This is a genomic window from Geotoga petraea, assembly GCF_900102615.1.
Lineage (GTDB): Bacteria > Thermotogota > Thermotogae > Petrotogales > Petrotogaceae > Geotoga > Geotoga petraea.
The window spans coordinates 157,314-214,984 of the sequence record NZ_FMYV01000004.1 but is presented as its reverse complement, the minus strand read 5'-3'; the positions used below and the strand labels follow the sequence as shown (position 1 = coordinate 214,984).

The window sequence follows — 57,671 nt, the reverse complement described above, 5'->3', positions numbered from 1 at the left end:
TTTGTGAATAATTTTTATTTTACAATTAATTTAAAAATTCTTATTTTATTTCGTACTTTTAAAAAAAGTAAACAATTATTCCTACTATTACATATTATCATTTGAATGTTTCCTTTTTCTTGAAATTCCTTAAAGCCTTTCAATATATTACGACTTATTTTATCGGGAAAAAGGGCTTACAAATCGATTAATTTATCTCTATAATATGTTTGTAGTTCTTAAAAACTATATAAACTTTTTAGATTTATTTTACATTTGTTTTATATAAACTTTCTTTTCTCGAGAATATTTTACCACAAAAAAAATAGGAGCTGTATCAGCTCCTATTAAAGGATGGGGGATCTATTTGTATAGGGGGTTACTTACAATTAATAATCATTATAACATTGTATAGTAAAGATATTTTTTCTGACAAATGAATATTATAAAAACAAACGTTTTTTAAGCAATGATTTGTTCTAAGCAACTATTAAGAAATTATTATTATTATTATTGAAAAAGAAAGACATTTCACGTATAATATTTATAGAAATCATATGGAGGTGTGGTAATGAAAAAAATTAGAGTTTTATTATTGATGACATTAGTTTTATCTTTTAGTTTATTGTCTTTTTCAGCAGCAAACACAGCAGACGGGTTAAAAATTGGTTATGTTAACTTAAGATCTGTTACTGAAGAATATTATAAATGGGGAGATATGCAAGTTAACTATCAAGAAGATGTGAAATTTTATCAAAATAAAATTTCAGAGATGCAAACTGAATTTCAAGGCATGCAAGAAAGTGGAGCAACAGAACAACAGCTACAACAAAAATATCAAGAATTACAGTACAGAACTCAACAATATCAACAGGCACTTCAAGAAGACTATACTAAAAAATCAGATGCAATAATTCAAGAAGTAAGAGAACTTATTGGAGAATTTGCAAAAGAAAACTCTTTTGATATAGTTCTTTTTGAACAATCAGTTATCTTTGTAAGTGAAAAAATTGATATAACTGAAAGAGTTAAAGAGTATATAGCTAATATCGAACCTAAAGAAAGTACAAAAGAATAATAATATGGATGAAAGTTATATAATTTATGGCAAAAAAATATTTAAAAAGTATGGAAGAAAAGAAGTCGTTAAAGATGTAGACTTTGTTGCAAAAAGAGGAAAGATTACCGGTATTTTAGGACCAAATGGTGCAGGAAAAACAACTTTATTCAAAATAATATTGGGATTAGTTGTACCAAACAGAGGTGAAGTTTTCCTCGAAAAAAATAATATAACTCATCTGCCAATTTATAAGAGGGCTCTAAAGGGGATGGCATATCTTCCCCAAGAGCCTTCTGTTTTTCGGAATGCTAGAGTGTCAGATAACTTATACATGATTGCGGATCTTTTGAAAATTGAAAATAAAGATAAAAAAATAGAAAAGATTTCAAAGGATTTTGGCATAGAAAACCTTATGCATCAATATGCAGATTCGCTTTCAGGAGGAGAAAAAAGAAGGTTAGAATTTGCGAGAACTTTGATGATAGATCCAAAAGTTATTCTTTTGGATGAACCTTTTGTAGGAATAGACCCAATAACGGTAAAAGATATACAGAAAATAATAAAAAAACTTTCAGCAGATGGTATATCTGTTATAGTTACAGATCATAACGTAGATGAAATAGCCCAAGTTGTTGATGATCTTTATATAATGCATAAAGGTGATGTCATAGCAACGGGTAAAGCTGAAGAAGTTTTGGAAATGGATGTTGTAAAAGATAATTACTTAGGATGGTGATGTATTTGAAAGTTGGTGTAATTGGTTATTCTGGGGATATAAATATTCCTAAGATAAAAAGAATTGAAAATACAACGATAGAATTGGGAAGAATGTTAGCTCAAAAGGAGCATCATATATTAAATGGTGGTAGAGATGGAGTGATGGAGTTGGTTTCCAAAGGAGCTAAAGAATTCAACGGGAAAGTCACCGGGGTTTTGCCTTGGGATCAAGAGGGTAATGAATATCTTGATTTTGAAATCAAAACAGGTCTAGATTTTTCAATGAGATCTTTCATTTTATTGAAAAGTGTAGATGTAGTTATAAGTTTAGGTGGAGAGGTCGGTACAGGGATAGAAATATTGGGGGCTTATGCATATTCAAAACCATTAATACTGTTAAAAGGTTCTGGAGGATGGACAGACAGAATTATAAATAATCTTATAGAAGATAAATATATAGACAACAGAAAACTTGTGGAAGCACACATAGCTAATAGTGTAGAAGAGATAGAAAATATATTAGAAAAAATGGAGTGAAAAATATGATAAGAACAAGATTTGCTCCATCTCCAACAGGATATTTACATGTTGGTGGGGTGAGAACTGCTTTGTTTAATTGGTACCATGCAAAATCTAATAATGGTAAAATAATTTTGAGGATTGAAGATACGGACACAAAAAGATCGACTGAGGAATTTGAAAATTTGATATACGAAGATTTTGATTGGTTGGGCATGGACTTCGATGAAAGTCCTAAAAAGGGAGGAGATTATGGACCCTACAAGCAAAGTTATAGATATGATATATACAAAAGATATATAAATAATTTAATAGAAGAAGAAAAAGCTTATTATGTTTTTTACGACAAATCAGGAGAAGAAATAGGTAATTTTGCAAAAATTCCAGAAAATTATGCCAATAAAAATTATACAGTGAAAATAAAAGTCGAGAAAAACAAAGAGATAAAATGGAATGATTTGTTAAAAGGCGAAATATCTTTCAACAGCTCGGACTTTGAGGATTTCATAATTTTGAGATCAAATGGAGTTCCAGTTTACAACTTCACAGTGGTTGTAGATGATCATCTTATGGGAATAACAGATGTAATTAGAGGAGAAGATCATATTTCAAATACTCCTAAGCAAATTATAATTTATGAAGCTTTAGGTTTTTCAAAACCAAAATTTGGACATTTGCCGCTTATTTTAGGTGAAGACAAAACGCCTTTATCCAAAAGACATGGTGGTGTATCGGTAAGTTATTTTAGGGAAGAAGGAATTTTACCAGAAGCACTACTAAACTATTTGAGCCTTTTAGGATGGAACAACGAAGAAGAAATATATGATGTTAGGGAAAAATACAAAAATTTTAACATAAGGGATGTTTCGAAAAGATCCTCTGTTTTTGATTATGAAAAGTTAAAATGGGTTAACGAAAAAACTTTAAGATCAATGGACGAAGAAAAAGTTTCGAAAAAGTTTTTAGAATGGCTAAAATTTGTGGGAATAAAAATTAATGTAGAAGAAAATTATATAAAAGATGTAATCTCTATATCAAAAGAAAAAGTTCAAGATTTAAAAGGTCTTTGGGAATTTTCCAAAAATTATTTTTATGATGACTTTGAATATGAAGAGAAGTATAAAGAAAAATTTGTAAAAAAAGAATGGTTTGAGGAATTAATAAATATTGCTATAATTTTATTGGAAGATTATGATGAAAAAATATCTTTAACCCAAGCAGAAGAATTTATGAAAAGCCTTGCTGAAAAAAAGATTACAGGCAAAAAGAATACATATCAATCAATACGGGGAGCTCTATTAGGAAAACTTGTAACCCCTGGGTTATATGAAACTATTAGTGTTATGGGTAAAAAAGAAGTTGTTAAAAGATTGCGTAGGGTAGTAAAAGGAGCATAAGCACAATGAAAAAGAAGTTATTGTTATTATCTATACTTCTGTTAATGATTAACATATTTTCTTTTGATATTGGCATAGAAGAAAACAGATATTTTCCAAATAAAAAAATAAAAGAGTATATATTAACTTCATCGATCGAAGGAATTGATGAAGTCAAAGTTTATTTGATGAATAACGCTTTAAGAGAAGAGTTGGAAGTAAAAGAAAACTTCAAAGGGAATTATTCTTTCCGCATTTCATTGAATAATCTGGTTGGTAATAACAATTTACTTGTAAAAGTATATTATGATGATAAAGAATTTTCTAAATTTTATCCAAATTTTGTGGATTCAAAAAGTTATAAAACTGAAACTGAGATAAAGATAATTCCCCTAAAATCTGAAGAAGGTTTGGATTTTTTGATAGATGTAAACTATTCAGAAAATGTCAGTTTAAAACAGATAGAGGTAAACAATAAGTATTTAAGCACCATATCCGACTTGAGAGAGTATATAAAATCATTGGAGAATGGTTCTTATAACTTAGATTTTCAATTTGAAGATAACACAAATTCAAAATTTTCAAGATCAGTTGAAATTTTGAAAATAGATGATTTTGTCATGTCTAACAATTCAATAAAACCGCAAGAAAAAATTCAGGAAATTAAATATTATGTGGTAAAAAAAGGCGATAGTATATATAAAATCGCAAAAGAATATGGTGTGACTCCAGGGGACATATTAAACATCAATGACTTGAAAGAACCATCAAAAATATATGTTGGCCAGGTATTAAAAATTGGAAAAGTTGATTATGGTCAGAGCGTTTTAAGATTAGAAATAGATCTATCTAACAATTTTTTATATTTGTATTATGACGATTTGTTGATAAAAAAATATCTTGTAGCCGTTGGAAGAAGTGATTCAACACCTCCAGGTTATTACAGAATATACTATAAAGAAAAAGAACCGCCTCTTTATTGGGGGGATGAAATAATTTATTCAGGTTCTATAATAAATGGTATAGGATCAAGATGGCTTCAATTGTCTCAACCACAATACGGTATACATGGAACTACAAAACCATGGGAAATTGGAAAGATGATATCTCACGGTTGTATTAGAATGTTCAATTTCAATGTTGAAGAGCTGGATTTCATAACCTCTCTTGGTACAGAAGTATATGTTTTTAGAGACAAACAAGAAAAAGCCATGTTGAAAAATGGAGAAAGTAAAAATGAGTAAGGAGTATATAATTCCAATATTTTTACCCCATGGTGGATGTAAAAAAAGGTGCGTGTTTTGTAACGAATACTCTGCAACAGGTTTTGGAGAATTTCCAAAATATAGGGATTTAGATAAAATATTTGAAAGGTATTTAAGTTATTTTTCAGAAAAAAATAACGTTTACATGGCTTATTATGGTTCGACTTTTACAGGCATGGAAAAAGAAAAAATTAAATACTATCTCGATTATTCTCAAAATAAGATAAATGAAGGTTATGCAAAAGGTATTAGATTCTCAACTTCACCAGAAGAGATAAATGAAGAGATAATAGACATCCTTAAGAACTACGATATCGACTTAGTAGAATTAGGAGTTCAGTCTTTCAACAGTGAAGTGCTTGAAAAATCCAATAGACCTCATGATCTTGAAAACGTATATAAGGCAATTAAACTTCTGGAAGAAAATGAAATATATTTTGGATTGCATCTGATGACTGGATTACCTGGTTCAAACTATGAGATTGAAGCGTATTCTGTTAAAGAAACATTAAAAACAAAGGCAAAAACCGTCAGAATTCACCCTTCAGTAGTTTTAAAAAACACCATTTTAGAGAAATTATATCAAAAGAGAGAATTTATTCCTGAAACACTCGATGAAGCTGTAAAAAAAGTATCAGAATTTGCTATTATGATTGAGAAATCTGGTAAGAAAGTTATCAGATATGGACTTTGCCTCTATGGCGACCAGATAAGAAATGTAGTTGCTGGTCCCTATCACCAAAGTTTTGGTGATTTGGTGAAAACAGATATAATTTATAAATTAATAGATAATTTGGAAGAAGAAGTTAAAGTGCCTATAAAATTAAAACCACAATTTTTGGGATATAAGAAAAGGAACGAAGAAATTATTAAGGATAAAAGTATAATTTTTGAAGATCGAGTAGACATAGAGTATGGTAGAAGAAAAGGCTTGGACTTAGAAAAGTTAAAGAAAATATTATTATAGTATAAAAAAGAAGGATTCTGAAAAGAATCCTTCTTTTTTTGGGGTGGCTAGTGGGACTTGAACCCACGACGTCCGGAGTCACAGTCCGGCGTTCTGCCAACTGAACTATAGCCACCAAATATAAATAAAACGCCACATTAATAAAAAAGTGGCGCGCCCAGAGAGGCTCGAACTCCCAACCTTTGGATTAGAAATCCAATGCTCTATCCTGTTGAGCTATGGGCGCTGGAGCGGCCGACGGGAGTCGAACCCGCAACCCTCGGCTTGGAAGGCCGATACTCTACCAATTGAGCTACAACCGCGTGTTATAATTTTTTGGTCGGAGCGACTGGGATCGAACCAGCGACCTCCGGTTCCCAAGACCGGCGCGCTACCGACTGCGCTACGCTCCGTATTTATCCGATGTCCGAGATATATAATATCACAGATATTAATTTTTGTCAATTATTATTTTTTTCAAATACTTTTAAAAAATGTTAATTTTGAATATTACTCAGTCTTGGGTTATTTTTACAAAGTATTTTCTATTGCGAGGGCCATCAAACTCGCAAAAATAAACACTTTGCCATGTTCCCAATAATAGTTTCCCATTTTCTATTATCAAAGTAATACTTGGGCCGAATACAGAAGATTTTATATGAGAGTCTGAATTACCTTCTATATGGTCAAAGCCGTAATTGTTTGGTACTTTGTCTTGCATAAATTTTAATATATCTTTTTTCACATCTGGGTCTGCGTTTTCGTTAATAGTGACAGCAGCAGTTGTGTGAGGGACAAAAACAACAACCGTTCCAGATTGAATATTTTCTTTGCTTATTTCACCTTGAATTTCTCTTGTTATATCTAAGAGTTCGTTTCTCGAGTTAGTTTTAATAGACTTTTTTAACACCATAAAAAAACCACCTCACTTATATACAATGCTTGCCACGATAGTAACAGAATTACCTTCTTTTGATATATGAACCTTGACATTATTTTTATCTACTGAAAGATTTCTGTATGCATAATCTTTAATATATCCAACTATAGAATCAATCTCGTTATCTTGAACGTCTTCAAATTTTAAAGCTGCTGAAGAAGCCTTTGGAGGAGTTCCACCACTTCTAACAAAAGATTGCATTCTTTTAACAGCTATGTCTCTACTGGATTTTTTCTTTGAGAAAGGCCACATCTACATCAACTCCTTTTCCAAAGATTTTTGAAAAAGTCTACAAACCCTTGATTGTCTCGGTTATCAGCTTTTAAATCTTCCTCAAGGTCTATCATGTTTCCAGAAACTCTTTCCGAAATGTTGTCAAAAACTCTTGAAATATTCTTTTTGTCTCCTAAAGCAAGTGGCTTTCCTTCATTAGTGGATAATATTATCTCTTCTGAATCTGGAATAACTCCTAAAATATCAATAGCTAAAGCTTCTTTAATATCATCGGCAGAAACCATTTCTTTTTTCTTGACCATCTTTGGTTTTAACCGGTTCACAATAAGTGACATGTTTTTATCAGTATAACCATTATTTTCAAGCAATCCAATAACTCTATCAGCGTCGCTGATAGCAGTTAAATCAGGGGTTGTTACAATTATGGCGTGCTGTGCAGCTGAAATAGCATTTTTAAATCCCCTCTCTATTCCAGCAGGAGAATCTATAATAATATAATGAAAATGTTTAGATAAAACAGAAATTATGTTTCCCATATCTTCTGGAGAGATCATATCTTTGTTTGCTATTTGAGATGAAGCAAGTAAATTCAAATTTTTTAAAAATTTGTGTTTTACCAAAACCTCCATGACTCCTTTGTTTCCGTTGATCACATCTAATATAGTATAAACAATTCTGTTTTCCAAGCCTAAAACTAAATCAAGATTTTTAAGTCCAATATCGGCATCGATGAGACAAACATTATAACCTTTGACAGCCAACACAGCTCCCAAATTAGCGGTAATTGTAGTTTTCCCAACTCCCCCTTTACCTGAGGTGACGACAAAAACTTTTGCATTATCCATAAAAACCCCTCCGACGAGATTCAAAACCTTAGTTAAATTTTTGTTTAATTTTAAAATAACATTGTAATTATACTATAAAACAAACAATAAAAAAAGTCGGGATTTAATCCCGACTTCTTTTTATTTAGAAAATTATTCTTCTACTGTTATTGCTTGTACTGGACAAGAATCAGCAGCATCTTGAGCACAAGGAGCGTCTGTTTCAGGAGCAACTGCTTCTGCTTTGCCTTCGTCGTTCATTCTGTAGACATCTGGGCATAAATTTTCACAAACACCACAACCAATACATGCATCTTGATCAATGAATACTTTCATTAAAAGCACCTCCAGCTGTAAAAATGTGATAACTCGAATTTATTATAACATAAATTTTTAATTTTCAAACTTGATTTTTTTAGTTGCATTTACAATTCTATCTACCATGTTAATCCCAACTCTTTGTTGAGCTTCTTTTGTTGATGCCCCGATATGTGGAGTGCCAACTACGTTGTCAAAACTAAAAATTTCATTATAAAGCTCACCTTTAGCAGGTTCTTCTTCATAAACATCAAGGCCTGCACCAGCAATCATCTTTTCTTTTAAAGCTTTTAAAAGTGCTTTTTCGTCAACAATGCCACCCCTTGCGCAATTGATTAACAATGCAGTATCTTTCATATTTTCAAATTCTTTATCTGAAATTAAATGATGTGTTTTATCATTATGTGGAACATGCAAAGATATAATGTCTGAAGTTTTTATTAAATCTTCGAAAGATACTTGTTCTATATTGAATTGCTTCTTTGTATCTTCATCGATATCAAAAACATCAAATACCTTTACCTTTACTTGAAAACCACCTACAAGATTTGCTAAATGCTTACCTATGTTACCAAAACCAACGATACCCAGAGTTTTTCCCGATAGTTCTGTACCTTTTAATAATTTTTTTTCCCATTTACCTTCGGAAATTCCCTTTGTTCCTCTAACAATGTGCCTGTTGAGAGAGAGTATCATGCCAACAACTAATTCTGCAACAGATAATGAGTTTTGGCCAGGAGTGTTTAAAACTTCTATTCCTTTTTCTTTGGCAGCATCAAGGTCTATATTATCTAATCCCATGCCAGCTCTCCCAATTATTTTAAGTTTTTTCCCAGCTTCAATTATATCTCTTGTGACTTTAGTAGCAGATCTTACAACTAAAATATCAAAGTCTTTTACTCTTTTAATTAATTCATCTTTTTCATAGTGTTCTGTAGTTATTTTAGCATTTGGTAATTCTTTCTCAAACTTTTCCATTGCATCTGACGCCATTGCGTCGTTAATATGTAGCCACATATTACACACCTGCCTTAATAAACACTTCTTCAGCAGCTTTTACTCCTGAGCCCAATTCCAAGTCATATCCAAATTTCTTTAAGCCCATTTCTAATGCTGAAATACCTATTATAACATCAAATTGTGACATATAACCAAGGTGAGCTATTCTGATAATTTTCCCTTTTAGATGTTCTTGACCACCTGCAAAAGTAACTCCCCAATTGTCTCTCAAGAAAGAAACAATCTTTTTACCGTCTACCACTTCAGGGACTTTTATTGAAGTTAAAACATTTCCAGGGTTTTCAGCAAACAATTCTAAACCCATAGCTTCCATAGCTTTTCTTGTAGCTTTTGCCATTAATTCGTGTCTTTCCCATAATCCTTCAATTGTTTCTTCTTGTAATAGTTCAACAGATTTAGCAAGTTGATAAACAAGATTAATTGGAGGAGTCCATGGTGAATCTGGGTATTTTTTGGCATATGCTTTTAAATCAAAATAGTATTTATTATTTTTATTTTCATTAATTACTTTCATTGCTTTTTCCGAAGCTGAAATAAGACCTATTCCAGGAGGCATCATAAAACCTTTTTGCACACCTGTTACTACAACATCTATACCCCATTCATCCATTTTTAGGGGTTGAGCTAATAATCCTGAAATAGCGTCAACAACTAAAATTGCTTCGTAATCTTTAACTATTTCAGCGATTTCTTTGATTGGATGAATTGTTCCAGTTGAAGTTTCAGAAAGGGTCGTGAAAACTGCTTTTGTATCAGGATTTTTTTCTAAAGCTTCTTTAATTTGTTCTGGTTTAACCATGCTTCCCCATTCTAATTTTATTTCGTCAAGGTCAGCTTCAAAAGCTCTACAAAGATCCCCCCATCTTTCTCCAAATTTACCTGAATTAACAGAAATAGCTTTATCGCCTGGGTTAATCAAATTTGCAACTGCAGCTTCCATTGCCCCCGATCCAGATGATGAAAGTATGTAAACAGGTTGTTTTGTTTGGAAAAGATATTGGCAACCGTCAATCGCTTTCTTTTGAATTTCTAAGTATTGTGGAGTTCTATGGTGAATTGTGTCTTTTGCTCCCTCTAACAATATGTCTGTTGGTACTGGTGTTGGTCCAGGTGCCATCAAATAGTTTTTTCTAATCATTTTAGCCATGAAAAAACCTCCTCTGAAAAAATTTTCTTGAAATATTTTTCAATAACATCTATATTCTACAATAAAAAAACTTTTTTTAAAAGCTAAAAAAACTATTAATTTGGACAAAAAAACAGGATTATTCCAAAGAAAACAAAAAAAACTATAATAACCTTGAAATAAACAAAAAAAGTCAGCTAAAAAGCTGACTTTAAATTGGCACGCCCGGAGGGAATTGAACCCCCAACCTGCGGTTTTGGAGACCGCCGCTCTGCCAATTGAGCTACAGGCGTAATTCCGAAGTTAATTATATCATAATTATACGGGATGTTCAAGAATATTAATGTTGCAATTTAATTAATTTGATTTTTTTTGTCTTTTAGAGCTTTCATTTCCATTTTAAAAAGCGTGTAAGAAATTACGCCATAAATGATTATAGGATAATTAAATAAAGGAAATTCTCCGTCTTCCATAATAAAAACAAGAATGTTTGACAAAAAACGAATTACTTCATAAGCTGCCAAAACTAAAGACAGTATTGCACCTACTATTAAGTGAGCCGAGCTATGATACCATATATTTTTATTTTTAAATACACCCCATATAAAAACAAATCCTATGATTAAGAATGAAAAAGCATAGAATAAATCATTTAAAACATAAACTCCCGCCAATGCAAAGCCAAATATACTCATTATAGTTAATTTTGAATTCATAATATCCACCCACTAACATAGTAAACGAGATTAGCTAATAAATAAGCTACTATTGTTGTATAAAAAAGTGTGAAAACAATTAATTTATTACTTCTCGTTTCAGATTTTATAACTCCTAAAGTAGCAAAACAAGGTATGTAAGCCAAAACAAAGAAAATTAATGCCAATGCTGATTGAGGTGACAAAGCATTTCTCAAACTAACCACAAGAGAAGAGCCTCCTGTGAAAAGAGTTGAATAAGTAGAAACTACAATTTCTTTTGCAGCCACTCCAAAGAACAATCCAGTATTAATTCTCCAATCCCAGCCTAAATGATCAGTAAGAGGTTCAAAAAATTTTCCAATCATTGCGGCAAAAGATGTTGTAATATCTTGCCCCGTGTTTGGGAAATAAGTTAAGGCCCAAACTAATATTGAAGCCACTAAAATAATTCCTCCAGCCTTTTCCAAGAAATGTTTACCTCTGTTCCAAGTATATAACAGCAAATTTCTGAATGTAGGCATTCTGAACCTTGGCATTTCTATTGTGAAAGGAATAGACTCTTTATCTTTTATGAATAGCTCTATAATTTTTGCAGAAATTAACACTAAAAATATACTGGTGATATATACCAACAACATAATTGTTGCAGCATTTGTTGAGAAAAATGCACTTATCAAAAGTATATAAACTGGTAACCTGGCACTACAAGAGGCAAAAGGAATAGATAGAATCAATGCTATCCTTTCTTTTTTGTTAGAAACTGCCTTAGTTGACATTATAGCAGGAACATTACATCCAAAACCGAGTATAATAGACATAAACGATCTTCCACTAAGTCCAAACTTTCTGACAAGTTTGTCAACAAGGAAAGCTGCTCTTGGTAAATAACCAGACTCTTCCAAGAATCCCATGAAAAAGAACAACGTGAAGATTTGAGGAATGAAAACCAAAACTCCCCCAACACCGGATATGATCCCATCAGACAACAAAGAACTCAACCAGTCAATTTCAATTGTGTTACCAACTATCTCAGCTAAAGCAACAAAACCCATATCAAGTAAGTCTGATAAAGGGGCTGATACAGTGAAAGTAAGCGAAAAAACCATAAATAAAGCTAATATATAAATAAAGATTCCCAATACTTTATGTGTAAAAACGTGGTCTAACATATCTCTAAGAGACCAATCTATTCCTTTTGAAAGGTAAGCTGTTTCCGATATAGAAGTTATGAATTCAAATTTCCAATTAATATAAAGTTCTTGTAGTTTTTCTACATCAAAATTTTTACCAATTTCAGACTTTAAATCATCGCTTATGAGATTTGTGTCTAATCCAAATTCAATTATATTCAAAGCTAACCATTTTTTGTTAAAAGCTTTTAAATTATCGTCTTTTTCAAATATTTCCTCCACCTTTCTTATGAATTCTTTTATTTTTTCTGGATATTCAATATCGTAATATATCTCTTTGTCATTTAAGTTTAATTTTTCGATTTTTTCTTTTAATTCATCTATCCCTATGTTCTTTTTAGCAGAAGTCAAAACAACTGGTATATTCAAAGTTTTTGAAATGACTTCTGTGTTAACGATCTTGTTTTTTTCTTCTGCTTCATCTATTGAATTTATAGCAAGTACAACAGGTAAATTCATTTCTATAAGTTGAAGTAAAAGGTAAAAAGTTCTTTCAAGATTTAAAGCATCTGCTATTAATAAAACAGTATCTGGAGCTTCATTTATAAAAAAGTCCCTTGCAACTTTTTCGTCTTCTGAGTTAGCAGATAAAGTATAAATGCCGGGTAAATCAACTATTCTGTATTTTTCTCCATTTATGTTAGATATTCCAACTTTTCTTTCTACTGTTACTCCCGGCCAATTTGCAACATATTGCCTTGTCCCTGTTAGTAGGTTAAAAATAGATGTTTTCCCAACATTAGGATTGCCTATTAACGCGACTTCTTTAGACATGCAAATCACCTTTTATTTCGCAAGAATTTTTCGTACAGTATTTTTTAATAGAACAACTATCACAATCTTCCATAGTTAATTTGTTTATAGAAATTCCCATACTTGAAATGAAAGGTATCAAAATATTTATCTGTTGATCAGATAAGTTGAACTTTTCTTTTATTTCAAACAAAGATGAAAATGGTTTATTTTTAATATAATTAGTTATCTCTTGTAAATTCATATTATTTCTCCTCTTTCTCTATAGGGGACACCAATATCTTATTTAATTGACCTTTCCCAAGAAAAATAGTTTTATTTTTTTCTATCAACAAAAATGAATTATGGGTTTCTTTATGTATTTTAGTTCCTTCATTAATATCTTTTTGTGACATTTTCCTTGTAAAAAAGTTCCCTCCGTTTAGTCTATAGACCTGATAAAATCCTTTTGGTGCAGAAAAAAGATCGATCAAATTGTCTTTTGATTCAACCATAATTCGGGATGCTTCAGAGTTTCTAATCAATATCTTGTTTTCTCCCATTTTAAATATTTTTGGATCGTTAAATGGCGATACGTGAAAGAGTTCTATTTCTTTGCCTGGTTTTAACCCAAGAGCATAAAATCTTTCTCTATCTCTATTATTTGTATCTATAGATATGATTTTTGCTTTCATTCCTTCTTTAAGTTGATTAAGGTTTAGTTTCACTGCAGACATCTCCTTTGTTGTTTATATTTATATTTTAGCAAATATAAAAAACTTAGGCAACCCTAATTTTTAAAGATTACTTTTATTTAAATAAAGCTTAAATATAATTAAGGAGAAAAACAAAAAATATTTTAAAAGTTAACCTTAATAATAAAAAAAGAAGCTGAAAAAATCAGCTTCTTAGTTGGCTGGGGGAGGAGGATTCGAACCTCCATTCTCGGAGTCAGAGTCCGATGTCCTGCCGTTAGACGATCTCCCAATTTCAACGTAGAACATTATAGCACTTTTGATTTGCCAAGTCAAGGTATATGTATTAAAATAATATTACATTTGAACATTTGTAGATAAAATGAGTCTAATTATATGAGTCAAAAAAAGGGGGAATATTATGGCTAATAAGAAGAAAAATACAGATAAGATTATTTCGCAACTTGGGAATATAAACCTCGAAGATGTTAAAGAAGAAGGCGATGAAGCAGTTGTAAAGGTTAAAAAGACGAATAAAAAGAAACTCAAAAATGTTGACACTATCATCAATCAACTGAAAAGAAAAGCCATGAAAAAAGGAAATACCCTTGATTACTCTGATATTGATGAAGCAATACCAGCTGAAACATCAGATGAAATTGACAGTGATTTTATTGAAAAAATTTATTCAGCTTTAGAAGAAAGCGGTATAAACATAAGCGATGAAGAAGAAGAAGAAATCGAAGAAAACAACGATGATGATCAAGAAGATATGTTGGAAGTTTATGGAGATTTTGAACTTAAAATGTATGACAACATATCTCTTGGAGATCCAATTAAGATATATTTAAAAGAAATTTCAAAGGTAAACTTGTTGACTCCCGCAAGGGAAAGACAGTTAGCAAGGCGTGCTCAAAAAAATGATAGAAAGGCTCGAGACGAACTTATAAGGGCAAATCTCAGACTTGTTATAAGCATCGCAAAAAGATATACCGGAAGAGGCCTAAGTTTTTTAGATTTAATACAAGAAGGAAACATCGGGCTTATAAAGGCTGTAAAAAAATTCGACTGGAAAAAAGGGTTTAAATTTTCGACTTATGCAACATGGTGGATTAGACAAGCTATAACAAGAGCCATAGCTGATCAGGCAAGAACAATAAGGATTCCAGTTCACATGGTTGAAACCATTAACAAAATGAACAAAATTATAAGAGAACATTTACAAGAGTTTGGAGAATATCCAACAGCTGAAGAGTTATCAAAGAAAATGGATAAACCAGTTGAAAAAGTAAATGAAATACTCATGAGTGCAAAAGACATAATTTCTCTTAATTCTCCTATTTCTTCTGGAAATGGAGACGATGATGAATCAGAAACTGGAGATTTTATTGGTTCAGAAGATATGACACCAGAAGAAGTTGCACAACAAATGATATTAAAAGAAAAATTAGAGGAAGTATTAGACACATTACATCCAAAAGAAGCACTGGTTTTGAAAATGAGATACGGTTTTCTTGATGGGAAACAGAAAACTCTGGAAGAAGTAGGACAGTTTTTCAACGTTACCAGAGAAAGGATCAGACAAATAGAAACTAAAGCATTGAGAAAGCTGAGACATCCAAGTAGAAGTTCACAATTAAAAGATATTGTAGATGGATAAAAAAATAGGGTTAGCCTGTTGGCTAACCCTGTTTTTTTAAAATCATTGTTTATAATTAGTTTCAACCATGATGCACTTCTCAAAAGAATAGTCTAAATTGTTTTCTTCTAAATATTCTTTTAAATCGCTTGATTCTGCTCCAGGTTGATACCATAGTTCTTTAAAACCGAGTTCTTTAGCTTTTTTAGTTACTTCCAAACCTATTTTTGGTGGGACTACAAAGACCAATACATCAGTGTCTTCTGGTAACTTTGAAATGTCGGAATATGCTGTAAAACCTTCTACTTCGTTATAATTAGGAGTAACGGGATAAAGATTAAAACCCTTTTGTTTCAAATTTTTCATTATCTTGTTTCCATATTTTTCTTTATTTTGTGTCGCTCCTATCAAAGCAATGTTGTTATATTCATTTGCATCTCTCATTAATTATCCCTCCTTGATCTCTTCAATATCTTCTTTGGCGGTATGCCAAGAAAGAGTAAAGCATTTGATCCTCATTGGGAAGTCTTTAATATTTTCAAATAAATCTAATTCTCCTAATTTTTCTTTATCAAAATCTTCTCCTCTTGCCATCTTTAAAACTTCTTCAATAAAATCTTCAGCTTCTTCTACTGTTTTGCCTTTTATAGTGTCACACATTATAGCAGCAGAAGCCTGAGAAATTATACACCCGTGTCCCTCAAAAGAAACGTCTTTTATTATTCCATTTTCTGGTTTTATGAATATTTTTATTTCATCTCCACAAGATAAATTTTTACCTTTTTTCTCATGAGCATCTTCAATTATTCTCTTATTTTTTGTATTTTTTGCGTAATCCAAAATAATTTCTGAATAAATATCTTCTAAACTCAAGATAACCATCCCTTTATTTTTTTTAATGTTTTTATAAATTTATCTATTTCTGCAATATCGTTGTAAATACTGAAACTAATCCTACAAGATGATCTAATACCTAACTGTTTCATTAGTGGTTGAGCACAATGATGGCCACTTCTTATACCTATTCCTCCAAGATCATTCAACATATGAGCTATATCATGTGGGTGAATTTTTCCAAGGTTGAAACTGATCAAAGAGTTATGACTTTCATTTTTTGGGCCATAAATTTCTATACCCTCTACCTTTCTCATCTCTTTTAAAGCATAATCTGTTAACTCTTTTATGTATTTTGATATGTTCTCTTGTCCTATTTCTTCTATAATATTTATCGCTTCTTTAAACCCTGTAAATGAGGAAATATTTGGGGTACCCGCTTCAAACTTGAAAGGTAATATGTTAAAAGTTGTTTTTTCCAAAGAAACTTGGTCAATCATCTCTCCACCTGTTATAAAAGGTGGCATTGCTTCTAACAAGTCTTTTCTACCCCATAAAATTCCAACTCCTGTAGGTCCAAACATTTTGTGAGCAGAAAAGCTCAAAAAGTCTACCCCTAAATCTTTTGCATTTATTTTTTTGTGAGTTATAAGTTGTGCTATATCTAAATGAATAAATGTATTTGGATTTTTCTCTTTTATTTTTTTTATTAAATTGGTGATGTCTATTTCTTGACCAGTTACGTTCGATTGTCCTGTTATAGAAACTAACTTTGTTTTATCATCTATTAGTTCTACCAATTCATCTATTATAATGATACCATTTTTCGGTTCGTAAAATTTTAAATTGATATTTCTATTTTTCGTAACTTGCTGCCATGGAACTAAGTTTGCGTGATGTTCTACAGAAGTCAACAATATCTCTTGTTCATCGTTAATTAGTTCTGAGTTTAAAAATGAATTGGCTAATGTGTTTATAGACATTGTGGTGCCAGAAGTAAAAATAACTTCATCTGTACTGTTTGCGTTTATAAAATCTTTAACAGTTTCTCTGGTTGATTCCATAATCTCTGTTGATTCGTTTCCTAAAAGATGAGATGATCTATGAACATTAGCCTTATTTTTAGTATCAAAATTATAAACAGCGTCAGCCACTCGCTTTGGAACCAAAGAAGTGGCTGCTGAATCAAAATAAATTATATTATTATCACCAATTTTTCTATCTAAAGCAGGAAAAGCAATATTATATTTTTGACTCAATCGCATTTCTAATCACTCCTGCTGTTTCTGCGTGGTACTTCTCTATTTCATCTAAGAATGGTTCAAAAATGCCAAAAGACATCAATTTTTTAGCTTCTAACTTGGAAAAACCTCTTGTCATCAAATAATAGAGTTTTTGCTCGTCAAGAGTACCAACGCTGGCAGCGTGCGAAGCGTTTACTTCATTTTCGTCTACCAATAAACTTGGAAAAGCTTCTGCTCTTGCCTTTTCTGAAAGAAGCAATGTGGATTCTTCTTCTGCGGCAGTAGCTTCTTTGGCACCCTTTTTCAAATCTAAAAATCCTCTAAATATAGCCTTTGCAGAATCTTTTAAAGCTCCTTTTCCTTTAATATTTCCAGTTGATTCAGGGGCATAAAATCTAATCAAATATAGCATGTCTATTACATTATCTTTATCTCCTAAGAAATAAGGTTTTATGTTGCCTTCTGCATATTTTCCACTCATTCTAAAAATATAATGAGGAGCAGAAACCTTTCCCCCAAGGTGTAAGTCATAAACATTGACTTTTGAACTTTCTTTTAGCTCGAAGAGAGCGTTGTCTATGTTTATATCGTTTTCATTCAATAAATTAACGTTTATTATATTTAACTCTGCATTTTCTTCAACAACACCTCTTAAAGAAGTCGTTCTGAACAAGTCTTTTTCTGAGTTGATAATTCTAACTAATGTGAGCTTGGAACCTTTTTTTAAATTGAAAACAGTGTTTTCCAAAATTTGTTCCTGATCGTACTTTATTATAGTTGTTCCCAAATCTTCGTTTTCTTCTGCTTTGAAATAATAACCGTGATTGAAAAATGTATCTGACATAAGCAAGAATTTTCTGTTAGCACCTTCAAAGTCATATTTAGCAAGAATTTCCAATCCTTCTTTATCTATAGTGTCAATTGATTTTGCTTTACCTATAATATCTGGGTTTATTTTTTCAATATATTTTTTTGGATCATATCCGTTTAGTTTAGCCCTTTTCCATTTTGGGAAACCCCATTCTTTATAAGATTTAAACCTTATATTTTTATAATCTATCAGATTTTTATTTTTCAAAAATTCTATGGATTGAGCAAGCTCTTTTTCTGTGTAGTCAGAATCTGATTCAATTTGTGGAACTACCCACTCAACAATTTTAAAGTTTTTGTGTTTTAAGTCAATTGCTTTTTCAAAAATAGCATCCATTCAATTCACTCCTTAACCTATTGATGATTCGACTTCTAAGTTTATCAATCTATTCAATTCTAAAGCATATTCAATAGGTAATTCTTTTGCAAATGGTTCAACAAAACCTCTAACAACCATTGCTTTTGCTTCAGCTTCAGATAATCCTCTAGTCATCAAATAGTAAATTTGTTCCTGCTTAATTCTTCCTATTTTTGCCTCGTGCCCAACATCTGAATCTTGGTTGTGAACCTCTATTAAAGGAACTGTATCACTTTTTGATTCATTGTCCAGCATAAGAGCTTGACATTGTACATTTGCCTTTGCCCCTTTTGCATTCTCTCCTATTTTTAGCCAGCCTCTGTAAAAGGCCCAACCCCCTCCAACACTTATAGACCTTGCGTCTACACTTGCAGAAGTGTAAGGTGCAAACATTAAAACTTTAGAGCCTGCGTCCATGTGTTGATTTGGTCCAGCATATGTAATAGCTTTAGTTTCTGTCTTTGCCCCTTTTCCTTTTAATATTGAAGAAGGGTAAATCATTGTTTTGTAAGACCCCAACGATCCAGAAACCCATTCCATCATACCGTCTCTATCCACAATAGCTCTCTTTGTATTTAAATTGTAAGTATTTTTACTCCAGTTTTGGATTGTTGCATATTTTACTCTTGCACTTTCTTTTACATATATTTCAACCATTCCTGCATGAATGTTGGTTGTGTTGTAAAATGGAGCTGAACAGCCTTCTATGAATGCAACTTCAGAGCCTTCATCGGCAATGATGATCGTGTGTTCGAGTTGCCCCATACCAGGATTGTTCATTCTAAAGTAAGCTTGTAAAGGTAAAGGCACTTTTACTCCCCTTGGAACGTATAAAAATGTTCCACCACTCCATATAGCTCCATGTAGTGCAGCATATTTATGATTAGTTGCAGTTACAGCTTTCATGAAATGTTGTTTTACCAAATCAGGGTGTTTTTTAACAGCTGTTTCCATATCCATAAAAATAACACCAAGATTTTCCAAATCTTTTTGTACATGTTGATAAACAATTTCTGAGTCGTACTGAGCACCTACACCTGCAAGGGCTTTTCTTTCAGCCTCAGGGATACCAAGCTTTTCAAAAGTGTCTTTTATGTCATCCGGAACTTCTTCCCAATTGTTTGATCTTTTTGCATTTGGTTTTATATATGCAACAATTTTAGATAAATCTAAATCATCCAAATTTACACCAAATTGAGGGTCTTTACATGTTTGGAAAATTTTAAGAAATTTCAACCTCAATTGAGTCATCCACTTTGGTTCATTTTTTTGTTCTGAAATTTCTTGAATAATCTTTTCATTAAGCCCTGGAAGAGATTTATAAGAATATCTTTCAGGGTTCTTAAAATCAAATCTACTTTGATCTATTAATAAATCTTCCATATTGAAGTCTTTATTAGCCATTTATATCACTCCTTGAAATATCTTATGCCTCTTCCTCTTTTTTTATCATTGTATATCCTTTTTCCTCTATTTCTTTAGCAAGGTCGGCATCTCCTGTAGAAATAATCTTTCCATCGTTATAAACATGAACAAAATCTGGTTTAATATAATTTAATATTCTCTGATAATGGGTTATTATCAACATACCCATATTTTCATTTTTAAACTTGTTGATAGATTCAGATACGATTTTTAAAGCATCAACATCTAATCCAGAATCTATTTCATCCAGAATAGTTAATTTTGGTGAAAGTAGTCCCATTTGTAGAATTTCACTCTTCTTCTTTTCTCCACCAGAAAAACCAGTGTTAACGTATCTATCTAAAAAAACTTTATCCAGAGAAACAACATCGGATAGATCCATAATTTTTTTGTTTACTTTTAAAGCTGAAGAATCGTCTTCCGATTTGATATTTCTATACGAGTTCAACAACAACTGTCTTGTTTTTACCCCTTCGATTTCTTCTGGAGATTGGAAAGACATGAATAATCCTAATTTTGCTCTTTCAGCTGTATCTAAATCTAATATTGATTGACCTTTAAATAAAATTTCACCTTCGGTTATTTCAAATTTAGGGTTACCCATTATAACATTTGCCAATGTTGACTTACCAGAGCCATTTGGCCCCATGATTGCGTGTATTTCACCTTCATTGACTGTGAGGTTTACTCCCTTAAGGATCATTTTATTTTCATCAATGACCTTTGCTTTTAAATTTTTGATTTCTAAAAGATGAGCCATCTTTTTTCCTCCTTTAAATGCGATAAATTTTGTGGTATATTTATTAAAATTCTACCATATAAGTCATATTTAAGTCAACGGACTATAATTCACCTGTGTAAATATTTTTTTAATAGTAATAGAAGAATCAAAATCGAGAACCGTTTCGTTTTTTATGGTATATAAATATGTTATAATTTATTAAGATGAAAATAAGCACATTTTAATTAATATTTATTATAATTAAAGGTAATAGATGTAAAAGATCAGGCCAATATACAAGGAGGAATATCTAAATAAATGTCGAGCTCACCTATAAAATATGAATTAATACATAAAGATAAACATTCTGGCGCAAGAAGGGGAAGAATACATACTCCAAGAGGAATAATAGAAACACCTGTTTTTATGCCAGTTGGAACAAATGCAACGGTAAAAACTTTGACTAACAAAATGATTAGAGAACTCGGTTCAGAGATAATTTTGGGTAACGCTTTTCATCTTTTTTTGAGGCCAGGTCTCGAAATAATGAAAGAGTTTGGCGGTATCCACAATTTCATGAATTGGGATAGACCTTTGTTAACAGATAGTGGAGGGTTTCAAGTTTTCTCTTTAAAAGATAGAAAAATAACTGAAGACGGCGTTAAATTTCGTTCGCCTTTGGATGGTTCAAAAATAATGATGACACCAGAAAAATCAATGGAGATTCAACAAATCATAGGTTCTGACATAGCTATGGCTTTTGATGAGTGTGTGGACGCTAATTCTGAATATGAATACTTTAAAGAATCAGTTGAAAGAACCTATAGGTGGGCTAAAAGATCCTATGATGCTCACAATAAGAAAGAACAGGCTTTATTCGGTATTTTTCAAGGGGGACTTTTTGACGATTTAAGAGAAAAAAGTCTTGAACAGATAACTTCTATTCCTTTCGATGGATATGCAATCGGAGGATTGGCAGTTGGTGAAAAATATCAAGATAGTGAAAAAATATTGAAAAAATTTGGAAACAAAATGCCAGAAAATAAGCCCAGATATATAATGGGTATAGGTTCTCCGACTATGATGATTTTATCTGTAGAAAATGGAATGGATATGTTTGACTGTGTCCTACCTACAAGAATGGGAAGACATGGAACTGCTTTAACTTGGAAAGGAAAATTAAACATAAAAGCTGCAAAAAACAAGTTCAGTAAAGACCCAATAGAAAAAGATTGTAAATGTTATACATGTCGCAATCATACAAGAGGGTATCTGAACCATCTATTTAAAAGAAATGAAAATACCGGGAAAACTCTTTTGAGTATTCACAACTTACATTTCAACATTACTTTTGTAAAAAAAATGAGAGAAGCCATTGAAAATGACGCTTTTTTAGATTTCAAAAAGGAGTTTTTTGAAAATTCAGATTATCCTCTTGAAAATTAAATAGGAGGGATATTCAGTGAAATCTTTTAACAAGTATTATAACGATTTAAAACCAGAATTACATGCTTCTATTAACAACACTTTCAAACTAAGTGAAGTAAAAAAACAGTTTGAAAGAAAAATTGTAGAACTATTGAGTGAGATTTATGGTGAAGAAGAATTGCCTTACAAGGTTGAGGAAAAGATAAATTTCGTACCAAAAGAGCCTCCTTATTTCAATTTAGATGATGATTTAAAAGATTTTCTCAATGACGATTTAGAAGATAGTGATTTAAAACCTATAATAGAAAAAATAGCAAAGGATTATAATGACAGATATATTCACATTGAAAAAAGCGATCAAGATAATGAAACTTTTAGAAAACAGTAATCCGGAGACGGATTACTGTTTTATATGAAATGAGGTGTAATGCTTGACACAGAGGTCTTTTTGGAAGATAACATTTTTAACATATATTATAGTTTTAATAATATCCACGGTAATAAAGCCACCGTTTAATTATTCGAGTTACTATTATGAAGATAAAATAATTCATCTATTATCTTTTTTTATAGCTTCAGACTTGTTCAGCCTTGCATTTTACAAAAAAGAAAATAAGCTCAGATATTTTCTTCTTCTTTTAATTTTTTCTATGTTACCCTTGGGAATTGAATATATTCAAACATTTTCGCCATACAGAGTTTTTTCATATGATGATATGTTTTTTGGGTATTATGGGATTATCATAGGACTTGTTTATTTTTTTGTGAAGAGAAAGGCTTTTAAACAATAAAGAATGGAGGAATAGAATTGTCAGAATTAAAATATGCTTTGGTTTATTTGGAACTAAAACCAGATTATGCTAAGATAAACAATTTACCGGTCAAATTACCTTTATTAGTTCAAGATTATAAAAAGGCAGTTGAGGAAAACAAAATACCTTTGGAAACAATATTGAGGGGGTTAGAAGCACAATACGAAGTTCAACCAGATGAGTATTATGCTTCTTATCTTGTTTTCTATCTATACGAAAAGTTTAAAAAATTGTTGGAAGAAGAAGATCTAAAAGGTGCAGAAATATACCTTCAAAAAGCTGCTTCTGTAATAAAAGACTATAGATTCCATTTTTATTATGGGCTGCTGTTAAAAAAATCAGGACAAGAAGAACTTGCAGAAATGGAATTAAAACAATGCACAAAGGAAAACCCAACTTTTGCATACGGTTTTTATGAATTAGGGAATTTAATGTTCGAAAGAAAGGTCTACGACGAAGCTTTGGATAACTTTATGAAAGCTATAGAAGTGAAAAAAGATTTTATTCTTTCGTATTTGAAAATAGCGGATGTTTACATGGAAAATGGAAGATATGAAGAAGCTCTAGACTTTTTAAACCAGGCACTTAAAATAGACAAAAATTTTGCCCCAGCGTATCTTAGGCTTGGGGTAATATACAACCAATTACAGAGGTATAAAGACGCATTCTTAATATTAAATAGAGCAACAGAACTAGAAAATGTTGACTTTGAAATATATTACAACCTGTCTTTTACCCTTCAAAAGTTGGGTAGACATAGAGAAGCAAAATTAGCTATAGAAAAAGCTTTAGAAAAAAATAAAGAAGATTTTATATTACATGAATATTCTCTTATTCTAAAAAACTTGGGTTTTTTTCAAGAAGCCATAGATGTAGAAGAACAAGCGTTTGAAATAGCTAATGATGATAACAAAGATTTGATTTTAATAACTCTTTTAAAATTGTCCACTATAATAGAGGATATTGAGAGAGTAGAAAAATACTATGATCTCTTACAAAAAGAAGAATTGGAAAATTCTGCGATACTTTTTTATTTTTTCAGTACATTATCACAAAACAACATAAAAGATGCAAAATACATATTAGAACAAAACAAAGAAACTTTGTATTTCGAATCACTGATTGAAAAGTTAAACAATTTGGATGTTTATATTGATAAATTGGAAAACATGACAAATAAACGAATCTCTGATTCAATATTGAATAGCATAACAGAAATTGGGACAATAGATGGAAAAGAACTATCTGAACGGCTGAAAGCAAAAGGATACAATGGAATAGCTCTTGCATGGCTAAAAGAAGACAACTTACAAGAAGCAAAATCAAAACCCGAAGGAGTAGGGATACTCACAAATGCACTTCTTCTATCGGGCTTCAACTATGCTTTATCAGAAAGGGTAAACAGTATGGTTAGCAACCTTTTGTGGAAAGATGGTGAAGGGTTGGCTTTTAGCAAACTACTTCAAAAATTCTATATAGACAGGGTATTTGGAGAAAAATCTCCATTAGAAATCTTTCTGGAACAAAACCTTGAAGAAGTAAAAGACATGAATTACAAATTGTCAAAAGTATTGGTAGATTATGATATTATTACTATGGACTATGATACTTTAATGGAAACAAAAATGAACAATTTTGAAGATGCAGTAAAAGTATTTATCTCTGCATTGAGACTTGATTTTAAAACAAAATATATAGAAAATGATGAGTTTAAAGACAAAAATGTTAAAGATGTTTTGGAGTTTGTTCTTAATCTAAACGATTTTTAAGAGGTGTAAAAATGAAAAAAATCTTGGTGAATTTAATATTTATATTACTTCTTACAAATTTAATATTTTCTCTGGAAATAAATGCAAAATCGCCATTAAATAACGCAAGAAATGTAGATATTAGAAATATTTTTAGATGGGAAGTATCTGAAGAAGGAGATTATAAATTCAACTTGTATCTTTCTACGGATGAAAACATCCAAAAAGATGACATGGTCATATCCAACCTTTTCTCAAACTTTTATGCTGGAAATATTTTAAAGCCGAATTCTCATTATTATTGGCAAATTGAGGCTATAGAAGGTAATAGAAGTATTAAAAGTGAGATTTTTTATTTTGAAACCAGGCCCCTTGAAGATGGAGACATTTTTGAAATAATATATGGAGATTATGATGAAATAAAAATATACAACGATCTTTTTTTGGGCATAAAATCAAAAAAAGTAGATATACTCAACAAAGAAAAAAAGATAACAAAATCATTTGAGTTGAAAGATAAATTCAAAAAAATTTCTTTTTTCAAAGAATACGCCTTTATTTTAGATGATTTGGGTAATTTGTACCTGTTAAACGGTGAAAGTCTTGAACAAATATCGACATCCTATGATTTTATTGATATCTCAAACAATATGGCCCTTGCTGATAAAAAATTATTATACTTTGATGGGCAATCTTTTCAAACTTTTTTAGAAGATAAAAATATTTTAAAGATTAAATCTATAGGTAATAATTTATTTCTATTTTATCAGAATAAAATATCAAAATACTCCAATGAATTAATTTTGGAGTGGACTATTGATGAAAAAGATGTTTTAGATATATTTGAATTTGAAAAAGGATATCTTTTGTTGAAAAATAAAAAGATTATTCACTATAAAGAAGACTTACAAAAAAACAAAGAAATAAATTTTAACATAGAATATAGCAAGATGAACAGAAAAGTGAATACTTCAAAGGATTTTGTTTTTGTTCTTTCTGGACAAAGCCTTTTGTCCATCTACGATAAAGATCTTGAAATGATAAAATCAATCAATTTAGATTTTAAAACTAATTATGTAATAGCAGACAAAGAAAATTTCATCTTAATAGGAGAAAGCATAAAATCACAAAACATAAATGGAGATACTTTTTGGACATATGGAACCCTAAACCAAATGGACATATTTTCAAAGCCTATAATAAACGGTGATTCTTTTTTAATAGGTGTTTCAGATTATCTGAAAAGGCACCTATTCTTCTATAACGATTTTTCTGAATACGTAGACAAAAATTACGTAACAGACAAAATATTTTTTGAATTAGTCAAGCAAGAAGCGGAAAACATAAAAACAGATTTGACTGAAAAAGAAACTGAAGCAGCGACAACTTCTCAAATAGAAGAAATAACAGAACAAGCAACAAAAATAATAGAGCTAACAGAAGACACCGCTTCATCAAAAGAAGATTTTGAAAAAGAAACAATAACACCACCTGAAACAGAAATAGAAAAACCTTCTGCAAGTGCAACGGCAAATGAAGTTGAAGAAACTCAAGTATCAACAGCTACAACAGAAACAACAAAGCCTTCAACTTTACTTGAAAACTTTGAACTTATTCCAGAATCAACGATCACAAAACAAGCAACATCAGAATCAACTCAAATAACAGAAGAATCAACTTACACATTTGAAAACATAGATAATCTAAATTTTGATATGTATTACGAATATGTAGATTTTATAGATGAAGTATATAACGACCTTCTTAATGGAATAAGCAATCTTTTCGATCAAGAATCAGTTGAATTAGAAAAAATATATGAAAATGATAATGACATATATTTATACGATATAAACATAGATAAAAATGCTACAGAAACATCCGTTTACATAACTGGTTATGAAAACAGTGGTGAATGGAACAATCTAATATATAAATTAGACGAAAATTTAGAATTGGAAAAACAAAAAGTTTTTGGTGGGGACAAAACTGATTTCCTCAAAAAATCTTTGATAACAAAAGATGCCTCCGACAACACTGTGATAATCTCTGTTGGAGACACAACAAGTGAAGGTTTAAATGGAGACATATCTTTGGTTTCGCTTGATGCAACACTAAACCAAAACTACTTTGTGAACTATGGTGATTTGGGGAGAGACTCTGGAATAAACATAAAAGATTATGACGGTGAAAACTTTATAATAATGGGTAATTTGTACCAAAATAACAAACTAACAGATATGTTCTTATCAAAATATTCAAACAACGGTACAAGGCTGTGGACTTCGGCCTTTGGTGGAAAATCAATAGAAATAGCAAGTGATTTCTCTATAGACAACCAAGAAAATATATTGGCGCTTGGCTCAACAAGATCATTTGGATACGGTGGTTTTGATATATACATAGTAAAAACAGATTTTTATGGAAACGAAATATGGTCAAACACATTTGGGACTTCTGAAAACGATCTTCCTGTTGGAATACAGAGTTTATCTGGAAACCGTTTCTTGATAATGTACCAAGCCGAAAAAGAAAACAAATTTGAAAACAGGTTGATGATTTTAAACAGTGATGGAAACATAGTAAAACAGTTTTCAAATGAAACTGAAGGTTATGAAAAACTACTTGGAATGGAAGAGTACAAAAACAACTTCTATACTTATGGGTTTAAAAGAGAAAACAACAAAACCACTGGAATAATATACAAAGTGGATATAGAAAACAATTCTTTAAACAAAATATACGAAATAGAAAGAAAAGATAATTTTGAAATAAGGGCAATAGATTTCCACGAAGATCTAATATACATTGCTGGAAACGAGTTTGACGACGACAAAAACAGAATACTAATATTGAGAAAAGAATTGAAGGGAGACAAATAATGGAACTTTGTTCAGTATATGATAAATGTGGTGGATGTAACAAATTAGATATAGCCTATGAGGATCAATTAAAAGAAAAAGAAGAACATTCACTTCAAATATTCAAAGATAAAGAAGTGGAAATAGAAAACTACAAAGGAATAAAACCATCTCCAGAACTATACCATTACAGAAACAAAATGGAATACACATTTGGTGATGAATACAAAGGTGGTCCTTTAAACCTCGGTATGAAAGGACGAAAAATGAAATTCAACGTCTACTACACTAAAGATTGTAAAATAGCAGACAACGACTTCAACGATATATTGATATACACAAGAGAATATTTCAAAGAACTTGGATTCTCTCACAGAAACTACAGAAGTCACATTGGATATTTAAGACATTTGTCTCTAAGATCCGGAAAAAACACAGGCCAATTAATGGTTCACCTATCAACTGATATAACTGATGAAAACGACAAAGCAGTAGAAACCTGGGCAGAAGGGCTACAAAAACTACAATTAGACGGGAAAATAGTGTCTATAATACATTCAAAAACAGACAGAAAAGCAAACGTGCTACAAGTAGACGAGATGAGAGTTTTATACGGAAATGATTACTACATAGACAAAATAGACGACCTCGAATTCAAAATTGGCCCAATGTCATTCTTTCAAACAAACACAAAAGGTGCAGAAGTTCTGTACAACACAGCACTTGAATACGCAGAAAAGGCAGAAAAAGTATTCGACCTTTATTCTGGCACCGGAACAATAGCTTCTTTGTTATCCAAAAAAGCAAAAAAAATCTACGCAGTAGAATTGGTTGAAGAAGCAGTTCAAGCAGCAAAAGAAAACGCAGAAAAAAATGGAATAAACAACGTAGAATTTCACGCAGGAGACGTAAAAGAAATAGTAGAAAAACTCCCCGAACCAGACTACGTAGTGGTAGATCCACCAAGAGTGGGACTACACAAAAACGTAGTAAAATATTTAAACAACAAAAAATTCGACAAAATAATATACGTATCCTGTAACCCGACAACACTCGCAGAAAACCTAAGAGACATGAAAAAAGTCTACAAAGTAAAAGAACTAACATTCATGGACATGTTCCCACACACAAGACACCTTGAATCAGTAGCACTTTTAGAAAAAAGATAAAACTATAACAGTTTTTTTGCTTGATTAAATATTAATGGCATTGTTTCATATCTATTTGAATCACAGCATTTCTGTGAGAAGGAGGTCGAAAGTATGAAAAAATTTAGAATGACAATTATGTGTAGAGATATTGAAGCTTCGAAAAAGTTTTATCAGGATTTTGTTGGGTTGAAACCATTTAGGGAATTTGCAGTTGGCGAAAAGACTCTTGGAGGGGCATCACTCTGTTTCATGGAAGATGAAAGCGGTGAAATTGAGGTGGAACTTGTAAACGCATCAAAAGGTGACAAGTGCACATCAAAAGGTTTGGTGGCCTGCTTCTTCACAGATGAAGAAGGTATAGTTGCAAAACATCAAAAGGCACTTGACATGGGATACAATGCTACAGAAATCAGAAAACCAGATGAAAACAGCACATATTTCTATGTATATGACCCGGACATGTTATCAATTGAATTCAGAGTAAGATAATAGAAACACATTTCTTAATTGGATAATCAAAAATTTTTAGACTCTTTAGAGCCAGTTAAAATAGAAATAGCAGAGGCGGGATTTTTCCTACCTTTTTTTAATTGCAGTAAATTTTAATAATTCTCTTTTAGTCCTGGTCAATAGATTTGGTTTTTTGATTTCTTCAAAATCGATTTTAAAACTATATAAAATTTGCTGCCAGCCTTTGAAAAAATAGCTGACAATTTCAGGAGGTAATAAGAGTGCATTTGCCGATTTATCTATTACCTGTGGCAGGAGTTGGCATAGGTGTACTAATTTCTTTAATTGGTGGAGGTGGAGGAATATTTTATGTTGGAATGCTGACAGGATTGTTTTCCGTTTCAATGGATCAGGCTGTGTCTGTGTCTCTTGCAACAATTATTCCGACAACCTTGGCTGCTTCAATAAGTCATTATAGGGCTGGAAATATAAGGCCAAAAATAGGATTTTTACTTGTGGCAGGTGGAATTATCGGAGTGATTGCGGGTTCCTATCTCGTAACAATTATTCCGTTAAGAATACTTAGAATAATATTTGGGATCTTTCTTTTAGTCATGGGGGCTGGAATGATGATCTCAAGAAAGAAAAACCAAGTCAAAGAAGAAACATCAGAAAACAATCAGCTTGAAGAGCCTAATTCTAAAGAAAATAACCCTTTTTCAAAACTTCTTATAGTAAAAGGCCTGGTATTTGGCTTGCTTGGTGGGTTAATGTCAGGTATGCTCGGTACAAGCGGCACGCCTCCAATCCTTGCAGGGCTATACAGCATGGGACTTTTCTCTCTGGAGGTAGTAGGCACTTCAGTCATGGTGTTATTTTTTATAGCTATCGCAGGAGTGATAACCCATAGTGCATTTGGAACTATGAATTGGCTTCTGGTGGTTTTGCTTGCATCCGGCTCTGTAACTGGTGCAATCATCGGGCCATTAATTGGTAAACGTATAAACAAAAAAACTTTGGATAAATTCTATGGGCCATTTTTTACAGTATTTATTATATTAATGGCAATTTCTATGTTTTTCTAATAACAACGGGGTTTTTTTGATAATTATGCTGTAGACTATCAGAAAAATTGGACACTATATAAAATTAAAAGAAGACGAAGCCTACGAAGCCTACTTAGAAAAAAGAATTTATTTAGGGGAAAATTTAGTTTTTAATTGTTTATTTGAAAAAATTATAGTAGTATCATAATTAATGTAAGGCTTCTGTTGGGAAGAGAAACACTTTTAGATATAAGTACCTTATGTTATAATGGTATAGGGATAAAAGATGAGTTAATGGGTATAGGGATAAAATATCATGCAAATTATTTTAAAAACATATCTAAATTTAAAGGAGGTGTGCATATGCCATTTATTCAATTTGACGGTGGTAAAATGACCAAAGAAAAAAAAGCTGAGTTAGTTGCTAAATTAACTGAAACAGCACAAGAAGTTTTAGGGATTCCAACACAGGCCTTTTCAGTTATCATTAGAGAAAATGATATGGATAACATAGGTCAAGGAGGAAAACTTTTATCAGAAAATCATAAATAATCTAATAAGAATATATTATTTAATACTAACTAAAGCCCCATTCTTAGAATGGGGCTTTAGTTAATGTATAAGTATTTTTATAATAAATAATTTTCTCAAAAAGATTTTATTATTGAACAAGGTTTGATGGGTTAAAGAATTCGAGTATTTATAGTTATGTTGAATTTGACTTAAGATTAACCGGTCATATAATATTATTAGGTATAAAAATAGAAAAACTATTTCGAAACCAAATGAGAAATAGAAGGAGTATATTATGGTGGAAAAAATTCAACCATTTTGTATAAATTTAGAATTAAGAAGTGATTATTTATCAGATTATCAGAAAAGGATGTTAAAAAGATATGGTGAATCTCCAGATGGAGAATCAATTTCAAGAGATGTTTTAATCCCTTCAGATATGCCACTTCACAATCTTCATTACGCAATTCAAAAGTTATTTGGATGGCAAAACTCACATTTAAGGAATTTCCGTTTACATTCTCAATTATTTGACGAATTAACAGGGGGTACTGTCAAAGGATGGTCGAAATTGGTTGGGGTATTATTTCAACCTCCTTCCGAGATTGGCGAAGATTTGTTTTGGGATGATAATTATGAAAGTGGTAGTTTCAAGAAATGGCTCAAGAAAAAGTATACAGGGCCATATGTATACGAAGGTAATATGGAGAAATTAAATGTTGCCCAAAAGAATGTGCAAGAACTTTTGAAGCATTTTAGTATGATGGAAGTACAAGAATCTTTTGAAGAATATTCAAAAAGGTCTAAAAAAGATGGAGATAAAAAAGTAAAGGTTTTAAAAAAATCTCCATTAATTGACTTAACACTTGAAGAGATGAATTCTTCTATTGGTATAGAGGGAGGGATAGATAATTTGATGGAGAGTCTTGTAGTTGATAAAATTTTGGCTGCTTCAGATGAAACCATTGATTCAAATGATCTTTTCCCAGTGACAAAAGAAATTATATATAGATATGATTTTGGAGATGATTGGACTGTTCTTATCACCAAATATAAAGATTGTAAAAGTTTTCTTGAAAAAAACATTGTTAGTGAAGAAGAACTAAAAGAATCGAAAGAAATTGTGGTTAAAAAACATAAACCTGTGTGTATTAATAAGGAAGGTTTGTCTGTATTTGATGATGTTGGCGGTTTAGGAGGATTTGCTGATTTTTTAGGAGCTATTTATGAGGGTTGGCTTAGGGAACAAAGAGCTGATCTTAGAGTTTGGGCTAAATCACTTGGTTGGAGTGCGGCAAAAGTGTCTAATGATAAGATGATTTGAATTTATATAAAATATATTTGTATAAAAAACATAAAATTAAGCTGATTCAAATTTATTTTTTGAATCAGCTTTTTAAATAAATGTATATACATTGATTATTGCAATATTTTTTTGAAATCATCTAAGTCATAATTTTGAATAACAGTATCCCTTCTAAGTTCAAGAGTATTTGTCTTTAAGTTATTTACTCCATTATCTGTAGTAAAAGCTAACAAAACTCCTATTTCTTTTAACCATTCTATATTTCTCTGGTCGTATATTCCAAATGGGTATGCAAAAACTTTTTCTGTTGTCACACATTTTTCACAAGAAATATAATCATTGATAAATTTTTCTTTATCTTCTTTTTGCAATGCTGTTTTATCTCCCTGTCTTGTATGCATGCTTTTTGTATGATTGGCATATTCAAATACATCTTTCATTTCATCAAGTTCTTCTTTTGATAGACAAACAGAATAATTATCTTTATTAGGTTCTTTTTCGTCGAAAATCCAATCTTTAACAAGGAATCCTACTGCATGAAAATTATATTTTTTCAAAACTGGATACGCATTAATTAATAATGATTTATAAAGGTCGTCAAATGTGAGCAATACAGATTTTTCAGGTAAAGGCTTATTATTATAGTAATAATCAATAACCTGATTAAGAGTTAATGTAGTATAGTTATTTTTATAAAGGTATTCCATCTGCTTTTCGAACTCATCTTTAAAAGCAAATAATTCTTCAGGCAAAATATCTTCGTAATCTTGTTTGACTTTTATACCTTTATATTTATTTCTGTCATATCCTTCTTTATTAACAATTTCATGATACAGCAAAGTGTGAAAACCATTATCTTTAGTCATTTTATTCCTCCTATTAAAACATTGAAATTTTTATAATTATTAGCCAGTATTTACAAAAAATTACTTTGTAAAAAAAATAACAACCATATATATTTTATCATTTTTACCATTATATATCAAATATAAAAAATGTTTTGATAGAGTTTTTAATATTAAAATGATGTATTTAAAAATTTAAGCTTTATTTGATAGAATATTTAAGACAAAAATTTTTTTAGAAAGCGTGATAAATTTGAATGGAACAGAGAGAGAAAATATAAAGATAGGAAAAAAAGTGAAAGTAGTCCAAAAACAAGACCAAAGAACTGGAAAATTGACAGAAGGCATAGTCCAAAGAATTCTTACAAAATCAAAGAGCCATCACCACGGCATAAAAGTTATGCTTGAAGATGGAACTGTTGGAAGAGTTAAAAAAATTATTGGATGATGCTTAGAGAGGGGGAACTGGTTTAACCAGGACGAATTATGAGTTTAGTTCTTAATATGTATGCTAACCTATCCAGAATATTGCCTAAAAGTATGAGGGTTAAAATAACTAATAATTTGATGAATAGATTTCTGGATAAATATGCTGAAATTAAAGTTATAAATAAAGATATGATAGAAAAAAGAAAAGGCATCCCAACAGTGTATATAGGGAATCACCTGAGCAATATAGATGGAGTGATTTTGAACAATTTATTAAAAGATAACGATGTTGCCTTTATAGCAGGAAAAAAGTTGAGTGAAAACACCATGACAAAAATAATTCTCGAAATTGCCAAAAAGATAAATATTTCTCCGAATTCTCCAGATAAAAAGGCTATTAGCGAAGCGTTAAATTATTTAAATAATGGAGGATCTATTTTTATTTTTCCAGAGGGTACTCGAAGCAGAACAGGTTCTATGATAAAAGCTAAAAAAGGGTTTTTACTATTGGCAAAAATGTCGAAAGCTGAAATTGTTCCAGTAGGTATTCAAGGGACTGAAAAATTGTTGCCAATTAATGATGATGATATGAGTAAGGAAAGTTTCAACTATTCTAAAATAAAAGTAAACTTTGGAGAACCTTTTGAACTTCCAATGAAAACAAAAGAAAACAGACAAAATTGGAAAGAAATAGCGACAGATTATTCTATGAGAAAAATTGCGGAACTTTTAGATCCCGAGTATCGTGGGGAATATAAATAAAAAGTAGTGATGGGTTTTAAAAACTTATATTAAAGCATCATTAAATATATAGGAGCTATACAAGTAAAAATAAATTAATAGAGAGGTAATTAAATGAAAAATACAGGAAATGTAAGTGATTTATTCAATTTAGTAGAAGAATATTGGTCTCCAAAAATTATTGCTGAAGTAAATAATGAGTACATCAAAATAGCAAAATTTAAGGGTGAGATGGTTTGGCATGAGCATAAAAATAGCGATGAAATGTTTTACGTAATAAAGGGTAGTTTTGATATTCATTTGAAGAACGTAATCATAACTCTTAACCAGGGAGATTTTTATGTGGTTAAAAAAGGAATAAAACACAAGCCAGAGTCTAAAGATGAATCTTGGGTGATGATGATAGAGAAAAAAGAGACCAAACATACAGGTGACATTGTTTCAGATATTACAAAATCTCTTGATGAACAATTAAAATAAACTTTTAAAATATGCCCCATCCTTTTATATGGATGTGGCATATTTTAATTTGACAAATGATATTATATTATATTATAATAATAATATATTGTAAAACAACAATAATTTATTGTAAAACAACAAATTAATGGAGGCGTTATTATGAAAAAAAGTACCACTCTTTTTTTAAAGGTTGCTATTGTTTTGGTAGGTATTTTTGTATTAGCCATGTGTGTTTTAGGATTCCCCTCTCTTTTAAAAGATTTGTCTGAAAATCCCAATCCACTTAATAAGTATTTTTATGGCATTATATCTATTATGTATATAACAGTTATACCATTTTTTATAGCTTTATATCAGGCGATAAAACTTCTTAATTTAATAGATCAAAACAAAGCTTTTTCAGAATTAGCCGTTAAAAATTTAAAAAATATAAAAATTTGCGCTTTTACAATAAGTGGTTTATACGTTGGTGCTATGCCTTTTTTTTATTTGCTTGGAGAACTTGATGATGCACCAGGTGCAATATTAATGGGATTTATGTTTTTCTTTGCACCACTTGTTATTGCCTTTTTTGCATCAGTTTTGGAAAAACTTTTACAACAAGCTATTGATATAAAAAAAGATAATGAGCTGACAATATGAGGTGTTTATAATGGCGATAATCATAAATATAGATGTTATGTTAGCAAAAAGAAAAATGAGTGTGACTGAGCTGTCTGAAAAAGTTGGAATCACCATGTCCAATATTTCAATATTAAAAAATGGGAAAGTAAAAGCTATAAAATTATCGACTTTAGACTCAATTTGTAGAGTTTTAGAATGTCAACCAGGAGATATATTGGAATATAAAAAAGATTCAAACTCTGACAGTTAAACTTATAATAAAAGAATAAAGAAAAAACAAAATCTGATTCTCTTTATTGAAAATCAGATTTTTTTTATAGTATAATAATTATTGAGTATGCAGTCTACAGGAGGTAATTAAATGATTAACAAGAAATATATGTTTGTAGTTATAATCGGTATTGTAATTACCGTGATTTTTTCAATCTTTCCTCAATATGAGATTTTGACTAATTCTTTTAACACAATTATGCAAGGTGTTGGGCTAATAATAGTTTTGATAGGTATTTTCTTGGTTAACAGGGAAAAAGTGGAATAAAAAGGTCTTAAACATTGTTTAAGACCTTTGATTTTTAGAAATTATACCCCAATGAAATTGATATTAAATTTATATTGTTTATAAACCCTTCTCCTCTAATACCTAAATACAAGTTTCTGAAAACTTTCAAGCTTGTTCCAAGGTGAATTCCAATATCTTGTGGTTGGAATCCCGAATTTAGTGCCAAAAGATTTGTTCCTGCTCCCAATTCGAAGTTCATGAATCCAGCGTCAGCTATTAAATAGAGCGCAATGTTAGTGTCGTTATTATATTGTGTAGTTTGGTCTGTTGAATCTGGGTCAATAAAAGAATATCTATAATAGTTAAAAGATGTTCCAACCCCAACAAAAGAATTAAATAGGTTGTCTACATTAAAAGAACCTTCAACACCAGAAGCACTTTGGAATTGATATATATCATACGATGTTGAATTGAAATTTGCCATACCGTATCCAATAAAGAGTGTGAATGGATAATTATTTCTGGAAGTTTTGAAAAGCAATTTTTTATTCATGTCGAAAGTAACAACAGCATTTTTTGAGTTTCCTGGATAAGAATAGCTCAAAATAAGTTTGTATTCTTTGTTTTTGAAATTCAAAGGTGAAATAGAATAGGAATTTTCTTCTTTGCTTACAAAAGATTCTCCCCTCACAAAGTAATTGTTGTTTACTTCAACATTCGTTATTGGAACAAATGCCTCTTTAACCATAGCCCCTTTGAATAGAACTGCGTTATTTTGTTCTTCAAAAGGAGAATAAATAACGTTCCTAAAGAGAATAGGTCTTACCAAATTTCCAAATTCATCTTCGATTTTTGAATCATCCCAATAAATGTCTACTATTTCATTTCTTTTGTTAATTATTTCGATAAAATAGTTGTAAACTTCTGGAGTTGCTCCAAACCAGTTTGTGTAAAAATTAAAATTTTCTATCACCGGGAAATTTAAAGAGCTCCCCTTGTCAAAAGGTGATGATGGTTTTTCTATGTATAAGTGTATAATAAGGTCTTCGTTTTCAAAGTTATTTAAATAGATTTTTTCCGAAAAAATCCCTGCACTAATGATGAATATTAAAAGTAAAAAAAGTATTTTTTTCATTAAATTATCCTCCCAAGTTTTTCATCTCATTCTATTATACATTAAATATTTCTTTACAAGGGATAAAATACCCTTAATTAGAAAAATATTTTTCTTTTATATAAATTACATTAATGGTATAATTTTATATGTATAAATATTTCTTTTTCAGGGAGGGAGTAATATGGAAGATATAAAACAAAAAGCTTATGAAAATAAAAAAATCTGGGAAGAAAAAGCTGATTTAGATTTGAAAAAAGAAATATTGAAAATTGAAAATGATGAAGAAGAAATAATCGATAGATTTTATAAAGAACTTGAATTTGGAACTGGAGGAATGAGGGGCAAAATAGGTGTAGGTCCTAACAGAATGAACAAACATACGGTTGCAAGGGCGACTCAAGGTTTAGCAAACTACTTAAAGAAAAACAAGGACTTTCCATCTGTTGTTATAGCTTATGACAATAGAAACAAATCTGATGAATTTTCAAGAATTGTTGCAGAAGTTTTGGCGGCTAATAATGTAAATGTGTATCTTTTTAACGAACTCACAGCTACACCAATTCTGTCTTATGCAGTTAGAAGGCTTGAATGTGACGCCGGAATAGTTATTACAGCGAGTCACAATCCAGCCGAATACAACGGTTACAAGGTTTATACAAGTGATGGAACTCAAGCTGTACCAAAATATGCAAAACAAATAATAGAAGAGATCAACATTTTAAATTATTTTGAAGATGTCAAAAGAGTTGATTTTGATCATGCAGTAGAAACAGATAAAATAGAAATTTTAAATGACAATGTTTTCAATGATTATATGGATGAAATAGAGGGATATGTAAGGTCTTTGGATCCATCTTTTGATTCTAACATAAAAGTAGTTTATACTCCTTTACATGGAACAGGGCTTAAACCCGTTAAAGAAATATTAGATAGACTGGATATAGAAACCTATATTGTAGAAGAGCAGGCTTTGGCAGACGGGGCTTTTCCAACAGTTGAATCTCCCAATCCAGAAGAAAAGAGCGCCTTTAAAATGGCTTTGGAACTGGCAAAAGAAAAAGGAGCAGAAATTGTATTGGCAACGGATCCCGATTCAGATAGGATAGGAGTTTTTGAAAAAGATGGAGATGATTATATTACTTTTAATGGAAATGAAATGGGAGTTATGCTAAGTCACTTCATACTTTCTAAGTTAAAACAACACGCATCTTTACCAAATAATTCGGTAATTATAAAAACGATTGTTTCGACAGACATGATTAAAGAAATCGCTAAAGAATATGGAATCGAAATTGTAGAGACTTTAACTGGCTTTAAATTTATAGGTGAACAAATAGAAAAATATGAAAGGACAAAAGAGAAGAAATTCATTTTTGGATTTGAAGAAAGTTACGGATATTTGGCCAATACACATGCAAGAGATAAAGATGCTGTTATTGCTTGTGCGTTAATCGTGACTTTAGCCACAGAATTAAAGTCTTCGAATAAGACTTTAAAAGATTATATGAAAGAACTAAATGAAAAATATGGATATTTTAAAGAAAAACTGTTTTCATTTAAGTTTGAAGGATATTCTGGTTCTCAAAAAATACTTAACATAATGAATACAATGAGAAAAGAACCACCAATAAACATATCTGGGCATATTTTAAAAGAAACTATTGATTATAATAAAGAAGTTAACAATTTGCCTAAATCTAATGTTATAGAGCTTCGATATGATAACATTAAATTAATAGGAAGGCCATCAGGAACGGAACCAAAAATAAAATTTTATGTTTTGGTTAGGGCTTCGAATGAAAAAGAGGCTTATGGTCTTATAGATAAAGCCGAAATAGCAATTTCAAACCTTATTAACCAGCATTAAAGAGGGTGGAAAATGCAATTTAACTGCCTGTTGTTCACAGAAAAAGGCAATTATTATACAACAGAAAAGTATGATTTTATAAACAATGATACAATTATATTTAAAGATGTATTTCCAGAACAAGAGGATGAAATATCCTCAAATTCTGGATTTATAGGGTATTTTATGGTTGGAGAGGATGATGGAAGCATTTCTTATATACGAAGGTTTTTAAAGGCTGATTTTAGAAAGAAAAAATTTTTAAAAACTCTATATGTGGATTTTATTTCAGATGAAGTTAGAGATTTGTATGGCGATCACATAGAAATAATATCTAAACATATTGGGCTTAGAAATACCATTAGTTCTTTCAACAATTTGATAAAAACAAAAGATGTTTTGGCAAATTATGATTATTGGATAGATAACATTTCAAAAACTCTACCTGGAAAGAATAGAGACGCCATTTCTTCAAGAATCACCAAATTTGTGAACTTATATTTGATAAGAATTTATGAAAGGCTTTATGGAAAAAATATAGATCTTTTAATAGAACATGAATCAGCAATAACATATAAAATTTTGGAAAAATCTATTATGCAAAAAACGTTATAACAATAGATTATGTTTTGGAGGAATAAACATGAGAATGGTTGCTGCAACTGTTGCATATGATGGAACAAATTTTTATGGGTATCAAGGGCAAAGAAATGTTAGAACGGTACAAGGAGAGTTCGAAAAAGCACTTCAGAAAATATTTAAAGAAAAAGTTCTATCCCACGGTGCAGGAAGAACGGATACAGGAGTTCATAGTTATGGCCAAACTATAGCTTTTAAAGTCCCAAACGACAATATGACAATTCAAAACATAAAAGATGCTTTGAATTCTGTTTTACCCTCGGATATTTATATTCGCAATTTAGAACAAGTCGAAAAAAATTTTAACCCAAGATTTATGGCGAAAAAGAGAATATACCATTATTATCTATATACAAAGAAAGACCCAGATATATTTTTAAGAAACAGGGTTTGGTGGTTTCCATATGACTTGGATATAGACAAAATGAGGAAAGCCGCAAGACATTTTGAAGGGGAAAAAGACTTTAGTTCTTTTAAGTCTGGCAATGATGAAAGAAATCCTGTTAGGCAAATAGATAGAGTTAGAATAATTAGGATGAGTAAAAATATTATTTTAATTAGAGTTGAAGGGGTGTCTTTTTTGAGAAGAATGGTAAGAAACATTGTTGGTACCTTGACTAAAGTCGGGACAGGTACCTGGACACCAGAAATTGTTAGAGAAATCATTGAAGCAAAGGATAGATCAAAAGCTCCAGCTTCAGCGCCTCCAGAAGGATTATATTTTTATAAAATATTATTTTAATTAAAAGAGGGTTTCATATGTTAAAAAGATTATTTTTTATTACGGTATTCATAATTATAATAATAAGTTCTTTTTCTGTAGAAAAAATTGGACTTGTTTACAATGGTCCAAATGAAGATTTCGATTACATTTTCAACAAAGTTTATAAGTATGCGGATATTACTATTCCTCCGTCTGGAGATTATGAAACGCTGGAAATTAATTACAACAAAGGTTTATATGATCTAAAATATAAGAATAAAACGATTAAAACTGATTTGGAAAATATAGACTTGAATATAAAAGAATTATTGAATTCAAATGCCAGAAGTGTGTTTATAATAGCTGACAATTTTTATATTTCCACTGAAGATTCAACAAAGACTTCAGCCTTTTTTAGATGGGATAATGAAGTAAAAGTTAACCTTCAAAAAGATGGGATTAATTATGAGTATGTTTTCAATCCTCCTTTTGGGAAAAGAATATTTCATATACCAAATAATTTTATAGAAGTTGAAATTATTGGCGATCAAGATACCATTTTTTTGAATGGAAGCGAAATTAATATTCCCAAAAAAGTTGTAATGCCCCCTAATATTTTTGAAATATACGACGGAATAGAAACTTTTACTTACGACCTGACTGATTATTCTAGCCGTACGTATTCTATAAACCTTTTAAAGCAAAACCTCTATGAAAAAACAGAAACTAAAATAATCAAAGCTTATAGCATAAAAAGTGGAGTTTTTTTATATGGCGATCCTACCTCTATTTGGTTCCCAAATGAGGGAGACCCAGTAATTGTAAAATCGAGATTTTACTCTAATTATGGAAATATAGAAAACTTAAACGAAAGATATTCTTTTAAGGGTGTTGTGGCTTACGTTTACGAATATGATAATACTGTGTATATAATAAGTTCTGCTGGTGAGCTTGTTTCAATGGGGACGAAAGAACTTTATAAAGACTTTGGGAGATCTCCTATGAATATAACAGTTGGGGATACATATCTTGAGCTAAACACCTTTAAGATGGAAAAATATACAATCAACTTTCAAGGCGGGATTTATAAAAATGGAAATGTGTATTCTATATTTTACGATATGCCCAAATATGAACCAAAAAAACAATACAGTTCTGATAAATATATTTTGGAAATAAAAGAAAATATTGTAAATATTTATATAAAATAACTTATTTATATAACTTTAAACTTTTTAATTTATAATGGGAGTGTTCAACATACGAATCGACAAATATCTTGCAACAAGAGGAATGGTTGAATCCAGAGAAAAAGCAAGAAGATTAATAAAAGAAGGTAAAGTTTTGGTAGATAACAATAAAATTCTAAAACCTTCTTTAAAAGTAGATGAAAACAACAAAATAGATTTACTGGGAAAGTATGAATACGTCGGTAGAGGAGCTTTCAAACTTAAAAAGGCGATTGAATCTTTTAAATTAAATTTAAAAGATAAAGTCTGTTTGGATATAGGAAGCTCTACAGGTGGATTTAGCCAAGTCCTTTTAGAAAAAGACGTTGAAAAAATTTATGCAATAGACGTTGGAACTAATCAAATGCACAAGAAACTTCGAAATAACGATAAGATAATATTAAAAGAAAATACAAATGCAAGAGATTATATAAACGAAGAAAAGGTAGATTTTATTTGTTGTGATGTTTCATTCATATCAGTTACTAAAATGATGGATACTTTCCAAAAGAATCTGAAAAAGAATGGAGAAATGGTTGTATTGATAAAACCACAGTTCGAAGTTGGTGAGGGCAATGTTGTAAATGGGATAGTTAAAGATAAAAAATTATTACAGCAAACTCTCCAGAAATTAGAAAGGTCTTTTGAAAATAACAACTTTAAAGTGATGAACAGAATAGAATCTCCAATAAAGGGTGGTAAAGGTAATACAGAATTTCTTTTTTACATAAAAAAGGGTAATATTTGAGGTGTCTTATGAAATTTAGGTTATCTGTGATTTTGATATTGGTATCTGTTGTAGTTGGATATTCTTCTACGACTGAAATAAAGATTAAAAATATAAAGGATTTTTATAATAAAGCGATAAACGAGGTCCCTCTTTTGAGATTTATAAACTCGAAAGAGGGAATTGGGTATAGCTACTTTTTAGAATTTTTAAATAGTCAGTTAACTTCTGATTCTACTAAAATAAACGCACTTTTAGATAACTCTCTCTCTATATATAGTGATAAAGGCTATACATATGATGAATTTTTGAACCCAAATTATATTCAAATATTAAAAAACTTGATAGATGACTCTAATTATTTTTCAGTAACAACAAAGGATGCCACTGCGTTGAGCGACATATTGGAAAATGTTTTTTATTATGAAAGAAATGGTAATGAATTTATATTAGAGGAAGAAAAAATACCTTTTTACAAACAAGAAAATGGGTTCAGTTTTAAAAAGGATATTTCTATAGTTACGACTGAAGAATCTACTTATCTTTTGTATGGAAAAATTCATAACTTTTTTAAAAAAGGAAAAGAATGGTCTTTTTATTTTGACGTAAATCAGAAAACTTTGAATGGCTATTTTGAAACAGAAAGATTTTCTGATAATTCTTCAAAATTCAATATTAGTGACTTAGAAGAGGAAAAAATATTTGGAGATATTCTCGATATACACAAAATTAAAAAAGATAAATTTATTAGTTATATACAAGAATTTTTGATACCACATGATGAATTTTCAAAAAACAATTTTTTGATGATCTTAAATGCTCTTGATGATGAAGAATTCTTGATGGTAGACTCAAGAAATATAATCGATAACAATGAGTATTCATTTCTTGTTTTTTCACCAATTAATTTAGACGAAATTGAAGAATTTCTAAACAGAAAAAATCTAATTAAAGGGCAATTAGGTACATTTAATTATTTCAAAATAAGTCATGATAAAGTGGGATATCCTGTTTATGTTTATTATGATAACAACGAAACTATTTTTTCCACTTTGTTCCCAGAAGATATGAGAATATATTTAGGAGAAGTTAACAGATTTAAATACTTGAGGACATATGACAGTATTGAAAAGAGAGAAAACCTTGAAAGGATAAATATTATAGACTTAGAAAGATACTTTAGTAATAAGTTTTATTCTACAAGTAGTTCTTTTATAACTCTTGAGTACTTTACTGAAGAAAACAAAGAATTTGTAAATATTCATATAAAATAAGACTTGAAGGAGAGAAAATAAATGTTATTTGGACTTTTTGATAAAAATGAAAGGCTTTTAAAAAAATACAGAAAAATGGTTGAGAAGATAAATGCTTTTGAACCAGAAATAGAAAAATTATCGGACGATGAATTGAAAAACAAAACGCCCGAATTCAAAAAAAGATTAGAAAATGGGGAAACTCTTGACGATATATTATTTGAAGCTTTTGCAGTTGTAAGAGAAGCCGCAAAAAGAGTAGTAGACATGAGACATTTTGATGTTCAGCTTATGGGTGGAATATCTATGCACGAAGGCATAATAGCTGAAATGAAAACGGGTGAAGGTAAAACCTTGGTTGCCACATTACCGCTTTATTTGAATGCTTTGACCGGCAAAAACTGTCAATTAGCGACTCACAATGATTATCTTGCAAAAAGAGATGCTGAATGGATGGGACCTATATATGAATTTTTGGGGTTAAAGGTAGGTTTTATACAAGCTGGAATGAGTAAAGAAGATAGAAAAGCTGCTTATGAAGCTGATATAACTTATGGAACGGCTAATGAGTTTGGATTCGATTATTTGAGAGATAACCTTGTTTATGATATGGATGATAAATCTCAAAGGGGACATTATTTTGCGATAGTAGATGAAGCTGACTCCATACTTATTGATGAAGCCAGAACACCTTTGATAATATCTGGGCCATCAGATACACCAAGTGAACTGTACAGAAGATTTTCCCATTTATCCAAAAATTTCGAAAATGAATCTGATTATACAGTTGATGAGAAACAAAAAACAATCTCTTTAACAGAAGAAGGTATAGATAAGGCTGAAAAACTCCTGCAAATAGACAACTTATACGATCCTGAAAACATAAAATATTTATTTCATTTGTTAAACGCTTTAAAAGCAAGAATATTCTTCAAAAAAGATAAAGACTATATTATCAAAGAAGGCGAGGTAATCATAGTTGATGAATTCACGGGAAGGCTTTTACAAGGTAGAAGATATTCTGAAGGTCTTCACCAAGCAATAGAAGCTAAAGAAGGAGTTCAGATCAAACAAGAAAGTTTGACTTATGCTACAATAACATTCCAAAACTATTTCAGAATGTATGATAAGTTATCTGGAATGACAGGTACTGCTAAAACAGAAGAAAGTGAATTTCAACAAATTTATAACTGTGAAGTTGTTGTCATACCGACTAACAAACCTGTTATAAGAAAAGATAAAAATGATAGTATTTACCAAGCTTTAAAGGGCAAATACAATGCCATAGTTGCTGAAATTGAAGAAAGACATAAAACAGGTCAACCAATGCTTGTTGGTACAACTTCCATTGATAAAAGTGAATTATTATCAAACTTATTAAAAAGAAAAGGTATTCCTCACGAAGTATTGAATGCTAAACAACACGAAAGAGAAGCAGAAATCATTGCAAATGCTGGTCAAAAAGGTGCCGTTACAATTGCTACGAACATGGCTGGTAGAGGAACTGATATAAAAATAAATAATGAAGTAAAAGAATTAGGTGGTTTATATGTAATTGGTACAGAAAGACACGAAAGTAGAAGGGTAGATAATCAATTAATTGGTAGATCAGGTCGTCAAGGTGACCCAGGAGAGTCAAGATTCTTTTTATCTTTTGAAGACGATGTTTTAAGACTTTTTGGTGGAGAAAGAATGAAAAGAATTATGGCAACTTTGAGAATAGAAGAGGGTCAGCCAATCGAACACAAACTATTATCAAATGTAATCAGAGATGCCCAGAAAAAAGTTGAAGGCATTCATTTTTCTATGAGAAAAAGGTTATATGAAATGGATTCTGTTATGGATAATCAAAGGAATTCAATATATAATCACAGAAACTGGATTTTAAAACAAGAAGATTATACTGAACATTTGAAAGAAATTTTTGAAGATGTAGCGGATAGGATATCTGAATCAGCGTGGGATGATAAAGCTGGTGTAATTAATAAAGATTACGTTAAAGGTAAACTTGAAAGTTTTTTAATTATAGCTGACATAAAATCTGAAAGTGTAAGTGAATTAAAAGAAGAATTAATGACTTTATTATGGGATAAATTTCGAGGTAAGAAGGAAGAATTTGGAGATCATTTCAACAAGATGTCTAAGTTCATCATGTTGAGAATAATTGATGACAAATGGAGATCACATCTAGATGCAATAGAACATTTGAAAGAAGCAGTAGGATTGAGAGCTTACGGCCAAAAAGATCCAAATATGGAATTCAAAAAAGAATCTTATTACATGTTTTCACAACTGGTCGACGATATTTACGATACAATAGTTGACTACTTGATGAGAATAACAAGAGTTGATCCCAACAAAGAAGAATCACAAGCTAAAAAGCAAACTGTTAATTTGAATTTTGTTCATGGAGATACCTCAGTTATTGATTCTCAAAAAAAAGGTCAAAAATCTAAAAAAAGCTATGCTGAAAAAAAAGGATTTAAAAGAAATACAAGGTTTAAAGTGAAGAAATAATGGGAGGAAATTTATGATTTCTTATGAAGACAAACTGAGATTAGAAGAAATTAAAAAGAAATTTGAGGACCTTAAAAATCTTTTTGATATAGAAAAATCAAAAAAAAGAGTTAAGGAATTAGAAGAAAAAATGGTTAAATCTGATTTTTGGAATGATCAGAATAAAGCACAAAAAGTATCAAAAGAAAGCCAGCATTTAAAAGACCAAATTGCAGAATTCAAAAAATTACAATCTATTTTTGATGATATAGATGTTGCAATAGAATTTTCTGATGAAGACCCTTCAATGGAAGATCAAGTTCAGACCCTATTGATTGAGGCAGAGAAGATGACTAAAAGTTTTGAACTTAGAATGTTGTTAAATGGTAAATATGATGATTCCAATGCTTTCTTAACAATTCATCCTGGAGCAGGAGGAACTGAATCACAAGATTGGGGCTCCATGCTCTTAAGAATGTACACAAGATGGTGTGAAAATAATAATATGAAGTACGAAACAATAGATTTTCAAGATGGAGAAGAAGCTGGCATAAAAAGTGCTACTATAAAAATTTCTGGAGATTTTGCATATGGAAAATTGAAATATGAGACAGGGGTACATAGATTGGTTAGAATATCTCCTTTTGATTCAAACGGTAGAAGACATACTTCATTTACTTCAATAAACGTAACTCCAGAAGTAGATGATGATATAGAAATAGAAATAAAAGATGATGAAATAAGAATTGACACTTATAGGTCTGGTGGAGCGGGGGGTCAGCACGTCAATAAAACTGACTCAGCTGTTAGAATTACTCATTTACCAACAGGGATTGTTGTAACAGCTCAAAACGAAAGATCTCAACATCAAAACAAAGCTACTGCAATGAAAATTTTGAAAGCGAGACTTTATGATCTTGAAATGAGAAAAAAGATGGAAGAGAAAATGTCTATTCATGGAGAGGTTAAAGATATATCTTGGGGCAATCAAATTAGGTCATACGTTTTGTATCCCTACCAAATGGTAAAAGACCATCGTACAGATTATGAAACATCAGATTCTCAGGGTGTTTTAGATGGAGAAATAGATGGTTTTATAGAATCCGAATTATTGTATTTTGCTGAATTACAAAAATAATATTTTTTTACAAATATGTTTTTTCCGGAAAATTTATATGTTATAAGAAAAAATATATAATATAAATGCTGGTCAGTTTGACATGTTTGTTAAGGTGGTGTATAATTATTGAGACAGTATAAAGATTATCACAGGAGTATTATGGTCAATGAGATAAATGATAACCTTATTACTAAAAAAGATGGAATATACGTTGACTGCACAGTAGGTGAAGGCGGTCATTCAAAAGCTATTTATAAATATACCGAAGGTAAATCTAAGATTATAGCAGTTGATATTGATTACGAAGTTCTTGAGATTGCCGAAAGAAGATTGGAAGATTTAGCTGAAAAAATAGAATTTTTTAAAGCTCCTTATCAGGACATTGATTTGGTATTGAAAGGGCTTGGTATAGATAAAGTTGATGGCTTTTTGATGGATTTAGGAGTATCTACTTTTCAATTAAAAGGTGAGGGCAGGGGTTTCACTTTTATGAATGATGAACCTTTAGATATGAGGATGGATACTGAATCAGCTTTAAACGCTGCTAAAGTAGTCAATGAATACGATGAAAAAGAGTTAGCTCGTATAATTTTTGAATATGGTGAGGAGTTCAAGTTTTCAAGAAGAATTGCTAAAAGTATTGTAGATAGGAGACCAATAAATACAACTTTTGAACTTATAGAAGCAATAAAAAAGGCTTTACCATATAATGAAATTAGAAGAAGAAAAAAGCATCTTGCTACAAAAACTTTTCAAGCGTTGAGAATAGAGGTTAACAAAGAGTTTGATAACATAAGAACTGCGTTGGATAAGTTTACCGAATTCTTGAATCCTGGGGGAAGAGTTGCAATATTGACTTTTCATTCATTGGAAGATAAAATTGTAAAACATTATTATAAAAATCAAGGAAATTATAAATTAGTCACAAAAAAACCTTTGTATCCTTCAGAAGAAGAAGTTGAAGAAAATCCAAGATCAAGAAGTGTTAAATTACGAGTTGCAGAATACTTAGGTTAATAGTGGTTTTTCATTAACGGGGGGCGGTAGTATGCCACGGCCTTATGAAAATCAAAAAAGTATAGAGAAAGTAGGTTCTGGTACTTTTTCGTTGGTATTAGTAGCTCTTATTTTTCTTATGGTGGTTCTGGGAACTATTTGGCTTTCTTTTGCAATTTATTTTGGGAAGGACATTGAAATGAATAAAAAGAACATAGAAGTAGCTACCATTAAATTGGAAAGTTTAGAGCAAAAAATTGAAAATGTTGATGAAAGAATCGAAAAGTATGCTGAAATTTTAAAAGATCTGGAATCTGGTGGGAACTGATGAAAATATGAAATTTAAATATTCTTTAACTCAAATGATATTTATTTTAGGTTATTTGGGTTTGATATTATTTGGTGTAATTTTTAATTCACCAAGTGAGAGTAATGTAAAGACAACAGTTAACAATCAAAAAGATTATAATTTAGCGACCCTTGTGGATAACAAGGGTCATTTTCTTGTTTACAATAAAAATAAATATGAGGTATGGATTGATTTAGAATTTATGAAAAAAAGAAACGAGTATTGGAACAATAAATCAACCTTAAACAGCAAATATTCTGATGATGAGCTGGGAAATAAAAAGTTTTTATTCTGGGGAGTTTATGACACTGAAGAAGAAGCAAAAGAAAGTTTAGGGGATATGAGAAGATTTGCAAATATTTATGTCAATCAAGAAAGAGTTTACAACAATTTGTTTTCTTACGATTCTCTTATTGGTAATTATAAGACGACTCAATATGGAATAGAAAAGTATTTACATGAAAATGGATTATTAAAAGAAAAGAGTACTATAAGACTTAGTTTGGACAATGAGTTACAAAATTATCTTTATTACGAACTAAAAAAAACAGTTGAAGAAAAAAAGGCTAATGGGGCAGTGGCAATAGTCATGGATACTAAAACAGGGAAAATAAGGGCAAGTGTTTCTATTTACCCTTGGAATTTGGGCTATATGGGTTATATAGAGCCAGGTTCAACTTTAAAACCAATGATTTATGCCTTAGCTTTAGATGAAAAAATAATAACAGAAAACGAAAAATTTGAATCTACATACAATTATAAACCTGAAGAAGATCTTAATTTTATTGTGACAGAATCTGAAGGATATGGATTAGGTGAGCTGAATATAAGAGACGCACTTATACTCTCATCAAATATATCAATAGCAAAAGTCATGAAAAAAATTAAAGAAGAATTTTCTAATGAATGGATATATGAACGTTTGATTAGTATGGGATTTGGTACTAAAACTGATGCAGAGTTTAAAGGAGAAATAGATGGTGTTTTGAAATATCCGGATAATTGGTATAGTATAACCCCTTATCAAATTGCTTTGGGCCAGGGTATAGGCGTTACACCTATTCAGTTGATTAGTACTTTTAATTCACTTGTAAATAATGGCATTTACAAAGAACCTACCTTTTTAGAGAATAAAGAAAGTGAAGCCAGAAGAGTTTTTTCGGAAGAGATTTCAGAAAAATTAGTTGAATGGATGAATTACGTTACTATATCTGGTACAGCAAAACTTGCTTATAGAGAAGGTATGCTAATAGGCGGAAAAACAGGTACCGCCCAAAAAGCTATTGCTGGAGAAGGCTACAACGAAGAAGCGTATTATTCTCTTTTTGAAGGATATTACCCAGCAACTAATCCGAGGTACACATTTTTAGTGATTGTAGATAATCCTCAAGGAGAATTTTATGGAGGAGAAGTTGCTGCTCCGGTTGTCACAGAAGCATTCTACAAATATGAAAAAGATTTTTCAAACTTAGAAACCAAAAAGATAATTTTCAAAAATGTAATGCCAAATATTGAGGGTATGTATATACATGAAGCTGTTAACTTTTTAATAAGTGCTGGTGTTAGTAAAAATGATATAATAATTACTGGAAACGGGGATTACGTTGAAGAACAGTATCCAAAACCTGGAGTTTTAATAGATAAAAACAGATATTTTCAAATAAAGACAGCAAAAATGGAGTGATAAAATGGGTAGGGTTTTGATAGTTGGAAACTCTGAAATAAAAAAGAGAATGGAAATTGAAAGTAGAATTAAAAATGAATACGAACTACATACAATAACTCCAGAAAACTATTCAGAAAATTCTTTTTTACAAATATTTCAGATGGGGAGTATGTTTTCTAATCAAAAGATGGTTGTAATTAAGAACTTCAGTAAATTCAAGGACAAAGATAGGGAGATAATCGCTGAAAATATAATGAATAAAAACTCTCCCGTTGAAGAACTGATTATTACAACTGAAGATGAAAAAGAACTGAAAAGCCTTAAGAAAAAATTTGATAAAAATATAACAGCTAAACTTCCTGCACCATGGGAAAAAGATAATTGGAGAAAGTTTGTAAGGGAAGTCTTAAATAAATTCAACAAAAAGATGGAAAATGAATCAATAGACTACCTTTTGGAAATTCTTGGCCAAAACGACCTCTTCATATATGAAGAGATACAAAAGTTATCAATATACACTGATGAAGAGTTTATCACCTCCAAAGACATACAAGAAATAACAACACATTTTTCAATTCCTGAATTTGAAGACATTGGTTATACTATTTGTTTACAAAAAGAAGGAAAAGCAGTTGAAATGATGAATGAATTGATGGAAGATCCACAATTTATAGCAGTAAAGTTTATAGGGTTTTTGAGCAGCTATTTTTATGATCTTTACAAAACTATGTATGTAATAACTGGAACAAAAAAATACACATGGCCAAATGTAGAGCGAATATCGAAGGAGATTAAAGTTAGTAAGCAACGAGTTAGATCTTTTTGTGGTGTTACTTTTAGCAACGATGAAATAACAAAGGTAAATATCGCAAGACTTTTAACAAGAAAAAATGTTGCTAAGATAATCTTTAATATAGAAAAATTGGAAAGAGAATTTAAATCGGTTGAAAATCAGAAAGTACCTTTTATAAAATTTATAAAGAATTCCATGTTTCATAAAAAAAATAATCCCTAAAATTTAGGGATTATTTTTTCACAGACAATGGAATGTTTATAACAGTTGTTGTCCCATATCCTTCTTTTGATTCCATGTGTATCGTACCTTTCAATTTTTTAATATTTTTTTTAACTATAGCTAAGCCAAGACCTGAACCAGGTTTATCCTTTGATAATCTGACAAAAGGTTTAAATATGTCCTTAAGCTTTTCTTCTGGGATTCCAGGCCCAGAGTCTTCAACTTTGATTGTGAACATTTTCTTTTTTTTATTATACGAAACTATTATGTCTACATACCCATAATCAGTGTATTTTACAGAATTACCAATTATATTCACAAATATCTGTCTAAGTTTTGTGGAATCTGTTTCTATATTTTCAGGAATTTCAGTTTCATATTTAATGTTTAACTCAACATCTGGCGACGTTATTGGCTCTACTATTGAAATTGAATCAAAAAGCAATTTCTTAAAATTGATTTTATCCACATTTATTTTCTGATCTTTGTTTAGTTTTTTAAATGTTGATATATCTTCAATCAAAGAGTTCAAATGTCTTGCTGAAGCGTAAATCTTTCTCATCATCTTTCTCATTTCTTCTGCAGTCATATCCGGATCAGACAACACAGTTTCTGAAAAACCTATTATAGAAGTTAAAGGAGTTCTAAGCTCATGAGTGATAAAAGATAGGTAAACAGAGTTCATTTCGTTTGCTTCTTTTTCCTTTTCTCTTAAATTCATGAGAGTCATGAAAGTACTTGCAAAATTACTGAAAGTTTTCAGAATTCTTTTGGATGTTTCGCTAAATTTTTTTACTTTAAAGTTATCTATATAAATATGCCCTTCTAATTTATTTTTAATTCTTAGCGGAACAATAAGGGTGACCAATTTTTCGTTTTTATTATGAAGCATTTGACTAGCTTTATAAAATTCAGATGCATTTTTGTTGAAGTTGGCAATGTCAAATGTTTCATGAATTTCTTCATCAAGATGTTGATATATGTAAGAATCGTCGAATGGTATTTCCATTTTGTTTAATACTTCATCATCATAACCATACCCAGCTACTGGTTTGTAAAGAGTCCCCTCTATCTTCCAAATTGAACCACATTCTGCTTCTTGAATACTTTTTATGGCAATATTCAATAGTTTTTCCATAAATGTTTTTTCATTTTCTTCCCCGGAAAGAGTTTGAAAAAGCTGTGACATTTCTTCAAAACTCTCAATATAAGTTTTGATATCAATTTCTGTAGACATGGATAACCCCCTATATTTATTTAAATATATAAATATTATAGCATTTTTTAATAATAAATTACAAGTCTATTAAGAATATTATTTATTATTAAAAAGTATATTTTTGTGTTCTTTTCTCTCCTTTTCGTTTTTTTCTACAAAAATACTTTTTCCGTTGTCAGGATTTTTTTCTGTATAGTACATAGTTGTAGATTTGGTTGAAGGAGTTGGAGTAAATATTTGGATATCTTCAGGTTGAAATGGGAAAAATTTGTTGATATCCGAAGCCAGTTTTTTATCGGCTTTTTTCGTCGCTCCAGGATGTGCTGATATCAAATAAGCAGAAAATTTAGTGTTCAAGTTTTTTTCTTTTTTTATTTTGTTTAGCTTGTTTATAAAATTTTCTGTATGAATAAAATCTGGTTTATTCATTAGCTTTAGAACATTATTGTCTGAATGTTCAGGAGCTATTTTAAATCTACCAGGATTATGAAACTTCAGTAATTTATACAAAAATTCATCTCCATATTTCTCGTCTTTCTCTATAAGGTCGTATCTTATTCCTGAAGAAATGAAGACCTTTTTAACCCCATCAATTTTTTTTACATTTTCTAATAAATCTAAATAATTTTTATGACTGTGATTTAAACTTTTACAATATTCTATCCCAATGCATGACTTATTCAAACAAGCACCTGATTTAATTTTTTTCTTACAATCATCTCCATACATATTTGCAGTGGGACCACCAAGGTCAGAAATGTAGCCTTTAAAATCTTTTCTGTTTGTTAGTTCTTTAACTTCTTTTATAATTGATTCTTTTGACCTGCTTTGTATATATCTTCCTTGATGAAGGGCGATGGCACAAAAAGAACATTCTCCATAACATCCTCTGTGTGTTGTTATTGATGTTCTAACAGTATCAATTGATTTGACGTATCCTTTTTTAAGCTCTTCTGGTGCTACTTCTTTTGTGTAGTTTAAAGAATAAACTTCATCCATCTCACTTTGAGACAGAGGAAGTTGAGGTAAATTTTGAACTACATATCTATTTTGATGTTTTTGGAGAAGTATTTTAGATTGATAAGGATCGACATTGTTGTAAAATGCGTTGAAAGCTTCAATGTATTTTTCTTTGTTTTTGGATACCTCTTCATAAGAAGGTATTTCTACATATTTTTCTTCTTTCAAAACATCATTTTTCTTTAATTGATAAACGACTCCTCTGAGGGATTTGCAATCATCTATTGTTCCTTTATTTTTAAATATTTCACCAATTTCAAAAATAGTTTTTTCAGCCATACCATACACCAATAGGTCTGCTTTAGAATCAAGTAAAATAGAATGTTTTACTTTGTTTTGCCACCAATCGTAATGAGCAAATCTCCTCAAACTGGCTTCAATTCCTCCAATTATGACGGGTTTCTCTTTGTTAAATTGTTTAATAAGATTAGTATAAACTATGGTTGCCCTGTCAGGCCTTTTTCTGAAAGAACCTTCAGGAGAATAAACGTCAGAATTTCTCTTTTTTTTGGACGCTGTGTAGTTAGAAACCATAGAATCCATATTTCCAGCACTAACTCCCCAAAAATATTTTGGAATACCAAGTTTTGAAATATCCAAGGTATCTTTCCAATTAGGTTGAGAAATAACCCCAACTGTAAGTCCAACCATTTCTTTTAAAACTCTTGCTATAATAGCCATTCCGTAAGAAGGGTGATCAACGAAAGAATCACCGTTTACAAGTATAACGTCCAACTGTTTTAAACCCATTTTTTCCATATCGTCTTCATTTGTTGGTATATCAAACATATTTACACCTTCTAAATTTTATAAATCAATTCTATTATATATCACTTAAAATAAATTGAAAAAACCTTCCCGCAATACGAGAAGGTTTATGGCGGGGACGACGAGACTCGAACTCGCGGCCACCGGTGTGACAGACCGGCATGATAACCAGCTTCACCACGTCCCCAAAATTATTTAAATCCGTAAGATATTTTATCAGAAATAATGTGATTTGTAAAGGTCTTTGAAATGATTTAATGTAACGATTTATTTAATTTTGATATTGTTTCCGTTTAATATTACTAAAAAAATATATGTTATAATTTTTATTGAGAGATTTTTTGAGAGGTGGGCTATGAAACTTTATTTGTCAGATTTACATATAGGTGATGGAAATCTTAGAGATGATTTTGTTTACGATAAAAAATTAATAGATATACTAAACGATCTTAGCAAAGAGAAAAATCCAGAGATTAATTTTGTTGGAGATTTTATTGAAATGTATGATTTATCAAACGACTTTGAAATGAAAGGTAGCCTACAAGAATACGTTGAATCTTATGACTACAGTTTGTTGGATAAAATAGAAAGAGAACATTTAGAGCTTTTTGAATTTATCAAAAAAATATCAAATAAGACAAAAATAAGATACATTGTTGGTAATCATGATTATTATCTGTTATTTGATCAAAAAATGAGAAATAAAATTCAAAATATGATGGGGAATGTGGAAATTGTTCCATATTATTATGATGAAAAATTTGAAATAATGGCAATTCACGGGAACCAATTTGATTCTGTAAACAGAATAATATATGACGATGAAAATAGATTGGTGCCTTCTTTTGGAGAGTATCTTCTTAGGTATATGAATCACAATTTTAATATTGAGATAAGTAACATATTACCAGATGATTTGCTTTCAGATTATGACAATATTTCACCGTTATTAGATGTTTTTGAGTGGTTGGAATATATTAATGAAAGATATTCCATTGGTTATGATTTGAAGCAAAAATGGGCGAGGCATTTTGTTAATTTTATTAAGACGGATCAGATAAAAAAGTGGTTGAAAATAAACTTTCCAAAATATCACATGTTTACCAATTTATTTGTAAATAATATTGGAGGTTTGGAATTGGGGCAAGCTCTTGTAAGAATGATAATGTCCTTTAGGGACATAAAAAAATCAGATGCTCTTTTGAAAAGATCAAAAAAGTTGTTAAAGGATAAATTCTATATCCCTAAAAAATATTTAATTGGGTATTCAGATGAAGATATTGATATACCTAACCATAAAATAAAAGGGCTAATAATGGGTCATAATCACAAGCCGAGTTTCAACATCATTACAAAGAATAAAGTTAAAAAATTTTATGGGAATACTGGGGCGTGGAAACATACTGTTACAAAGAACAAAGGGATAAACAATAAAGAGTTTATCAGAAAGACAACAATATCATATATTTTAATAGAAGAAAATAGAAAAAATTTAGATGTAAAACTACATGTAGAACAACTATATTGATTGGAGGAATAACATGAAAAAAAAATTATTATTGTTTATTTTGAGTGTTTTGTTTATTTCTGCTTTTGCGTTGAATTTTTATAATCCACTGGGTCCTTCATTATTACCAGCTGCTGGCTTATACATTGAACCAATTGAAGGGTTAGAGACAAAGTTTTGGAGAAGTTTAGATGAAGCACAGACTCTTGTGATAAAAGAACAAGCTGATTTTATAGTACTTCCTGTTGCTTTTGGTGTTCAACTTATGAATAGAGATGTAAATTATAAATTAGCAGGGGTTTCGCTTTGGAAAACATTTTCTTTAATATCTTCAAAAGACGTTAAATCAATAGAAGACTTAGAAGGGAAAACAATTTATACAATTCAAGGTCCTGGCCAAACTGCAGATTTGGTGTTGAAAATATTAAAAGAAGAAAGGAATTTAGATGTGAATATTCATTATATTACAAATGGTGCAGATATAATACAACTCTTAGCTTCTGGAAAAGCAGATTATGCAGTACTACCAGAACCATTTGCTTCACTTGCAGAAGTTAAAACACAAGGAAATGTAAAGGTAGTAATGGATATAGAGCAATTGTACTCTCAGTTAACCAATTTACAACCTATTATTCCTATTACGGGTTTATTTGTAAGAGGAGATATTGAACATAACGAGGCAAAAAAAGTGATAGATGCCTATTCAAACTCAGCAAATTTGTTTTTTAACAATTATAACAATGAAGCAATTGAATATGTTGTTGAAACTATGGGTGGAAAAATGCCCAAGCCAGTAATGCAAAAAGCCGCTGAAAGATCTATAATTAAGTACGATGTTGATAAAGAAACTATAAACAGTTTTTTAGAAGTAATAAAAAATTATGGAATTATAGATAAAATTCCCGAAAATTTGTATTATTGAATTGATAGATTTTAACATTTTTAAAAAAACGTTTTTATATTCATAGTTACAATTTAACACATTTAATATATAATTAAAAAGAGGATTTATCATAATATTAATAGTGCTGAAATTTTTTTCAATTTATTATACATAATTGCTAAATAGATTACACGTTATTTATAAACCACTCACGGGAGGGAAGAAAATGGGAAAAAAATATGTTTATTCCTTTGGAAACGGAAAAGCAGAAGGTAATGGGAAATTAAAAGATCTTTTAGGCGGTAAAGGTGCAAACCTTGCTGAAATGTCTTTAAGAGGAGTTCCTGTACCACCGGGATTCACTATTACAACTGAAATGTGTAGACTTTACTGGGAAAATGGACAAGTTATCCCAGAATACTTGAAAGAAGAAGCAGAAGCAGCTTTAAGAAGGGTTGAAGAACTTTCAGGTAAAAAATTTGGAGATCCAAGCAATCCTTTGTTAGTATCAGTTAGATCAGGTGCTGCAATTTCTATGCCTGGTATGATGGATACAATTTTAAACTTAGGATTAAACGACGAAGTTGTTGAAGGATTGGCAAAATTAACAAATAATAAGAGATTTGCATGGGATGCTTATAGAAGATTTATGCAAATGCTCGGTGATGTTGCTTTAGGTATCGAACATGAAAAATTCGAGAAAAAATTAAACGAAGTTAAATCAGAAAAAGGTGTAAAAAATGATCTTGATTTAGATGCAGACGATTTGGCGAAAGTTGTAGAAAAATATAAAGAACTTTACAAAGAAGAAGGTAAAGAATTCCCACAAAAACCTGAAGAACAATTATGGATTGCTACAGAAGCAGTATTCGCTTCATGGAATAACAAAAGAGCTATAAAATACAGACAAATTAACGGCATGGATAAAATGGGTCTTTTAGGTACAGCTGTAAACGTACAAATGATGGTATTTGGTAATATGGGAGACGACTCTGGAACAGGTGTTGCTTTTACAAGAAACCCAAATACTGGGGAAAATGAAATTTACGGTGAATACTTATTAAATGCACAAGGAGAGGACGTTGTTGCTGGTATAAGAACACCTAAAGACATATCAACATTAGAAAAGGACAACAAAAAAGCTTATGATAAATTAATCAATACAATGAGAAAATTAGAAGCAGCATTTAAAGATATGCAAGACATAGAGTTTACCATTGAAAAAGGTGAATTATATTTCTTACAAACAAGAAATGGTAAAAGAACTGCAACAGCTGCTGTTAAAATAGCTGTTGATATGGTTGAAGAAGGATTAGTATCCAAAGATATCGCAGTAACCAGAGTTAAGCCAGCAGATATAGAAAAATTATTGCATCCAGCATTTGATAAAGAAGAGGTAGAAAAAGCAAAATACTTTGGGAAAGGTCTTCCTGCTTCGCCAGGTGCTGCAACAGGTATAGTAACATTCACACC

58 protein-coding genes and 7 tRNA genes (1 of these 65 only partly in view) are annotated in these 57,671 nt (G+C 30.7%); 38 read left to right on the top strand and 27 right to left on the bottom strand.

The window, feature by feature from the left end; all coding sequences use genetic code 11:
- The first annotated feature begins 550 nt into the window (after nt 1–550).
- The 6 genes from BLS00_RS06280 to BLS00_RS06255 are packed head-to-tail and all read left to right on the top strand — an operon-like array spanning nt 551 to nt 5,883.
- Complete coding sequence (locus tag BLS00_RS06280) at nt 551–1,057, top strand: OmpH/Skp family outer membrane protein (protein ID WP_091403737.1); 507 nt, start codon at nt 551–553, stop codon at nt 1,055–1,057.
- Nucleotides 1,058–1,061: 4 nt separating this feature from the next.
- Nucleotides 1,062–1,775: an LPS export ABC transporter ATP-binding protein gene (gene lptB, locus BLS00_RS06275; protein ID WP_091403734.1), complete on the top strand. Its 714-nt coding sequence runs from the start codon at nt 1,062–1,064 to the stop codon at nt 1,773–1,775.
- Nucleotides 1,775–2,293, top strand: a complete 519-nt coding sequence (locus BLS00_RS06270; RefSeq protein WP_091403733.1) for a TIGR00725 family protein — start codon at nt 1,775–1,777, stop codon at nt 2,291–2,293. Before lptB ends, BLS00_RS06270 begins: the two co-directional genes overlap by 1 nt.
- A 5-nt stretch (nt 2,294–2,298) precedes the next feature.
- Entirely contained in the window at nt 2,299–3,672 is a 1,374-nt protein-coding gene (gene gltX, locus BLS00_RS06265) for a glutamate--tRNA ligase (RefSeq protein ID WP_091403730.1), read from the top strand.
- A 5-nt stretch (nt 3,673–3,677) separates the two neighbouring features.
- Nucleotides 3,678–4,895 (top strand): L,D-transpeptidase family protein, encoded by a 1,218-nt coding sequence (locus BLS00_RS06260; RefSeq protein WP_091403728.1) that lies wholly within the window; start codon nt 3,678–3,680, stop codon nt 4,893–4,895.
- On the top strand, nt 4,888–5,883 hold the full coding sequence (locus BLS00_RS06255; RefSeq protein ID WP_167849009.1) for a radical SAM protein: 996 nt from the start codon (nt 4,888–4,890) through the stop codon (nt 5,881–5,883). Before BLS00_RS06260 ends, BLS00_RS06255 begins: the two co-directional genes overlap by 8 nt.
- Nucleotides 5,884–5,922: 39 nt before the next feature.
- Here BLS00_RS06255 and BLS00_RS06250 read toward each other — a convergent pair.
- The 16 genes from BLS00_RS06250 to BLS00_RS06175 all read right to left on the bottom strand — a co-directional run bounded on the left by BLS00_RS06250 (nt 5,923) and on the right by BLS00_RS06175 (nt 13,931).
- A tRNA-His gene (locus BLS00_RS06250) sits at nt 5,923–5,998 on the bottom strand.
- A 34-nt stretch (nt 5,999–6,032) separates the two neighbouring features.
- Nucleotides 6,033–6,109: transfer RNA gene (locus BLS00_RS06245), tRNA-Arg, on the bottom strand.
- A tRNA-Gly gene (locus tag BLS00_RS06240) sits at nt 6,110–6,185 on the bottom strand.
- A 14-nt stretch (nt 6,186–6,199) separates the two neighbouring features.
- A tRNA-Pro gene (locus BLS00_RS06235) sits at nt 6,200–6,275 on the bottom strand.
- Between the two features lie 101 nt (nt 6,276–6,376).
- Nucleotides 6,377–6,775 (bottom strand): secondary thiamine-phosphate synthase enzyme YjbQ, encoded by a 399-nt coding sequence (locus BLS00_RS06230; protein ID WP_091403722.1) that lies wholly within the window; start codon nt 6,773–6,775, stop codon nt 6,377–6,379.
- A 12-nt stretch (nt 6,776–6,787) separates the two neighbouring features.
- Nucleotides 6,788–7,054, bottom strand: coding sequence for a hypothetical protein (locus tag BLS00_RS06225; protein ID WP_091403720.1), 267 nt, complete (start codon nt 7,052–7,054; stop codon nt 6,788–6,790).
- Nucleotides 7,055–7,059: 5 nt separating this feature from the next.
- A complete protein-coding gene (gene minD / locus BLS00_RS06220; protein WP_091403718.1) occupies nt 7,060–7,881 on the bottom strand; it encodes a septum site-determining protein MinD in 822 nt (273 codons plus the stop codon).
- 132 nt (nt 7,882–8,013) lie between these two features.
- Complete coding sequence (locus tag BLS00_RS06215; protein ID WP_091403717.1) at nt 8,014–8,196, bottom strand: ferredoxin; 183 nt, start codon at nt 8,194–8,196, stop codon at nt 8,014–8,016.
- 57 nt (nt 8,197–8,253) lie between these two features.
- Entirely contained in the window at nt 8,254–9,195 is a 942-nt protein-coding gene (locus BLS00_RS06210; protein WP_091403715.1) for a D-2-hydroxyacid dehydrogenase, read from the bottom strand.
- A gap of 1 nt (nt 9,196) precedes the next feature.
- Nucleotides 9,197–10,345, bottom strand: a complete 1,149-nt coding sequence (locus BLS00_RS06205) for a pyridoxal-phosphate-dependent aminotransferase family protein (protein WP_091403711.1) — start codon at nt 10,343–10,345, stop codon at nt 9,197–9,199.
- 196 nt (nt 10,346–10,541) lie between these two features.
- A tRNA-Trp gene (locus BLS00_RS06200) sits at nt 10,542–10,617 on the bottom strand.
- A gap of 60 nt (nt 10,618–10,677) precedes the next feature.
- Nucleotides 10,678–11,040, bottom strand: coding sequence for a hypothetical protein (locus BLS00_RS06195; protein WP_091403709.1), 363 nt, complete (start codon nt 11,038–11,040; stop codon nt 10,678–10,680).
- Nucleotides 11,037–12,986, bottom strand: coding sequence for a ferrous iron transport protein B (feoB, locus tag BLS00_RS06190; protein ID WP_091403707.1), 1,950 nt, complete (start codon nt 12,984–12,986; stop codon nt 11,037–11,039). The genes BLS00_RS06195 and feoB overlap by 4 nt, the downstream gene beginning before the upstream one ends.
- Nucleotides 12,979–13,209 (bottom strand): hypothetical protein, encoded by a 231-nt coding sequence (locus BLS00_RS06185; protein WP_091403705.1) that lies wholly within the window; start codon nt 13,207–13,209, stop codon nt 12,979–12,981. The genes feoB and BLS00_RS06185 overlap by 8 nt, the downstream gene beginning before the upstream one ends.
- A gap of 1 nt (nt 13,210) precedes the next feature.
- Nucleotides 13,211–13,672: a FeoA family protein gene (locus tag BLS00_RS06180; RefSeq protein WP_176759857.1), complete on the bottom strand. Its 462-nt coding sequence runs from the start codon at nt 13,670–13,672 to the stop codon at nt 13,211–13,213.
- Between the two features lie 185 nt (nt 13,673–13,857).
- Nucleotides 13,858–13,931: transfer RNA gene (locus BLS00_RS06175), tRNA-Gln, on the bottom strand.
- 129 nt (nt 13,932–14,060) lie between these two features.
- On the opposite strand from BLS00_RS06175, the gene rpoD reads away from it, so the two are divergent.
- The gene (rpoD, locus tag BLS00_RS06170; protein WP_091403702.1) at nt 14,061–15,299 is read left to right on the top strand and encodes an RNA polymerase sigma factor RpoD; all 1,239 of its coding nucleotides are present in this window, start codon (nt 14,061–14,063) and stop codon (nt 15,297–15,299) included.
- 42 nt (nt 15,300–15,341) lie between these two features.
- On the opposite strand, the gene BLS00_RS06165 is transcribed toward rpoD, so the two are convergent.
- From BLS00_RS06165 to sufC, 6 genes are read right to left on the bottom strand one after another with little or no spacing between them, the layout of a single operon-like run.
- The gene (locus BLS00_RS06165) at nt 15,342–15,722 is read right to left on the bottom strand and encodes a CoA-binding protein (protein WP_091403701.1); all 381 of its coding nucleotides are present in this window, start codon (nt 15,720–15,722) and stop codon (nt 15,342–15,344) included.
- A 3-nt stretch (nt 15,723–15,725) separates the two neighbouring features.
- On the bottom strand, nt 15,726–16,160 hold the full coding sequence (sufU, locus tag BLS00_RS06160) for a Fe-S cluster assembly sulfur transfer protein SufU (protein ID WP_091403699.1): 435 nt from the start codon (nt 16,158–16,160) through the stop codon (nt 15,726–15,728).
- Nucleotides 16,148–17,377 (bottom strand): SufS family cysteine desulfurase, encoded by a 1,230-nt coding sequence (locus BLS00_RS06155; RefSeq protein ID WP_091403698.1) that lies wholly within the window; start codon nt 17,375–17,377, stop codon nt 16,148–16,150. Before BLS00_RS06155 ends, sufU begins: the two co-directional genes overlap by 13 nt.
- The gene (locus BLS00_RS06150) at nt 17,355–18,563 is read right to left on the bottom strand and encodes a SufD family Fe-S cluster assembly protein (RefSeq protein WP_091403696.1); all 1,209 of its coding nucleotides are present in this window, start codon (nt 18,561–18,563) and stop codon (nt 17,355–17,357) included. The genes BLS00_RS06155 and BLS00_RS06150 overlap by 23 nt, the downstream gene beginning before the upstream one ends.
- Before the next feature lie 12 nt (nt 18,564–18,575).
- Nucleotides 18,576–19,967, bottom strand: coding sequence for a Fe-S cluster assembly protein SufB (gene sufB / locus BLS00_RS06145; protein ID WP_091403796.1), 1,392 nt, complete (start codon nt 19,965–19,967; stop codon nt 18,576–18,578).
- A 43-nt stretch (nt 19,968–20,010) separates the two neighbouring features.
- A complete protein-coding gene (sufC, locus tag BLS00_RS06140) occupies nt 20,011–20,769 on the bottom strand; it encodes a Fe-S cluster assembly ATPase SufC (RefSeq protein WP_091403694.1) in 759 nt (252 codons plus the stop codon).
- Nucleotides 20,770–21,048: 279 nt separating this feature from the next.
- Between sufC and tgt the strand changes: the two genes are divergently transcribed.
- From tgt to BLS00_RS06090, 10 genes are all read left to right on the top strand, one after another.
- On the top strand, nt 21,049–22,176 hold the full coding sequence (tgt, locus tag BLS00_RS06135; protein ID WP_091403692.1) for a tRNA guanosine(34) transglycosylase Tgt: 1,128 nt from the start codon (nt 21,049–21,051) through the stop codon (nt 22,174–22,176).
- A 16-nt stretch (nt 22,177–22,192) separates the two neighbouring features.
- A complete protein-coding gene (locus BLS00_RS06130) occupies nt 22,193–22,546 on the top strand; it encodes a hypothetical protein (protein WP_091403690.1) in 354 nt (117 codons plus the stop codon).
- Between the two features lie 43 nt (nt 22,547–22,589).
- Entirely contained in the window at nt 22,590–22,949 is a 360-nt protein-coding gene (locus BLS00_RS06125; protein WP_091403688.1) for a VanZ family protein, read from the top strand.
- Nucleotides 22,950–22,966: 17 nt separating this feature from the next.
- A complete protein-coding gene (locus BLS00_RS06120; protein ID WP_091403686.1) occupies nt 22,967–24,739 on the top strand; it encodes a tetratricopeptide repeat protein in 1,773 nt (590 codons plus the stop codon).
- Nucleotides 24,740–24,750: 11 nt separating this feature from the next.
- The gene (locus BLS00_RS06115) at nt 24,751–27,600 is read left to right on the top strand and encodes a hypothetical protein (RefSeq protein WP_091403683.1); all 2,850 of its coding nucleotides are present in this window, start codon (nt 24,751–24,753) and stop codon (nt 27,598–27,600) included.
- Nucleotides 27,600–28,748 carry a 23S rRNA (uracil(1939)-C(5))-methyltransferase RlmD gene (rlmD, locus tag BLS00_RS06110; RefSeq protein WP_091403681.1) on the top strand — a complete coding sequence of 383 codons (1,149 nt, stop codon included), beginning with the start codon at nt 27,600–27,602 and terminating at the stop codon, nt 28,746–28,748. The genes BLS00_RS06115 and rlmD overlap by 1 nt, the downstream gene beginning before the upstream one ends.
- A gap of 93 nt (nt 28,749–28,841) precedes the next feature.
- Nucleotides 28,842–29,219 carry a VOC family protein gene (locus BLS00_RS06105; RefSeq protein ID WP_091403679.1) on the top strand — a complete coding sequence of 126 codons (378 nt, stop codon included), beginning with the start codon at nt 28,842–28,844 and terminating at the stop codon, nt 29,217–29,219.
- Nucleotides 29,220–29,488: 269 nt separating this feature from the next.
- Entirely contained in the window at nt 29,489–30,265 is a 777-nt protein-coding gene (locus BLS00_RS06100) for a sulfite exporter TauE/SafE family protein (RefSeq protein ID WP_176759856.1), read from the top strand.
- Between the two features lie 324 nt (nt 30,266–30,589).
- On the top strand, nt 30,590–30,778 hold the full coding sequence (gene dmpI / locus BLS00_RS06095) for a 4-oxalocrotonate tautomerase DmpI (protein ID WP_091403793.1): 189 nt from the start codon (nt 30,590–30,592) through the stop codon (nt 30,776–30,778).
- Between the two features lie 256 nt (nt 30,779–31,034).
- Nucleotides 31,035–32,063, top strand: coding sequence for an IS1096 element passenger TnpR family protein (locus tag BLS00_RS06090; RefSeq protein WP_091403675.1), 1,029 nt, complete (start codon nt 31,035–31,037; stop codon nt 32,061–32,063).
- 95 nt (nt 32,064–32,158) lie between these two features.
- Here the strand turns inward: BLS00_RS06090 and BLS00_RS06085 are convergent, their stop codons facing one another.
- A complete protein-coding gene (locus BLS00_RS06085) occupies nt 32,159–32,911 on the bottom strand; it encodes a polysaccharide deacetylase family protein (protein WP_091403673.1) in 753 nt (250 codons plus the stop codon).
- Between the two features lie 232 nt (nt 32,912–33,143).
- Here BLS00_RS06085 and BLS00_RS06080 point away from each other — a divergent pair, with 232 nt between their 5' ends.
- From BLS00_RS06080 to BLS00_RS10595, 6 genes are all read left to right on the top strand, one after another.
- Nucleotides 33,144–33,338, top strand: coding sequence for a YwbE family protein (locus BLS00_RS06080; RefSeq protein ID WP_091403671.1), 195 nt, complete (start codon nt 33,144–33,146; stop codon nt 33,336–33,338).
- A gap of 38 nt (nt 33,339–33,376) precedes the next feature.
- Entirely contained in the window at nt 33,377–34,081 is a 705-nt protein-coding gene (locus BLS00_RS06075) for a lysophospholipid acyltransferase family protein (RefSeq protein ID WP_091403669.1), read from the top strand.
- A gap of 93 nt (nt 34,082–34,174) precedes the next feature.
- Nucleotides 34,175–34,540, top strand: a complete 366-nt coding sequence (locus BLS00_RS06070; protein ID WP_091403667.1) for a cupin domain-containing protein — start codon at nt 34,175–34,177, stop codon at nt 34,538–34,540.
- Between the two features lie 141 nt (nt 34,541–34,681).
- Nucleotides 34,682–35,164, top strand: coding sequence for a DUF2975 domain-containing protein (locus BLS00_RS06065; protein WP_091403665.1), 483 nt, complete (start codon nt 34,682–34,684; stop codon nt 35,162–35,164).
- Between the two features lie 10 nt (nt 35,165–35,174).
- Nucleotides 35,175–35,396 (top strand): helix-turn-helix domain-containing protein, encoded by a 222-nt coding sequence (locus BLS00_RS06060; RefSeq protein WP_091403663.1) that lies wholly within the window; start codon nt 35,175–35,177, stop codon nt 35,394–35,396.
- A gap of 111 nt (nt 35,397–35,507) precedes the next feature.
- Complete coding sequence (locus tag BLS00_RS10595; RefSeq protein ID WP_167849013.1) at nt 35,508–35,684, top strand: hypothetical protein; 177 nt, start codon at nt 35,508–35,510, stop codon at nt 35,682–35,684.
- A 34-nt stretch (nt 35,685–35,718) separates the two neighbouring features.
- Here the strand turns inward: BLS00_RS10595 and BLS00_RS06055 are convergent, their stop codons facing one another.
- Entirely contained in the window at nt 35,719–36,780 is a 1,062-nt protein-coding gene (locus BLS00_RS06055) for a hypothetical protein (RefSeq protein ID WP_091403661.1), read from the bottom strand.
- A 163-nt stretch (nt 36,781–36,943) separates the two neighbouring features.
- Here BLS00_RS06055 and BLS00_RS06050 point away from each other — a divergent pair, with 163 nt between their 5' ends.
- The 12 genes from BLS00_RS06050 to holA all read left to right on the top strand — a co-directional run bounded on the left by BLS00_RS06050 (nt 36,944) and on the right by holA (nt 50,801).
- A complete protein-coding gene (locus tag BLS00_RS06050; RefSeq protein WP_091403659.1) occupies nt 36,944–38,629 on the top strand; it encodes a phospho-sugar mutase in 1,686 nt (561 codons plus the stop codon).
- Nucleotides 38,630–38,641: 12 nt separating this feature from the next.
- Entirely contained in the window at nt 38,642–39,223 is a 582-nt protein-coding gene (locus tag BLS00_RS06045) for a hypothetical protein (RefSeq protein WP_091403657.1), read from the top strand.
- A gap of 28 nt (nt 39,224–39,251) precedes the next feature.
- Nucleotides 39,252–39,989 (top strand): tRNA pseudouridine(38-40) synthase TruA, encoded by a 738-nt coding sequence (truA, locus tag BLS00_RS06040; RefSeq protein ID WP_091403655.1) that lies wholly within the window; start codon nt 39,252–39,254, stop codon nt 39,987–39,989.
- A gap of 17 nt (nt 39,990–40,006) precedes the next feature.
- Nucleotides 40,007–41,161, top strand: a complete 1,155-nt coding sequence (locus BLS00_RS06035; RefSeq protein ID WP_091403653.1) for a hypothetical protein — start codon at nt 40,007–40,009, stop codon at nt 41,159–41,161.
- Nucleotides 41,162–41,195: 34 nt separating this feature from the next.
- Complete coding sequence (locus tag BLS00_RS06030) at nt 41,196–41,927, top strand: TlyA family RNA methyltransferase (protein WP_091403652.1); 732 nt, start codon at nt 41,196–41,198, stop codon at nt 41,925–41,927.
- 8 nt (nt 41,928–41,935) lie between these two features.
- Nucleotides 41,936–43,180: a hypothetical protein gene (locus BLS00_RS06025; protein WP_091403651.1), complete on the top strand. Its 1,245-nt coding sequence runs from the start codon at nt 41,936–41,938 to the stop codon at nt 43,178–43,180.
- A 21-nt stretch (nt 43,181–43,201) separates the two neighbouring features.
- Nucleotides 43,202–45,676, top strand: a complete 2,475-nt coding sequence (gene secA, locus BLS00_RS06020) for a preprotein translocase subunit SecA (protein WP_091403650.1) — start codon at nt 43,202–43,204, stop codon at nt 45,674–45,676.
- 13 nt (nt 45,677–45,689) lie between these two features.
- A complete protein-coding gene (gene prfB, locus BLS00_RS06015; RefSeq protein WP_091403649.1) occupies nt 45,690–46,793 on the top strand; it encodes a peptide chain release factor 2 in 1,104 nt (367 codons plus the stop codon).
- A 108-nt stretch (nt 46,794–46,901) separates the two neighbouring features.
- Complete coding sequence (rsmH, locus tag BLS00_RS06010; RefSeq protein ID WP_091403647.1) at nt 46,902–47,792, top strand: 16S rRNA (cytosine(1402)-N(4))-methyltransferase RsmH; 891 nt, start codon at nt 46,902–46,904, stop codon at nt 47,790–47,792.
- Nucleotides 47,793–47,823: 31 nt separating this feature from the next.
- Complete coding sequence (locus BLS00_RS06005; protein ID WP_091403646.1) at nt 47,824–48,099, top strand: TadE family protein; 276 nt, start codon at nt 47,824–47,826, stop codon at nt 48,097–48,099.
- A gap of 7 nt (nt 48,100–48,106) precedes the next feature.
- Entirely contained in the window at nt 48,107–49,804 is a 1,698-nt protein-coding gene (locus BLS00_RS06000) for a penicillin-binding transpeptidase domain-containing protein (RefSeq protein ID WP_091403644.1), read from the top strand.
- A gap of 4 nt (nt 49,805–49,808) precedes the next feature.
- Nucleotides 49,809–50,801, top strand: coding sequence for a DNA polymerase III subunit delta (gene holA, locus BLS00_RS05995; RefSeq protein ID WP_091403643.1), 993 nt, complete (start codon nt 49,809–49,811; stop codon nt 50,799–50,801).
- Nucleotides 50,802–50,811: 10 nt separating this feature from the next.
- On the opposite strand, the gene BLS00_RS05990 is transcribed toward holA, so the two are convergent.
- The 3 genes from BLS00_RS05990 to BLS00_RS05980 all read right to left on the bottom strand — a co-directional run bounded on the left by BLS00_RS05990 (nt 50,812) and on the right by BLS00_RS05980 (nt 53,995).
- A complete protein-coding gene (locus BLS00_RS05990) occupies nt 50,812–52,038 on the bottom strand; it encodes a GAF domain-containing sensor histidine kinase (RefSeq protein ID WP_091403641.1) in 1,227 nt (408 codons plus the stop codon).
- 78 nt (nt 52,039–52,116) lie between these two features.
- Nucleotides 52,117–53,829: a YgiQ family radical SAM protein gene (locus BLS00_RS05985; RefSeq protein WP_091403640.1), complete on the bottom strand. Its 1,713-nt coding sequence runs from the start codon at nt 53,827–53,829 to the stop codon at nt 52,117–52,119.
- An 89-nt stretch (nt 53,830–53,918) separates the two neighbouring features.
- Nucleotides 53,919–53,995: transfer RNA gene (locus BLS00_RS05980), tRNA-Asp, on the bottom strand.
- A 168-nt stretch (nt 53,996–54,163) separates the two neighbouring features.
- On the opposite strand from BLS00_RS05980, the gene BLS00_RS05975 reads away from it, so the two are divergent.
- The 3 genes from BLS00_RS05975 to ppdK form a co-directional block, all read left to right on the top strand.
- Entirely contained in the window at nt 54,164–55,336 is a 1,173-nt protein-coding gene (locus tag BLS00_RS05975) for a metallophosphoesterase (RefSeq protein WP_091403638.1), read from the top strand.
- A gap of 13 nt (nt 55,337–55,349) precedes the next feature.
- Nucleotides 55,350–56,237 (top strand): ABC transporter substrate-binding protein, encoded by an 888-nt coding sequence (locus BLS00_RS05970; RefSeq protein ID WP_091403637.1) that lies wholly within the window; start codon nt 55,350–55,352, stop codon nt 56,235–56,237.
- Between the two features lie 187 nt (nt 56,238–56,424).
- Nucleotides 56,425–57,671: the beginning of a pyruvate, phosphate dikinase gene (gene ppdK, locus BLS00_RS05965; RefSeq protein WP_091403636.1), read on the top strand. It continues 1,414 nt past the right edge of the window; the window shows 1,247 of its 2,661 coding nt (coding positions 1–1,247); it begins with the start codon at nt 56,425–56,427; the stop codon falls past the right edge of the window.

Excerpts from the sequence above, each read along its gene's own strand:
- BLS00_RS06280 (WP_091403737.1), top strand. The coding sequence starts at position 551 with ATGAAAAAAATTAGAGTTTTATTATTGATGACATTAGTTTTATCTTTT.
- dmpI (WP_091403793.1), top strand. The coding sequence starts at position 30,590 with ATGCCATTTATTCAATTTGACGGTGGTAAAATGACCAAAGAAAAAAAA.
- BLS00_RS06260 (WP_091403728.1), top strand. The coding sequence starts at position 3,678 with ATGAAAAAGAAGTTATTGTTATTATCTATACTTCTGTTAATGATTAAC.
- gltX (WP_091403730.1), top strand. The coding sequence starts at position 2,299 with ATGATAAGAACAAGATTTGCTCCATCTCCAACAGGATATTTACATGTT.
- BLS00_RS06205 (WP_091403711.1), bottom strand. The coding sequence starts at position 10,345 with ATGGCTAAAATGATTAGAAAAAACTATTTGATGGCACCTGGACCAACA.
- lptB (WP_091403734.1), top strand. The coding sequence starts at position 1,062 with ATGGATGAAAGTTATATAATTTATGGCAAAAAAATATTTAAAAAGTAT.
- BLS00_RS06025 (WP_091403651.1), top strand. The coding sequence starts at position 41,936 with ATGAAATTTAGGTTATCTGTGATTTTGATATTGGTATCTGTTGTAGTT.
- rlmD (WP_091403681.1), top strand. The coding sequence starts at position 27,600 with ATGGAACTTTGTTCAGTATATGATAAATGTGGTGGATGTAACAAATTA.
- BLS00_RS06000 (WP_091403644.1), top strand. The coding sequence starts at position 48,107 with ATGAAATTTAAATATTCTTTAACTCAAATGATATTTATTTTAGGTTAT.
- BLS00_RS05975 (WP_091403638.1), top strand. The coding sequence starts at position 54,164 with ATGAAACTTTATTTGTCAGATTTACATATAGGTGATGGAAATCTTAGA.
- truA (WP_091403655.1), top strand. The coding sequence starts at position 39,252 with ATGAGAATGGTTGCTGCAACTGTTGCATATGATGGAACAAATTTTTAT.
- holA (WP_091403643.1), top strand. The coding sequence starts at position 49,809 with ATGGGTAGGGTTTTGATAGTTGGAAACTCTGAAATAAAAAAGAGAATG.
- BLS00_RS06270 (WP_091403733.1), top strand. The coding sequence starts at position 1,775 with ATGTATTTGAAAGTTGGTGTAATTGGTTATTCTGGGGATATAAATATT.
- BLS00_RS06050 (WP_091403659.1), top strand. The coding sequence starts at position 36,944 with ATGGAAGATATAAAACAAAAAGCTTATGAAAATAAAAAAATCTGGGAA.
- sufB (WP_091403796.1), bottom strand. The coding sequence starts at position 19,967 with ATGGAAGATTTATTAATAGATCAAAGTAGATTTGATTTTAAGAACCCT.
- BLS00_RS06105 (WP_091403679.1), top strand. The coding sequence starts at position 28,842 with ATGAAAAAATTTAGAATGACAATTATGTGTAGAGATATTGAAGCTTCG.
- BLS00_RS06150 (WP_091403696.1), bottom strand. The coding sequence starts at position 18,563 with ATGGATGCTATTTTTGAAAAAGCAATTGACTTAAAACACAAAAACTTT.
- BLS00_RS05990 (WP_091403641.1), bottom strand. The coding sequence starts at position 52,038 with ATGTCTACAGAAATTGATATCAAAACTTATATTGAGAGTTTTGAAGAA.
- BLS00_RS06085 (WP_091403673.1), bottom strand. The coding sequence starts at position 32,911 with ATGACTAAAGATAATGGTTTTCACACTTTGCTGTATCATGAAATTGTT.
- BLS00_RS05970 (WP_091403637.1), top strand. The coding sequence starts at position 55,350 with ATGAAAAAAAAATTATTATTGTTTATTTTGAGTGTTTTGTTTATTTCT.
- BLS00_RS06055 (WP_091403661.1), bottom strand. The coding sequence starts at position 36,780 with ATGAAAAAAATACTTTTTTTACTTTTAATATTCATCATTAGTGCAGGG.
- BLS00_RS06215 (WP_091403717.1), bottom strand. The coding sequence starts at position 8,196 with ATGAAAGTATTCATTGATCAAGATGCATGTATTGGTTGTGGTGTTTGT.
- BLS00_RS06060 (WP_091403663.1), top strand. The coding sequence starts at position 35,175 with ATGGCGATAATCATAAATATAGATGTTATGTTAGCAAAAAGAAAAATG.
- BLS00_RS06090 (WP_091403675.1), top strand. The coding sequence starts at position 31,035 with ATGGTGGAAAAAATTCAACCATTTTGTATAAATTTAGAATTAAGAAGT.
- BLS00_RS06255 (WP_167849009.1), top strand. The coding sequence starts at position 4,888 with ATGAGTAAGGAGTATATAATTCCAATATTTTTACCCCATGGTGGATGT.
- BLS00_RS06070 (WP_091403667.1), top strand. The coding sequence starts at position 34,175 with ATGAAAAATACAGGAAATGTAAGTGATTTATTCAATTTAGTAGAAGAA.
- BLS00_RS06075 (WP_091403669.1), top strand. The coding sequence starts at position 33,377 with ATGAGTTTAGTTCTTAATATGTATGCTAACCTATCCAGAATATTGCCT.
- BLS00_RS06045 (WP_091403657.1), top strand. The coding sequence starts at position 38,642 with ATGCAATTTAACTGCCTGTTGTTCACAGAAAAAGGCAATTATTATACA.
- BLS00_RS06065 (WP_091403665.1), top strand. The coding sequence starts at position 34,682 with ATGAAAAAAAGTACCACTCTTTTTTTAAAGGTTGCTATTGTTTTGGTA.
- feoB (WP_091403707.1), bottom strand. The coding sequence starts at position 12,986 with ATGTCTAAAGAAGTCGCGTTAATAGGCAATCCTAATGTTGGGAAAACA.
- BLS00_RS06035 (WP_091403653.1), top strand. The coding sequence starts at position 40,007 with ATGTTAAAAAGATTATTTTTTATTACGGTATTCATAATTATAATAATA.
- BLS00_RS06115 (WP_091403683.1), top strand. The coding sequence starts at position 24,751 with ATGAAAAAAATCTTGGTGAATTTAATATTTATATTACTTCTTACAAAT.
- rpoD (WP_091403702.1), top strand. The coding sequence starts at position 14,061 with ATGGCTAATAAGAAGAAAAATACAGATAAGATTATTTCGCAACTTGGG.
- sufC (WP_091403694.1), bottom strand. The coding sequence starts at position 20,769 with ATGGCTCATCTTTTAGAAATCAAAAATTTAAAAGCAAAGGTCATTGAT.
- BLS00_RS06005 (WP_091403646.1), top strand. The coding sequence starts at position 47,824 with ATGCCACGGCCTTATGAAAATCAAAAAAGTATAGAGAAAGTAGGTTCT.
- prfB (WP_091403649.1), top strand. The coding sequence starts at position 45,690 with ATGATTTCTTATGAAGACAAACTGAGATTAGAAGAAATTAAAAAGAAA.
- minD (WP_091403718.1), bottom strand. The coding sequence starts at position 7,881 with ATGGATAATGCAAAAGTTTTTGTCGTCACCTCAGGTAAAGGGGGAGTT.
- BLS00_RS10595 (WP_167849013.1), top strand. The coding sequence starts at position 35,508 with ATGATTAACAAGAAATATATGTTTGTAGTTATAATCGGTATTGTAATT.
- secA (WP_091403650.1), top strand. The coding sequence starts at position 43,202 with ATGTTATTTGGACTTTTTGATAAAAATGAAAGGCTTTTAAAAAAATAC.
- BLS00_RS06210 (WP_091403715.1), bottom strand. The coding sequence starts at position 9,195 with ATGTGGCTACATATTAACGACGCAATGGCGTCAGATGCAATGGAAAAG.
- BLS00_RS06030 (WP_091403652.1), top strand. The coding sequence starts at position 41,196 with ATGGGAGTGTTCAACATACGAATCGACAAATATCTTGCAACAAGAGGA.
- BLS00_RS06225 (WP_091403720.1), bottom strand. The coding sequence starts at position 7,054 with ATGTGGCCTTTCTCAAAGAAAAAATCCAGTAGAGACATAGCTGTTAAA.
- BLS00_RS05985 (WP_091403640.1), bottom strand. The coding sequence starts at position 53,829 with ATGTTTGATATACCAACAAATGAAGACGATATGGAAAAAATGGGTTTA.
- tgt (WP_091403692.1), top strand. The coding sequence starts at position 21,049 with ATGTCGAGCTCACCTATAAAATATGAATTAATACATAAAGATAAACAT.
- BLS00_RS06230 (WP_091403722.1), bottom strand. The coding sequence starts at position 6,775 with ATGGTGTTAAAAAAGTCTATTAAAACTAACTCGAGAAACGAACTCTTA.
- BLS00_RS06185 (WP_091403705.1), bottom strand. The coding sequence starts at position 13,209 with ATGAATTTACAAGAGATAACTAATTATATTAAAAATAAACCATTTTCA.
- BLS00_RS06195 (WP_091403709.1), bottom strand. The coding sequence starts at position 11,040 with ATGAATTCAAAATTAACTATAATGAGTATATTTGGCTTTGCATTGGCG.
- BLS00_RS06165 (WP_091403701.1), bottom strand. The coding sequence starts at position 15,722 with ATGAGAGATGCAAATGAATATAACAACATTGCTTTGATAGGAGCGACA.
- BLS00_RS06155 (WP_091403698.1), bottom strand. The coding sequence starts at position 17,377 with ATGCGATTGAGTCAAAAATATAATATTGCTTTTCCTGCTTTAGATAGA.
- sufU (WP_091403699.1), bottom strand. The coding sequence starts at position 16,160 with ATGGTTATCTTGAGTTTAGAAGATATTTATTCAGAAATTATTTTGGAT.